General features: G+C 69.7%; 56 protein-coding genes and 1 riboswitch (1 of these 57 only partly in view). Of the genes, 23 read left to right on the forward strand and 33 right to left on the reverse strand.

Annotated elements, in window-relative coordinates; all coding sequences use genetic code 11:
* The 3 genes from EDF28_RS16020 to EDF28_RS16030 form a co-directional block, all read left to right on the forward strand.
* Window positions 1-51, forward strand: partial view of a CPBP family intramembrane glutamic endopeptidase gene (locus EDF28_RS16020; RefSeq protein WP_123938961.1) — the 3' portion only. 699 nt of this gene lie to the left of the window's left edge; only the last 51 of its 750 coding nucleotides appear in the window; its start codon lies beyond the left edge, outside the window; its stop codon occupies window positions 49-51.
* Between the two features lie 9 nt (window positions 52-60).
* Window positions 61-540, forward strand: coding sequence for a peroxiredoxin (locus EDF28_RS16025; RefSeq protein ID WP_123938962.1), 480 nt, complete (start codon window positions 61-63; stop codon window positions 538-540).
* 225 nt (window positions 541-765) lie between these two features.
* Window positions 766-1,317, forward strand: coding sequence for a PH domain-containing protein (locus EDF28_RS16030; RefSeq protein WP_123938963.1), 552 nt, complete (start codon window positions 766-768; stop codon window positions 1,315-1,317).
* A gap of 91 nt (window positions 1,318-1,408) precedes the next feature.
* On the opposite strand, the gene EDF28_RS16035 is transcribed toward EDF28_RS16030, so the two are convergent.
* Window positions 1,409-3,127: an ABC transporter family substrate-binding protein gene (locus tag EDF28_RS16035; protein WP_123938964.1), complete on the reverse strand. Its 1,719-nt coding sequence runs from the start codon at window positions 3,125-3,127 to the stop codon at window positions 1,409-1,411.
* Window positions 3,128-3,383: 256 nt separating this feature from the next.
* Between EDF28_RS16035 and EDF28_RS16040 the strand changes: the two genes are divergently transcribed.
* The 3 genes from EDF28_RS16040 to EDF28_RS16050 are packed head-to-tail and all read left to right on the forward strand — an operon-like array spanning window position 3,384 to window position 7,443.
* Window positions 3,384-4,364 (forward strand): ABC transporter permease, encoded by a 981-nt coding sequence (locus tag EDF28_RS16040; RefSeq protein WP_123938965.1) that lies wholly within the window; start codon window positions 3,384-3,386, stop codon window positions 4,362-4,364.
* Window positions 4,365-4,367: 3 nt separating this feature from the next.
* On the forward strand, window positions 4,368-5,306 hold the full coding sequence (locus tag EDF28_RS16045; RefSeq protein WP_123294113.1) for an ABC transporter permease: 939 nt from the start codon (window positions 4,368-4,370) through the stop codon (window positions 5,304-5,306).
* Window positions 5,299-7,443 (forward strand): dipeptide ABC transporter ATP-binding protein, encoded by a 2,145-nt coding sequence (locus EDF28_RS16050; protein WP_123938966.1) that lies wholly within the window; start codon window positions 5,299-5,301, stop codon window positions 7,441-7,443. Before EDF28_RS16045 ends, EDF28_RS16050 begins: the two co-directional genes overlap by 8 nt.
* 104 nt (window positions 7,444-7,547) lie before the next feature.
* Here the strand turns inward: EDF28_RS16050 and EDF28_RS16055 are convergent, their stop codons facing one another.
* From EDF28_RS16055 to EDF28_RS16075, 5 genes are all read right to left on the reverse strand, one after another.
* Window positions 7,548-8,054, reverse strand: coding sequence for a PH domain-containing protein (locus EDF28_RS16055; RefSeq protein ID WP_123938967.1), 507 nt, complete (start codon window positions 8,052-8,054; stop codon window positions 7,548-7,550).
* Between the two features lie 62 nt (window positions 8,055-8,116).
* A complete protein-coding gene (locus EDF28_RS16060; RefSeq protein WP_123938968.1) occupies window positions 8,117-9,859 on the reverse strand; it encodes an ABC transporter ATP-binding protein in 1,743 nt (580 codons plus the stop codon).
* On the reverse strand, window positions 9,856-10,806 hold the full coding sequence (locus tag EDF28_RS16065) for an ABC transporter permease (RefSeq protein ID WP_123938969.1): 951 nt from the start codon (window positions 10,804-10,806) through the stop codon (window positions 9,856-9,858). The genes EDF28_RS16060 and EDF28_RS16065 overlap by 4 nt, the downstream gene beginning before the upstream one ends.
* Complete coding sequence (locus EDF28_RS16070; RefSeq protein ID WP_123938970.1) at window positions 10,796-11,725, reverse strand: ABC transporter permease; 930 nt, start codon at window positions 11,723-11,725, stop codon at window positions 10,796-10,798. Before EDF28_RS16070 ends, EDF28_RS16065 begins: the two co-directional genes overlap by 11 nt.
* 228 nt (window positions 11,726-11,953) lie before the next feature.
* The gene (locus tag EDF28_RS16075; RefSeq protein WP_123938971.1) at window positions 11,954-13,579 is read right to left on the reverse strand and encodes an ABC transporter substrate-binding protein; all 1,626 of its coding nucleotides are present in this window, start codon (window positions 13,577-13,579) and stop codon (window positions 11,954-11,956) included.
* Between the two features lie 306 nt (window positions 13,580-13,885).
* Between EDF28_RS16075 and EDF28_RS16080 the strand changes: the two genes are divergently transcribed.
* The gene (locus tag EDF28_RS16080) at window positions 13,886-15,883 is read left to right on the forward strand and encodes a S9 family peptidase (RefSeq protein ID WP_123938972.1); all 1,998 of its coding nucleotides are present in this window, start codon (window positions 13,886-13,888) and stop codon (window positions 15,881-15,883) included.
* Here the strand turns inward: EDF28_RS16080 and gcvP are convergent.
* The 3 genes from gcvP to gcvT are packed head-to-tail and all read right to left on the reverse strand — an operon-like array spanning window position 15,880 to window position 20,316.
* Window positions 15,880-18,819, reverse strand: a complete 2,940-nt coding sequence (gene gcvP / locus EDF28_RS16085) for an aminomethyl-transferring glycine dehydrogenase (protein WP_123938973.1) — start codon at window positions 18,817-18,819, stop codon at window positions 15,880-15,882. The two genes, EDF28_RS16080 and gcvP, sit on opposite strands and share 4 nt — an antisense overlap.
* Window positions 18,816-19,193, reverse strand: a complete 378-nt coding sequence (gene gcvH / locus EDF28_RS16090) for a glycine cleavage system protein GcvH (RefSeq protein ID WP_123938974.1) — start codon at window positions 19,191-19,193, stop codon at window positions 18,816-18,818. The genes gcvP and gcvH overlap by 4 nt, the downstream gene beginning before the upstream one ends.
* 4 nt (window positions 19,194-19,197) lie before the next feature.
* Window positions 19,198-20,316, reverse strand: coding sequence for a glycine cleavage system aminomethyltransferase GcvT (gene gcvT, locus EDF28_RS16095; protein WP_123938975.1), 1,119 nt, complete (start codon window positions 20,314-20,316; stop codon window positions 19,198-19,200).
* A 151-nt stretch (window positions 20,317-20,467) separates the two neighbouring features.
* A riboswitch (glycine riboswitch) is annotated at window positions 20,468-20,569 on the reverse strand.
* A 96-nt stretch (window positions 20,570-20,665) separates the two neighbouring features.
* On the opposite strand from gcvT, the gene EDF28_RS16100 reads away from it, so the two are divergent.
* The 4 genes from EDF28_RS16100 (at window position 20,666) to EDF28_RS16115 (ending at window position 22,609) form a co-directional block, all read left to right on the forward strand.
* Window positions 20,666-21,040 carry a BlaI/MecI/CopY family transcriptional regulator gene (locus EDF28_RS16100; protein ID WP_111084962.1) on the forward strand — a complete coding sequence of 125 codons (375 nt, stop codon included), beginning with the start codon at window positions 20,666-20,668 and terminating at the stop codon, window positions 21,038-21,040.
* Window positions 21,041-21,053: 13 nt separating this feature from the next.
* Window positions 21,054-21,791 (forward strand): M48 family metalloprotease, encoded by a 738-nt coding sequence (locus EDF28_RS16105; RefSeq protein ID WP_111084961.1) that lies wholly within the window; start codon window positions 21,054-21,056, stop codon window positions 21,789-21,791.
* Between the two features lie 84 nt (window positions 21,792-21,875).
* Window positions 21,876-22,358, forward strand: coding sequence for an FBP domain-containing protein (locus tag EDF28_RS16110; protein ID WP_123673093.1), 483 nt, complete (start codon window positions 21,876-21,878; stop codon window positions 22,356-22,358).
* Window positions 22,355-22,609, forward strand: coding sequence for a hypothetical protein (locus EDF28_RS16115; protein ID WP_111084959.1), 255 nt, complete (start codon window positions 22,355-22,357; stop codon window positions 22,607-22,609). The genes EDF28_RS16110 and EDF28_RS16115 overlap by 4 nt, the downstream gene beginning before the upstream one ends.
* Before the next feature lie 40 nt (window positions 22,610-22,649).
* On the opposite strand, the gene EDF28_RS16120 is transcribed toward EDF28_RS16115, so the two are convergent.
* Entirely contained in the window at window positions 22,650-23,534 is an 885-nt protein-coding gene (locus EDF28_RS16120; protein WP_123938976.1) for a LysR substrate-binding domain-containing protein, read from the reverse strand.
* Between the two features lie 68 nt (window positions 23,535-23,602).
* Here EDF28_RS16120 and EDF28_RS16125 point away from each other — a divergent pair, with 68 nt between their 5' ends.
* Entirely contained in the window at window positions 23,603-24,091 is a 489-nt protein-coding gene (locus EDF28_RS16125; RefSeq protein ID WP_123938977.1) for a GNAT family N-acetyltransferase, read from the forward strand.
* Between the two features lie 33 nt (window positions 24,092-24,124).
* Window positions 24,125-24,310: a hypothetical protein gene (locus EDF28_RS16130; protein ID WP_123938978.1), complete on the forward strand. Its 186-nt coding sequence runs from the start codon at window positions 24,125-24,127 to the stop codon at window positions 24,308-24,310.
* Between the two features lie 9 nt (window positions 24,311-24,319).
* Here EDF28_RS16130 and EDF28_RS16135 read toward each other — a convergent pair whose 3' ends face one another.
* On the reverse strand, window positions 24,320-25,507 hold the full coding sequence (locus EDF28_RS16135; protein WP_260155056.1) for a MalY/PatB family protein: 1,188 nt from the start codon (window positions 25,505-25,507) through the stop codon (window positions 24,320-24,322).
* Between the two features lie 110 nt (window positions 25,508-25,617).
* On the opposite strand from EDF28_RS16135, the gene EDF28_RS16140 reads away from it, so the two are divergent.
* Window positions 25,618-26,394 (forward strand): isocitrate lyase/phosphoenolpyruvate mutase family protein, encoded by a 777-nt coding sequence (locus EDF28_RS16140; protein WP_123938980.1) that lies wholly within the window; start codon window positions 25,618-25,620, stop codon window positions 26,392-26,394.
* Window positions 26,395-26,535: 141 nt separating this feature from the next.
* Here the strand turns inward: EDF28_RS16140 and EDF28_RS16145 are convergent, their stop codons facing one another.
* Both EDF28_RS16145 and EDF28_RS16150 read right to left on the reverse strand, forming a co-directional pair.
* The gene (locus tag EDF28_RS16145; RefSeq protein WP_123938981.1) at window positions 26,536-28,434 is read right to left on the reverse strand and encodes an amidase family protein; all 1,899 of its coding nucleotides are present in this window, start codon (window positions 28,432-28,434) and stop codon (window positions 26,536-26,538) included.
* Window positions 28,431-29,258: a hypothetical protein gene (locus tag EDF28_RS16150; protein WP_123938982.1), complete on the reverse strand. Its 828-nt coding sequence runs from the start codon at window positions 29,256-29,258 to the stop codon at window positions 28,431-28,433. The genes EDF28_RS16145 and EDF28_RS16150 overlap by 4 nt, the downstream gene beginning before the upstream one ends.
* A 137-nt stretch (window positions 29,259-29,395) precedes the next feature.
* On the opposite strand from EDF28_RS16150, the gene EDF28_RS16155 reads away from it, so the two are divergent.
* Both EDF28_RS16155 and EDF28_RS16160 read left to right on the forward strand, forming a co-directional pair.
* Entirely contained in the window at window positions 29,396-30,007 is a 612-nt protein-coding gene (locus EDF28_RS16155) for an HD domain-containing protein (RefSeq protein WP_123938983.1), read from the forward strand.
* 271 nt (window positions 30,008-30,278) lie between these two features.
* Window positions 30,279-30,566 (forward strand): hypothetical protein, encoded by a 288-nt coding sequence (locus EDF28_RS16160; RefSeq protein ID WP_123938984.1) that lies wholly within the window; start codon window positions 30,279-30,281, stop codon window positions 30,564-30,566.
* Between the two features lie 298 nt (window positions 30,567-30,864).
* Here the strand turns inward: EDF28_RS16160 and EDF28_RS16165 are convergent, their stop codons facing one another.
* Window positions 30,865-31,329: a phage tail protein gene (locus EDF28_RS16165; RefSeq protein WP_123294134.1), complete on the reverse strand. Its 465-nt coding sequence runs from the start codon at window positions 31,327-31,329 to the stop codon at window positions 30,865-30,867.
* A 103-nt stretch (window positions 31,330-31,432) separates the two neighbouring features.
* On the opposite strand from EDF28_RS16165, the gene EDF28_RS16170 reads away from it, so the two are divergent.
* A complete protein-coding gene (locus EDF28_RS16170) occupies window positions 31,433-31,897 on the forward strand; it encodes an XRE family transcriptional regulator (protein ID WP_123938985.1) in 465 nt (154 codons plus the stop codon).
* Complete coding sequence (locus tag EDF28_RS16175; protein WP_123938986.1) at window positions 31,894-32,277, forward strand: HepT-like ribonuclease domain-containing protein; 384 nt, start codon at window positions 31,894-31,896, stop codon at window positions 32,275-32,277. Before EDF28_RS16170 ends, EDF28_RS16175 begins: the two co-directional genes overlap by 4 nt.
* A gap of 31 nt (window positions 32,278-32,308) precedes the next feature.
* Here EDF28_RS16175 and EDF28_RS16180 read toward each other — a convergent pair whose 3' ends face one another.
* Entirely contained in the window at window positions 32,309-32,698 is a 390-nt protein-coding gene (locus EDF28_RS16180; RefSeq protein WP_123938987.1) for a DUF2510 domain-containing protein, read from the reverse strand.
* A 29-nt stretch (window positions 32,699-32,727) separates the two neighbouring features.
* A complete protein-coding gene (ychF, locus tag EDF28_RS16185; RefSeq protein WP_123938988.1) occupies window positions 32,728-33,801 on the reverse strand; it encodes a redox-regulated ATPase YchF in 1,074 nt (357 codons plus the stop codon).
* Window positions 33,802-33,935: 134 nt separating this feature from the next.
* Between ychF and EDF28_RS16190 the strand changes: the two genes are divergently transcribed.
* The 4 genes from EDF28_RS16190 (at window position 33,936) to EDF28_RS16205 (ending at window position 36,499) form a co-directional block, all read left to right on the forward strand.
* Complete coding sequence (locus EDF28_RS16190; protein WP_123938989.1) at window positions 33,936-34,400, forward strand: hypothetical protein; 465 nt, start codon at window positions 33,936-33,938, stop codon at window positions 34,398-34,400.
* A gap of 64 nt (window positions 34,401-34,464) precedes the next feature.
* On the forward strand, window positions 34,465-35,103 hold the full coding sequence (locus EDF28_RS16195) for an exonuclease domain-containing protein (RefSeq protein ID WP_123294211.1): 639 nt from the start codon (window positions 34,465-34,467) through the stop codon (window positions 35,101-35,103).
* Window positions 35,104-35,186: 83 nt separating this feature from the next.
* Window positions 35,187-35,645, forward strand: a complete 459-nt coding sequence (locus EDF28_RS16200; RefSeq protein WP_123938990.1) for an SRPBCC family protein — start codon at window positions 35,187-35,189, stop codon at window positions 35,643-35,645.
* 95 nt (window positions 35,646-35,740) lie between these two features.
* Window positions 35,741-36,499, forward strand: a complete 759-nt coding sequence (locus EDF28_RS16205) for a GntR family transcriptional regulator (protein ID WP_123294141.1) — start codon at window positions 35,741-35,743, stop codon at window positions 36,497-36,499.
* Window positions 36,500-36,648: 149 nt separating this feature from the next.
* Here the strand turns inward: EDF28_RS16205 and EDF28_RS16210 are convergent, their stop codons facing one another.
* From EDF28_RS16210 to iolC, 11 genes are all read right to left on the reverse strand, one after another.
* Window positions 36,649-37,056: a tautomerase family protein gene (locus tag EDF28_RS16210; protein WP_123938991.1), complete on the reverse strand. Its 408-nt coding sequence runs from the start codon at window positions 37,054-37,056 to the stop codon at window positions 36,649-36,651.
* Window positions 37,057-37,178: 122 nt separating this feature from the next.
* Entirely contained in the window at window positions 37,179-38,372 is a 1,194-nt protein-coding gene (locus EDF28_RS16215; RefSeq protein ID WP_123938992.1) for a Gfo/Idh/MocA family protein, read from the reverse strand.
* A gap of 146 nt (window positions 38,373-38,518) precedes the next feature.
* Window positions 38,519-39,631 (reverse strand): transaldolase family protein, encoded by a 1,113-nt coding sequence (locus EDF28_RS16220; protein ID WP_123340670.1) that lies wholly within the window; start codon window positions 39,629-39,631, stop codon window positions 38,519-38,521.
* Window positions 39,628-40,497 (reverse strand): sugar phosphate isomerase/epimerase, encoded by an 870-nt coding sequence (locus tag EDF28_RS16225; RefSeq protein WP_123938993.1) that lies wholly within the window; start codon window positions 40,495-40,497, stop codon window positions 39,628-39,630. Before EDF28_RS16225 ends, EDF28_RS16220 begins: the two co-directional genes overlap by 4 nt.
* A gap of 3 nt (window positions 40,498-40,500) precedes the next feature.
* Window positions 40,501-41,532, reverse strand: coding sequence for a Gfo/Idh/MocA family protein (locus EDF28_RS16230; protein ID WP_123294146.1), 1,032 nt, complete (start codon window positions 41,530-41,532; stop codon window positions 40,501-40,503).
* Between the two features lie 50 nt (window positions 41,533-41,582).
* The gene (locus EDF28_RS16235) at window positions 41,583-42,509 is read right to left on the reverse strand and encodes a sugar phosphate isomerase/epimerase (RefSeq protein ID WP_123938994.1); all 927 of its coding nucleotides are present in this window, start codon (window positions 42,507-42,509) and stop codon (window positions 41,583-41,585) included.
* 50 nt (window positions 42,510-42,559) lie between these two features.
* A complete protein-coding gene (gene iolD / locus EDF28_RS16240; protein ID WP_123939028.1) occupies window positions 42,560-44,467 on the reverse strand; it encodes a 3D-(3,5/4)-trihydroxycyclohexane-1,2-dione acylhydrolase (decyclizing) in 1,908 nt (635 codons plus the stop codon).
* 17 nt (window positions 44,468-44,484) lie between these two features.
* Entirely contained in the window at window positions 44,485-45,417 is a 933-nt protein-coding gene (iolB, locus tag EDF28_RS16245) for a 5-deoxy-glucuronate isomerase (protein WP_123938995.1), read from the reverse strand.
* Between the two features lie 8 nt (window positions 45,418-45,425).
* On the reverse strand, window positions 45,426-46,937 hold the full coding sequence (locus EDF28_RS16250) for a CoA-acylating methylmalonate-semialdehyde dehydrogenase (protein WP_173169470.1): 1,512 nt from the start codon (window positions 46,935-46,937) through the stop codon (window positions 45,426-45,428).
* Window positions 46,934-47,890: a class I fructose-bisphosphate aldolase gene (locus tag EDF28_RS16255; protein ID WP_200849152.1), complete on the reverse strand. Its 957-nt coding sequence runs from the start codon at window positions 47,888-47,890 to the stop codon at window positions 46,934-46,936. Before EDF28_RS16255 ends, EDF28_RS16250 begins: the two co-directional genes overlap by 4 nt.
* Window positions 47,883-48,914 (reverse strand): 5-dehydro-2-deoxygluconokinase, encoded by a 1,032-nt coding sequence (gene iolC / locus EDF28_RS16260; RefSeq protein ID WP_123938996.1) that lies wholly within the window; start codon window positions 48,912-48,914, stop codon window positions 47,883-47,885. Before iolC ends, EDF28_RS16255 begins: the two co-directional genes overlap by 8 nt.
* A 189-nt stretch (window positions 48,915-49,103) precedes the next feature.
* On the opposite strand from iolC, the gene EDF28_RS16265 reads away from it, so the two are divergent.
* The gene (locus tag EDF28_RS16265; protein ID WP_123938997.1) at window positions 49,104-50,366 is read left to right on the forward strand and encodes a DNA recombination protein RmuC; all 1,263 of its coding nucleotides are present in this window, start codon (window positions 49,104-49,106) and stop codon (window positions 50,364-50,366) included.
* A gap of 15 nt (window positions 50,367-50,381) precedes the next feature.
* Here the strand turns inward: EDF28_RS16265 and EDF28_RS16270 are convergent, their stop codons facing one another.
* From EDF28_RS16270 to EDF28_RS16295, 6 genes are all read right to left on the reverse strand, one after another.
* The gene (locus EDF28_RS16270) at window positions 50,382-50,930 is read right to left on the reverse strand and encodes an RNA 2'-phosphotransferase (protein WP_123938998.1); all 549 of its coding nucleotides are present in this window, start codon (window positions 50,928-50,930) and stop codon (window positions 50,382-50,384) included.
* Between the two features lie 3 nt (window positions 50,931-50,933).
* Window positions 50,934-51,299 (reverse strand): SMI1/KNR4 family protein, encoded by a 366-nt coding sequence (locus EDF28_RS16275; RefSeq protein WP_123938999.1) that lies wholly within the window; start codon window positions 51,297-51,299, stop codon window positions 50,934-50,936.
* A 161-nt stretch (window positions 51,300-51,460) separates the two neighbouring features.
* Window positions 51,461-52,009, reverse strand: a complete 549-nt coding sequence (locus EDF28_RS16280; RefSeq protein WP_123939000.1) for a suppressor of fused domain protein — start codon at window positions 52,007-52,009, stop codon at window positions 51,461-51,463.
* The gene (locus EDF28_RS16285) at window positions 52,006-52,776 is read right to left on the reverse strand and encodes an ankyrin repeat domain-containing protein (RefSeq protein ID WP_123939001.1); all 771 of its coding nucleotides are present in this window, start codon (window positions 52,774-52,776) and stop codon (window positions 52,006-52,008) included. The genes EDF28_RS16280 and EDF28_RS16285 overlap by 4 nt, the downstream gene beginning before the upstream one ends.
* 9 nt (window positions 52,777-52,785) lie before the next feature.
* Window positions 52,786-54,267, reverse strand: coding sequence for a GH-E family nuclease (locus tag EDF28_RS16290; protein WP_123939002.1), 1,482 nt, complete (start codon window positions 54,265-54,267; stop codon window positions 52,786-52,788).
* A 201-nt stretch (window positions 54,268-54,468) separates the two neighbouring features.
* Window positions 54,469-54,981, reverse strand: a 513-nt coding sequence (locus EDF28_RS16295; RefSeq protein WP_123939003.1) for a fructose-bisphosphatase class II, incomplete at its 5' end; no start/stop codon positions are given.

The raw sequence follows: 54,981 nt of genomic DNA on the forward strand, positions 1-54,981 counted from the left end.
TTCGTCGGGTACCCCTGGGTCGCGAGCGCGTTCCCCCGGTTGCTCTCGTAGCGTGAGCACATGAGCATCCCCGAGGTCGGCGAGTCCGCGCCGACGTTCACCCTGCCGGGCATGATCGTCCGCGACGGGGTCCGCACCGACGACGAGTACGACCTGTCGTCGGTGATCGGCCGGACCGTGGTGCTCGCCTTCTACCCCGGCGACGCGACGGCCGTCTGCACCGCGCAGCTGTGCAGCTACCAGGCGGAGCTCGACGAGTTCGACGACCTCGGCGCCGTGGTGTGGGGCATCAGCCCGCAGGCCCTCGACTCGCACGAGACGTTCGCACGCGGTTCCTCGCTCACGTTCCCCCTGCTGAGCGACACCGCCGGCTCGGTGATCCGCGACTACGGCGTGCGCGCGCCGGGGATCGGACTCCGTCGGTCGGTGTTCGTGATCGGCCCCGACGGGGTCGTGCGGTGGCGGCACGTCGGGCTGGTCGGTCTGCGGTTCCCGACGGCCGAGACCATCCGTGAACAGATCGAACTGCTCGTCTCGTAACCGAACCCCGCGGATCCGACGGCTTCCGCCGTTCCCGGCGTGGGGAATCCCCGAATCCGTCGCCATGGGGTATTGACACCCGAACTGGGGGCGACGACCATTGTCGGCACGAGAGGTCCACGCAGGATCTGCCTCCCCGGGGAATCGGGTCGTCCGGAGATACGCGCTGGTGTGTCACACCCGCTCCCCGGGCGTCTCCGGGGAGGCATCTCGTAACCTCGTCCGGTGCACACCACCATCGTCGCTCCGGGCCTCCGCCATCTCGCCATCGCCCTCTGGGTCGTCGCGGTGGCGCTCGTCCCCCTGGCACTGCTCGGTGGCAGCAACCCGTGGCTCGTCCCGGTCCCGAGCATCTGCATCGCGTTCGTGGCGTGGGCCGCGCTCTGGCGGCCGCGCATCGAGCTGACGCCCGAGCACCTGCGGATCGTGGACGTCCGCCGCACCAGCACCTACACGTGGTCGCGCGTCACCGAGGTGCGCACGAAGTACGGCATCGAGGTCGTCACGAGCGAGGGCGTCCGCCGCGTCTGGATCGCGACGCGCCCGACCGCGCGGCTCACCGCCCAGGTCCAGGGCCGACCGGGAGGCCCGGATCACCTCGACGTCGACGCTGCGGCCGCGCAGATGCTGACCCTCGTGCCCGCCCCGACACCGCAGGACGGCCCGCCGCCGACGACCGTGGTCGCTGCGCCGATCACCCACCGGGTGCACGGCTGGACGGTCCTGGCGTTCGTCGTGCTCGGGATCGCGGCGTCGCTCGCGGCGGCCCGGCTGTAGCACCCGGCGTCCACTCCGCCGCCGACGCAGAACGACACCCCCGACGTCGTGCGACGTCGGGGGTGTCGTTGCAGGTCGTGCGACCGCGGGACTACTTGGTGTAGCCCACGTCCTGCCACTTGACCGAGTACTGCTGGAACTGCGCGGGGCCGTAGTTCACGAGGTCCTTGCGCACGCCCCAGGCGTACGGCTCGGCGAACAGCGGGATGGTGCCGGCGACGGCGACGATCTTCTTGTCGATCGCCTGCGCGTCCTTGATGCGGGCGTCGGCGTCGAGCTCGGCGTTCGCCTTGTCCCATGCCGCGCCGAGCGAGTCGTCCGTCACGCCGGTGTAGTTCTGGCCGGCGTCGGCGGGGTAGTAGATCGACTTGAGCGACGAGATCGGGAACGGCGTGCCCTGCCACGCGAAGTACGTGGCGTCGAAGTCACGGCCGTCGGTGGTGATGTACTTCGTGAAGAAGTCGTCCGAGGGCACGGTGTCGATCGTGACCTTGAAGCCGGCGAGCTTCGTCTGCTGCTGCACGAGCTGCGCGACGTTCGCCGAGTTCGGGTTGTCCGACGGGATCACGAAGCGGACGTCGAGTTCCTTGCCGCCCTTGGTCGCGTAGCCGTCCGAACCGACCTTCCAGCCGGCGTCCTCGAGCTTCGACTTCGCCTTGTCGGTGCTGTAGCCGTAGACCGACGAGACGTCGTCCTGGTAGCCCTCCTGACCGGGCAGGTACGTCAGGTTGTTGAGCACGTCACCCGGGCTCTTCACCGGCGACAGGATCGCCTGGGCGAGGACCTTGCGGTTGATGGCCTGGGCGAACGCCTGGCGCACGTCCTGGTCCTTGAAGACGTCCGAGGTGCCGTTCAGCGTGATCTGCCGCTGCGTGGTGCCGAGCGAGCGCTCGATCTTCGAGTCGGAGCGGGAGTTCGCCGTCTTGAGGTTGTCGGCGCTGCCGTTCAGGTTGAACGCGTCGAGTTCCTTGTTGCCGTACGCCTGCGCGACACCGTCACGCGAGACCGTCTTGAAGACGATGGTGTCGAGCTTGCCCTCGTCGCCCCACCATTTCGGGTTCTTCTCGAACGTGAGGACGCCGCCGTTGGCGTCGAAGGACTTCACGATGTACGGGCCACCGGAGACGTAGGTCTTGCCGTCAGCGGCGTACGGACCCTTGGCCCAGGCGGTGTTGAAGTGCTCGGGGGTGTCGACGGCCCAGTACGGGTAGATGGAGCCCAGGACGCTCGCCCAGTCGGCGTTCGTCTTCGAGAACGTCATGATGACGTCGCGCTCGTCCGAGCCCTGCTTGACCGAGTCGACGTCCTCCCACACGTTGGTGGCGAGGGGCGCGAAGGCCTTGTTCGTGCCGTTCAGCGCCTTCCAGTTCGCGATGACGTCCTTCGCGCTGATCGGGGTGCCGTCAGACCACACGGCCTTCGGGTTGATCTTGATCTCGACGGTCTGGGGTGAGTCCTTGGTCAGCTCGACCGAGGTCGCGAAGTCCTTGTTCACCTCCCACTCGCCGTTCTCCTTGAACTGGATGAAGCCCGGCAGGTACGCACCGGAGATCGTCTGGTCGTCGACGGTTCCGGAGTCGAGGTTGTTGATCTGGAAGTTCGCCGGAGCGGTGTCGATCGGCAGGGTGATCGACCCGCCGTCCTTGACGTCCGCGCGGTCCGCGACGGTCCAGCCGGTCGACTTCAGCGACGACTCGGCGACCGCGGAGCTGCTGTTGCCCGCCTGTCCACCGCCGGAGCAGCCGGCCAGCACGACGGCCGCAGCCGCAGCGGTGGCCAGCACGGCGATGCCCTTGATCCTCTTTCGCATGGCGAGGATTCCCTTTCGTTGTGGTTCGCGCAGTTCGCGCTGGAACGCGGCGACCCCCGCCGCCACGCCTGTTGGTTGAGAACCCTAGTCACATCCGAAGGCTCCACAAGGGTTGATGTGGGGAATCGAAACATGCTCGTAACGAATGTTGCATAGCGTCACAACGGAAGTCCCACCCCTCCGTCGCGAGCGGCTAACCTGTCGCCACCGACAACGCCGTCCGGACGGACGGCCGCACCCCACGAGGTCCCAGTACATGCTTGCCTTCATCGCAAAGCGGATCGTCAACTACATCGTCCTGACGATCGTCGCGACGACCCTCGGTTACATCCTCGCCAGCAGCACGCTCAACCCGGCTGCCCGGTTCCTGGGCCGCAACCCGGCCGTGCCGCAGGGCACGATCGACGCGTCCCTGCGGAAGCTCGGTGCCGATCCGGACACCCCGCTCATCGTCCGGACGTGGACCTGGTGGTCGAACCTCGTCACGCACGGGTCGCTCGGCATGAGCACCCGCGGCACCGAGGTCACGGCCGACATCGTCGCCCGCTCCGGCACGAGCCTGCGCTTGCTGGTCATCGGCACGCTGCTCGGCGCGATCCTCGGGGTGCTGCTCGGTGTCTGGAACGCCGTCCGCCAGTACCGCACGTCGGACCAGGTCTCGACGTACCTGTCGTTCGCCGTGCTCGCCACCCCGACCTTCGTCATCGCGGTCGTCCTGATGATCCTCGCGACGGCGATGAACCAGGGGCTCGGCACCCAGGTGATCCGGTTCACGGGTGAGTACACGCCGGGGGTGAACGGGTTCTTCCCGGTGCTCGGCGACCGACTGATCCACCTGTTGTTACCCACGATCTCGCTGACCGTCGGCGCCGTCGCCACGTACTCGCGGTACCAGCGCTCCGCGATGCTCGACGTGCTGTCGAACGACTTCATCCGCACCGCGCGGTCGAAGGGCCGGACGCGTGGATCGGCCATCATGCGCCACGGCGTCCGCGTCGCCCTCATCCCGATGTCGACGTTCTTCGCGTACTCGTTCGGGCTGATCCTGACCGGCGCGAGCATCACCGAGCTGGTCTTCAGCTGGCACGGCATGGGCGAGTACTTCGTCCAGGGCATCACCAACAACGACATCAACGCGGCCTCGGGCACGATCCTCTTCACGGCGATCCTCGTGCTCATCGCAGGAACCCTCGCGGACCTGCTCTACGCCGCGCTCGACCCGCGAGTGAGGGTGTGACCCGTGTCTGTTCTCGACCCCACGACCACGACCACTGCCGGTGACCCCGGTGACGGCAACGCCGGCACCCCGGCGCACGTCATCGAGGTCAAGGGCGGCCGCACGCCGCTCTGGCGCAAGGTGTTCGGCACCTGGCGCGCCCGCATCGGTGGCGGCGCCCTGCTGCTCATCCTGCTGTGGGCCTTCGTCGGCCCGCACCTGTACCACTGGAACGCCGTCGACTCCGACGGCCTGGCGTTCGGCATGCCGCCGAGCGCCGCGCACTGGTTCGGCACGAACGACATCGGCCAGGACATCTACGCGCAGACGCTCGTCGGCCTGCAGAAGTCGCTGCTCATCGGCCTCATCGCCGGTCCGGCCGCCACGCTGATCGCCGGCATCGTCGGTGCCATCGCCGGCTACTTCGGCGGCACCGTGGACCGCGTGCTCGTGTGGGTCATCGACCTGCTGCTCGTGATCCCCTCGTTCTACGCGCTCGTGCTCCTCAGCCCGGTGTTCAAGAACCTGACGTGGGTGGCGCTCATCGTCGGCCTCGCGGTGTTCAGCTGGATGGTGATGGCCCGCGTCATCCGCGGCCAGACGATGTCCCTGCGCGAACGCGACTACGTCAAGGCCGCCCGCTTCATGGGCGTCCCCTCGTTCACGATCATCCGACGGCACATCCTGCCGAACGTGGCGTCCCTGCTCATCATCGACGCGACGCTCGGCGTCGGGGCCGCGATCCTGGCGGAGAGCTCGCTGAGCTTCTTCGGCTTCGGCATCCAGATCCCCGACGTCTCGCTCGGCACCCTGCTCGCCGCCGGCAGCCAATCCGCCGTCACCCGCCCGTGGCTGTTCGTCCTGCCCGCCGCGACCCTCGTCGCGACCGTGCTCTCGACCAGCCTGCTCGGCGACGCCCTGCGCGACGCCATCGACCCCACCTCCGGAGCCAACCGTGACTGAGCCGCTGCTGACCGTGTCCGACCTGTCGGTCACGTTCAACCCGAAGACCAAGCCCGTCTACGCCGTCCGCGGGGTCGACTACACGGTGGCCCCCGGCGAGTTCCTCGGGATCGTCGGCGAGTCCGGCTCCGGCAAGTCGGTGTCCTCGATGGCCGTGATGGGTCTGCTCCCGTCGTCCGCCCACGTCGAGGGCAGCATCCGCTTCGACGGCCAAGAGCTCTTGGGCAAGAACGACCGCGAGATGTCCCGCCTGCGCGGCGGCGACATCGCGATGGTGTTCCAGGACCCGCTGTCCGCCCTGACACCCGTGTACACGATCGGCCAGCAGATCATCGAGGGGCTGCGACTGCACGACCGCTCCCTCACCCAGCACGCCGCCCGCACCCGCGCCGAGGAGCTCCTGCGCGTCGTCGGCATCCCGAACCCCGCTCGGCGGCTCGACGCGTTCCCGCACGAGTTCTCCGGCGGCATGCGGCAGCGCGCGATGATCGCCATCGCCATCGCGAACGACCCGAAGCTGATCATCGCCGACGAGCCGACCACCGCGCTCGACGTCACGATCCAGGCGCAGATCCTCGACGTGCTGCAGACGGCGAAGGACATGACCGGCGCCGCCGTGGTCCTGATCACGCACGACCTCGGAGTCGTGGCCGGCAACGCGGACCGCGTCGCCGTCATGTACGCGGGCCGCATCGTCGAGACGGCTCCGGTCGAGCCGCTCTTCCGCGAGCCCGTCATGCCGTACACGATCGGGCTCCTGCGCTCGATGCCGAACATGACCGCGGCCCGCACCGAACGGCTCGTGCCGCTCGAAGGCCGCCCACCCCTGCTCACGCAGAAGCCGACCGGCTGCCCGTTCGCCGACCGCTGCCCGGCGGTCATCGACGCCTGCCGCGACGGCGAGCCCGCGCTGGTCGAGCCGACCGTCCCGCAGAGCGGCGACAACCCGGTCCTGACCGGGACCGTCCCGACGATCGGCAACGGCACGCTGCTCGACGACCACACCGCCGCGTGCATCCGTCGCGACGAGATCGCGGCGGGCACCCTCGAGCGGTCGGAGATCTTCCCCCGCCCCGAGGACATCCCCGAAGCGGCGGTCGACCACGGCGACGACGTCGTCCTCGAGCTCACCGACGTCGTGAAGACGTTCCCGCTCACCAAGGGCGCGCTCTTCCGCCGGCAGATCGGCGAGGTGCACGCAGTCGACGGCATCTCCCTGACGCTCAAGCGCGGCCAGGTGCTCGGCCTGGTCGGTGAGTCCGGCTGCGGCAAGACCACCACGATCATGGAGATCCTCGAGCTCGCCGGCGCGCAGCAGGGCACCATCCGGGTGAACGGCGTCGACACCGCGTCGCTGTCGAAGAAGGACCGCCTGGCGATCCGCCGCGACATCCAGGTCGTGTTCCAGGACCCGATGGCGTCGATCGACCCCCGGCTCGACATCGGTTCGGTGATCGGTGAACCGCTCACGGTGCACGGAGTCGCGAAGGACGAGATCCGCCGCCGGGTCCGCGAGGTCCTCGAACTCGTCGGGCTCGAGCCGAGCTACATCGACCGGTACCCGCACGAGTTCTCCGGCGGCCAGCGGCAGCGCATCGGCATCGCCCGCGCGCTCATCGTCGAACCGAAGATCCTCGTGCTCGACGAGCCCGTCTCGGCGCTCGACGTCTCGGTGCAGGCCGGCGTGATCAACCTGCTCGAGGACCTGAAGCACCGCCTCGGCCTGTCGTACCTGTTCGTCGCGCACGACCTGTCCGTCGTCCGGCACATCGCCGACGACGTCGCGGTCATGTACCTCGGCCGCATCGTCGAGTACGGCGACGGCGACAAGGTGTTCTCCGACCCGCAGCACCCCTACACGCGGGCGCTGCTGTCGGCCGTGCCGGTGCCGGACCCGACCGCCGAGGCCGCCCGCGGGCGGATCCTGCTCGACGGCGACCTGCCCTCCCCCACGGAGCGCATCGACGGCTGCCGGTTCCGCACCCGCTGCCCGCTCTACCAGCTCCTCGACGAGGGCCGGCAGGAACAGTGCCGCACCGTCGACCCACGCCTGCAGGACGTGCACGGCCGTGGTGTCGCGTGCATCCAGACCGACCAGGAGCACCTGCTCACCGAGCGCGTCGGCGCGGTCGTCTGACCACGCGGGTCACGTGGTGGACGTGACCAGCTGACGGACGGGAGGCCCGGTACCAGCTGGTACCGGGCCTCCCGTCCGTCTCGTGGTCGCGATCGTGAGCCGCGTCAGCCGCCCAGCCACAGGCCCAGCAGCGAGGCGGCGAGCAGCGCCAGCGCCGCTGCGCCGACCGCCAGGGCCGGCACGTCCCAGCCGCGCACGGCGTCGCCGTCACCGGCGACGGCACGCTGCTCAGCCCACCGGTCGAGCAGCACGGTCATCTCGTCCGGTTGGCGCAGCACGGCACGCTCGCCGCGCCGGGCCGGCTTCGGCCGGGGCAGCGACGGGCCGCCCCAGCACTGCACGCGACGGCCCGCGACCGTCTCGATGACGATCTGCCAGCGGAGCTTGACGTCGGCGACCGCGTGCCACGGCACCACGGTGCGGCGGAGCGGGTTGACGACGGTGACGGCCGTGTCGTCGATGCGGATGCACGGGCGGTACGTGAGCACCCACAGGACCCAGACCAGCACGGCGATCGGTCCGACGGCGTCGAGCACCACGATCCAGCTGCCGCGCACGGCCGCGTCGACCAGCAGGAAGAGGCCCAGGACGGCGACGAGGCCGGCCGCCACGGCGCCTCCGCGACCAGCGCGGAGGACGACGGGACGTCCGGCCTCGTTCGTGTCCAGCAGGATCAGCGTCCGAACTCGAACCCGGCGCCGGGGATGGCAGCCAGGAGGTCCTTCGTGTACTGCTCCTTCGGGGCGGCGAAGACCTCGTCGGTCGTCGCCTTCTCGACGATCTTGCCCTGGCGCATGACGCACACGTTGTCCGCGACCAGGCGGACGACCGCCAGGTCGTGCGTGATGAACAGGTAGGTCAGGCCGAGTTCGGTCTGCAGCTCCGTCAGCAGGTCGAGGATCTGCCCCTGCACGAGCACGTCGAGCGCGGAGACGGCCTCGTCGAGGACGATGACCTCCGGCTTGAGCGCGAGCGCGCGGGCGACGGCGATGCGCTGCCGCTGCCCGCCCGAGAGCTCGTTCGGGTAGCGGTTGACCATCGACTTCGGCAGCGCGACCTGGTCGAGCAGCTCGAGCACGCGGGCCCGACGCGACGCCTTGTCGCCCACCTTGTGCGTGGCGAGCGGCTCGGCGATCGTGTTCCCGACGTTGTACATCGGGTCCAGCGAGCCGTACGGGTCCTGGAACACCGGCTGCACGCGGCGGCGGAAGTCGAAGAGGTCCTTGCCCTTCAGCGCGCCGATGTCGATGCCGTCGAACTGCACGGTGCCGCTCGAGATGCTCTCGAGCTGCAGCACCAGCTTGGCGACGGTCGACTTGCCCGAACCGGACTCGCCGACGAGCGCCGTGGTGGTGCCCTTCGGGATCGCGAACGACACGTCGTCGACGGCCTTGAGCTCGCGGGTGGCGAGGCTCTTGCCGCGCAGCTTGTAGATCTTCTCGAGGTTCTTCACCACGATGAGGTCCTCGGCGGGACGGTGCTCGCGCTCCTGCGCCCGGGCGATGAGCTCGGCGTCGTCGTTGCCGGCGTCGGCGATCTCAATGCGCTCGTGCTGCACCTTCGACTGGATGCGGCGGCTCGCGAGCGAGGGCGCCGCGGCGACCAGGCGCTGCGTGTACGGGTGCTGCGGGTTGGCCAGGATCTCCTTCGAGGGACCGGCCTCGACGACCTGGCCCTTGTACATCACGACGAGCTTCTCGGCGCGCTCGGCGGCGAGGCCGAGGTCGTGCGTGATGAACAGCACCGAGGTGCCGAAGTCGCGGGTCAGGCTCTCGAGGTGGTCGAGGATGACGCGCTGGACCGTGACGTCGAGCGCGCTCGTCGGCTCGTCGGCGATGAGCAGCTGCGGGCGGCTCGACAGACCGATGCCGATGAGCACGCGCTGCCGCATGCCGCCGGAGAACTCGTGCGGGTACTGCTTGAGGCGGTTCGCGGCGTCGCCGAGGCCCGCCTCCTTCAGGACCTCGATCGCACGGTCGCGGACGGCCTTCTTGCCGGTGGCCATGCCGTTCGCACGGATGGCCTCCTCGACCTGGAAGCCGATCGACCACAGCGGGTTGAGGTTCGACATCGGGTCCTGCGGGACGTAGCCGATCTCCTTCCCGCGGATCTCGGACATCTCCTTGTCGGTCAGCCCGACGAGCTCACGCCCGTTGAACTTGATCGACCCGCCGGTGACCTGGCCGGTGCCGGGCAGCAGCTTGATGATCGCCTGGGCGCTCGTCGACTTGCCGGAACCGGACTCGCCGACGATGGCCAGACGCTCGCCCTGCTCGAGAGTGAGGTCGACACTGCGCACGGCCTGCACGAGACCGGACTGCGTCTTGAAGCCGACCTGCAGCTCGCGGATCTCGAGCAGCGGGGCGCCGTCGGCGTTGGTGCGTCGGCCGGTGGGGTTGGTCAGCGTCTCGCTCATCGGCGGGCCCTCGCCTTCGGGTCGAGCGCGTCGCGCACCACGTCACCGAGGAGCAGGAACGCGAGCACGGTGATGGACAGCGCGGCCGACGGCCAGAAGATCGTCGACGGGTTGGTGCGGATCGACGTCTGCGCCGTTCCGATGTCGAGACCCCAGCTGAGGGCCGACGGCGGCAGTCCGATGCCGAGGAACGACAGGGTCGCCTCGGCCACGATGAAGGAGCCGAGCGAGACGGTCGCGACCACGATGACCGGAGCCAGCGAGTTCGGGATGACGTGGCGCAGCAGCGTCTTGAACCGGCTGACGCCGAGGGCGGCCGACGCCATGACGTAGTCGGCCTGCTTGGCGCTCAGGACGGCACCACGCATGATGCGGGCGATCTGCGGCCACGCGAACGCGGCGAGCACGAGCGCGACGGTGATCGCGTTCCGCGCGGGGATGACGGACATGATCACGATCGCACCGAGGACGGTGGGGATCGAGAAGAAGATGTCGCCGATGCGGGACACGATCGTGTCGAGCCAGCCGCCGTAGAAACCGGCCAGTGCGCCGATCACGATGCCGACCAGCGACACCAGGACCGTCGCGACGATGCCGACGATGAGCGAGTTCTGGGCGCCCCAGATCACGCGGGCGTAGACGTCGGAGCCCTGACGCGTGAAGCCGAGGATGTGCCCGGCCTCGGGTCCGCCGTCACTGTTGTCGAGGTTCGACGCCCGCGGGTCGACGTGGGCGAAGAGCCCGGGGAAGACCGCGACGACGATGATCAGCAGGATCAGGATCGAGGAGATCCAGAACGTCGGGCGGGTCCGCATGGACTCCCAGGCGTCGGTCCACAGGGAACGGGTCTTCTCGTCCTCGTTGACCTGGTCGATCGCCTGCAGGGGCGTTTCCTCCAGCGGGGCGACGAAGTGCGTCGCCGAACGGGGTGCGGCGTTACTTGGCATAGCGGATCCTCGGGTCCAGGACGGCGTAGAGCAGGTCCACCAGGAGGTTGGCGAGCATGAAGATGATGACCATCACGGCGACGAAGGAGACCACCGTCGGACCCTCGCCGAGCTTGACGGCGCGGAACACCGTGCCGCCGACACCGTTGATGTTGAAGATGCCCTCGGTGACGATCGCGCCGACCATCAGGTTGCCGATGTCGACACCCAGGTAGGTCACCACGGGGATGAGCGAGTTCCGGAAGATGTGCACGCCGACCACACGACGACGGGGCAGGCCCTTCGCGGTCGCGGTGCGCACGAAGTCCGCCGTGGTGTTCTCGGCGACGCTGGCGCGGGTGAGGCGCACGATGTAGGCGAACGACACCGTCGCGAGCACGATGGCGGGCAGGACGAGCTCGGACCAGGGGGCCTCTCCGGACACCGTGACCCGGAACAACCCGAGCTTGATGCCGAACACGTACTGCAGCAGGAACCCGACGACGAAGGTCGGCACCGAGATGAGCAGGAGCGACACGACCAGGGCGGTGGCGTCGAACAGCTTGCCCTTGCGCAGACCCGCGATGACACCGACGACGATGCCGGCGACGGCCTCGAACACGAGCGCGAGGATCGCCAGGCGAGCGGTGATCGGGAACGCCGAGGCGAGCTGCTGGCTGACCGGCAGACCGGAGTAGGTCACGCCGAGGTCGCCGCGGAACACGCCGCCGATCCAGAGCAGGTACTGGACGATGAACGGCTTGTCCAGGTTGTACTGCTGGCGCAGCGTCTCGATGACCTGCGGCGACGGCTGGCGGTCGCCGAACAGTGCTGCGATCGGGTCGCCGGGCAGCGAGAACACCATGAAGTAGATGAGGAACGTGGCCCCGAAGAACACGGGGATGAGTTGCAGGAGGCGCTTGCCGAGGTACCAGAGCATCAGATCCCTGCCCGGTCCGGAGCGATGTCGATCAGGTTCATTGTGGTGAGGGGTGGACGTTCCGAGGGTCGGCACGGATGTCCGGTTCGGGCGGCGGCGCCCGATGTGGTGGGGGAAGGTGTTGCCGCCGAGGTACGGGGGTTCGGGGACCTGTGCGGTCCCCGAACCCCCGTCCGGTGGTCGCGAGGCAGGATACCTGCCCACGCGGTGCTCTCGAGGAGAGCGGTGTTACTTCGTGACCTCGATGTCGTAGTACAGCGGCACCGAGTTCCAACCGAACTTCACGTTGGACACGTTGTCGGCGTTCCAGACACCGGTGACGTTCGAGTACCAGAGCGGGATCTCCGGGAGGTCCTTGAACAGGAGCTCCTGGGCCTGGTCGAAGGACTTGTTGCCCTCTTCGACCGTGGCGGCCGAACGGCCCTCGGCGAGCAGGTCGTTGTACTCCTTGGAGTCGTACCGCGAGTAGTTGTTCGACGAGCCCTCACCCATGGTCGGGCCGAGGAAGTTGTACAGCGACGGGTAGTCGGCCTGCCAACCGGTGCGGCTGCCGCCCGTGAGCTTGTCGTTCGTCTGGAGGTCAAGGGCCTCCTGGAACGTCGGGATCGCGTTGCCCTCGGCCTTGATGCCGAGCGTGTTCGAGATCGAGTTCGTGACCGCGGTCACCCACGCCTCGTGCCCACCGTCGGCGTTGTACGTGATGGTGAGGGTGTCGTCGTACTTCGAGATCTTGTCGGCCTCGGCCCACAGCTTCTTGGCCTCGGACTCGTTGTAGTCCAGGACGTCGGAGCCGTCGAGGTCGTCGTTCCAGCCCGCGATGACCGGCGACGTGAAGTCCTTCGCCGGGGTGCGCGTGCCGTCGAAGATCTTGTCGGTGATCTGCTTGCGGTTGATGGCCATCGAGACGGCCTCACGACGCAGCGTGCCTTCCTCGCCCTTCCAGTGGTCGAGGTAGTACGGCAGGTAGATCGCCTGGAAGATGGCGGCCGGCTGGTTGACGTTCGAGTCCGGGAAGTCCGACTTGTACGTCGCGAAGGCTGCGTCCGGCACGGCGTCGAGGACGTCGAGGTTGCCGCCCTGCGCGTCGGAGTACGCGGTGTCCTGCGAGGCGTAGAACGTGATCGTCAGACCACCGTTCTTCGGCTTGCGCTTGCCCTCGTAGTCCTTGTTGGTGACGAGCTTGATGGACTGGTTGTGCGTCCAGGCCTTCTTGCCGTCGAGCTTGTACGGACCGTTGCCGATCGGGCTCTCACCGAACGCCTTGGTGTCGTCGTAGAACGAGGACGGCAGCGGCACGAACGCCGAGTAGCCGAGCGACAGCGGGAAGTCCGACTGGGCCGACTTCAGCGTGACGGTGAACTCGTCGTCGTCGACGACCTTGAGGCCCGTGAGCTCCGAGTCCTTGTCGGCGTTGTAGCCCTCGATGTTCTCGAAGAAGTAGCTGGCGCCCTGGGCGTTCGACTTCTGCGCGGCCCAGTTCCAGGCCTTGGTGAAGGACTCCGCGGTGACCTTCTCGCCGTTCGTGAACGTGTAGTTCGTGTTCAGCTTGATGTCGAAGGTCTTCGAGTCATCGGTGTCGATGCTCTTCGCGACCTCGTTGACGGACTTGCCGTCGGCGTCGTAGGACACGAGGCCCTCGAAGAGCGAGTCGATGATCTTGCCGCCACCGGTCTCGGTGGTGTTCGACGGGATCAGCGGGTTCTGCGGCTCGCTGCCGTTGGTCGTGACGATGCCGGACGCGTTGGACGAGCCCGAGCCACCCCCACTGTTGCTGTTGCTGGAGCAGGCGGTCAGGGCGAGTGCTGTGGCCCCGAGCACGGCGAGGGCTGTGAGCCCGGCGCGCTTCTTGATCAAGGTTCCTCCTGGTGCATGGGACGCGCAAGGGCACAGCGGTGTCACCCGGGCGCGTTTGACATCTGCACTGTAGGCAAGGTGGACAGCAGCCTCCAAACCCTGGAGCGAACGGTTACAAGCCGGTAACCAACTTGCACGATCCTTGCGAGAAGATGCAAGATTCGCGCGCTTGCTGAACGCCCTCGCGCTTTTATTGCATCTGCATGAAATTCGTTGCACTGCGACACAGTTCTGTGCAAGGAAGACCTGTCCCGAGTCCCCCTCAGGACCCGGGCATCCGCGCCGCACCAGCCGTACCGTGAACACGTGCTCGCGAACGACATCCCCCATCTCCACGTCCCCTCCTCCCCCACCGTCAGCGGTGATCCCGGGGACGGCGGAGCGGCCTTCGTCGCGGTCTCGCGTCCGGACCTCGAACAGGACGCGTACCGCAGCACCATCGAACGCGTGACCGGCGAGGGCGCGGTCCGCTGGACGTCGGGCGACCGCGATTCGTCGCCGACACTGTCACCGGACGGTCGCTGGCTCGCCTTCCTCCGGTCCGTCGACGACGACCACGGCGTCGCCCACCCACAGCTCGCCGTCGCACCGGTGCACGGCGGCGAGGCCCGCGTCGTCACCGCGCTCCCCCTCGGTGCCGGCGACCCCGTCTGGTCGCCCGACTCGACACGTGTCGCGGTGACCGCACGGTTCCCCGAACCCGGGCGCTACGGCTCCGCAGTCCCCGGCGGCGACCGTCGCCCGGCAGCGGCCGCCGAGGAGCCGCGGCTCGTGTCGCGGCTCGACTTCCACGTCGACGGCACGGGGTACCTGCTCGACAAGCCGCAGCAGATCGTGGTCGTCGACGTCACCGACCCGGCAGCGGCACCGGTGGACTCCCCGCTCACGAGCGCGCCCTGCTCGGTCTCCGCACCGGCCTGGTACCCGGACGGCGGCGCGCTCCTCGTCGTCGCCCCGCGAGACCTCGGTGTGCGTGAGACCCACGACGACGACCTGTACCGCGTCGACGCGTCCGACGGCACGATCGCGCTGGCGATCCGGACCGAGGGCTCCGTCAGCTCGATCGCGATCGCCCCGGACCGTACCGTCCACTACGTCGGGGCGTCGCACCGCGACGGGCGACTGGTCGGCGAACCCGAAGGGCTGTGGGTCGCGGCCCACGACTCCGAACCGGTCCGACTGACCGCCCGCGAGACGGTCGACGTCTCCGGGACGCCGGTGTTCCACCGCGACGACGTCCTCGTGCAGGTGCTCGACCGCGGCACCGTCACCGTCCGTCGTGTCCCGGCCGGCACGACGGCTCCGCTCCGGCTGGACCAACTGGGGGTCGTCCTCGGCGGCCGTCTGGTCGTCTCGGGCTTCGACGTCGACGGGGACGTCCTGGTCACCACGGCTGCCACGACGGACTCGCCCGGCGAGGTCCACGTCGTCGACCTGACCGCCTCCGGCGATGCCGTCCCCACGGTCCTCACCGACTACGCCGCCCCGCTCCGGTCCGAGGCATCGGCCCCCGGTGTCCGCCGCATCGAGGAGCTCACCGGGAACGCTGCCGACGGCACCCCGGTGCACGGCTGGGTCGTCCTGCCCGAGGGCGAGGGGCCGCACCCCGTCCTCCGGGTGGTGCACGGCGGACCGTTCGGCCAGGACACCTGGGCGTTCTTCGACGAGGCGCAGGTCTACGCCAGTGCCGGGTACGCCGTCGTCATCGGCAACCCGCGCGGATCCGGTGGGTACGGCCTCGACCACGGCCGCGCGGTCATCGGGGCGATGGGCACCGTCGACGTCGACGACGTGCTCGCCCTGCTCGACGCAGCGCTCGAACGCCCCGACCTCGACGCGGCACGCGTCGGCATCATGGGCGGCTCGTACGGCGGGTTCATGACGAGCTGGGTCGCCGCCCACCACGGCGAGCGGTTCATCGCCGCGTGGAGCGAGCGCGCCGTGAACGCGTGGGACTCGTTCGCGGGCAGCTCCGACATCGGTTGGTACTTCGCCGACGCGTACGTCGGTGCCGACCCGGAAGAGCAGCGTCGCCGGAGCCCGCTGACGTACGCCGCGCAGGTCACCATCCCGTTCATGGTCGCGCACTCGGAAGCGGACTGGCGCTGCCCGATCGAGCAGGGGCAGCGCCAGTTCGTGGCCCTCCGGCGCGGAGGGGTCGACGCATCGTTCCTCGTGTTCCCGGGCGAGGGCCACGAGCTCTCCCGCTCCGGCACGCCGTGGCACCGCGTGCAGCGGTTCGAGCACGTCCTCGCCTGGTGGGCGGAGCACCTGCCCGTCACGCCGGTGGACGCGGGTCGCTAGGCGAACGCCTCCACCGGCGGGCACGCGCACACCAGGTTGCGGTCGCCGTACGCCTGGTCGATCCGGCGCACCGGCGGCCAGTACTTGCGGCCGCTGATGCCCGGCAGCGGGTAGACAGCCTGCTCGCGGGTGTAGGCGTGCTCCCACTCCCCCGAGATCACCGAGGACGCCGTGTGCGGGGCGTGCACGAGCGGGTTGTCGTCCGCCGGCCACTCCCCGCGCTCCACGGCCGAGGCCTCGGCACGGATGGCGAGCATCGCGTCGACGAACCGGTCGAGCTCGGCCAGGTCCTCGCTCTCGGTCGGCTCCACCATCAGGGTGCCGGCGACCGGGAACGACATGGTCGGGGCGTGGAAGCCGTAGTCGACCAGGCGCTTGGCGACGTCGTCGACGGTGATGCCGGTGGTGTCGCGCAACGGCCGCAGGTCGAGGATGCACTCGTGCGCGACGAGGCCGTCCTCGCCCGTGTAGAGCACTGGGAACGCGTCGCGCAGTCGGGCCGCGATGTAGTTCGCCCCGAGCACGGCTGCCTCGGTCGCACGGGTGAGGCCCTCGAGCCCCATCATCCGGACGTAGGTCCACGTGATGGGCAGGATGCTCGGGCTGCCGTACGGGGCCGCGCTGACCGGGCCGCCGGCGTGCGCCAGGCGGTCCTCGGCCTCGGCCTCGGTCGAACCGGGCCGTCGGTCGGCCTGCTGGGCGAACGGGTGCCCCGGCAGGTACGGCGCCAGGTGCGCCTTCGCCGCGACCGGACCGACACCGGGTCCGCCACCGCCGTGCGGGATGCAGAAGGTCTTGTGCAGGTTGAGGTGCGAGACGTCGCCGCCGAAGTCGCCGAAGCGGGCGTGGCCGAGCAGGGCGTTGAGGTTCGCGCCGTCGACGTAGACCTGCCCGCCGGCGTCGTGCACGGCGTCGCAGATCTCGCGGATGTCGTGCTCGTACACGCCGTGGGTCGACGGGTACGTGATCATCAGCGCCGCGAGGGTGTCGGCGTGCTGTTCCGTCTTCGCGCGGAGGTCGGCGAGGTCGACGTTGCCGTTCTCGTCGCAGGCGACCACGACGACCTTCATGCCGGCGAGCACCGCGGACGCGGCGTTCGTCCCGTGCGCGCTCGACGGGATGAGGCAGACGGTGCGCTCGGTGTCGCCGTTCGCCAGGTGGTACCCGCGGATCGCGAGGAGTCCGGCGAGCTCACCCTGGCTGCCGGCGTTCGGCTGCAGGGACACGGTGTCGTACCCGGTGACCTCGGCCAGCCAGGACTCCAGGTCACCGATCATGTCGAGGTAGCCCTCGACGTCGCCGCGCGGCGCGAACGGGTGGATGTTCGCGAACTCCGGCCACGTCACCGCGGCCATCTCGGTCGCCGCGTTGAGCTTCATCGTGCAGCTGCCGAGCGGGATCATGCCCCGGTCGAGCGCGTAGTCCTTGTCCGCCAGGTGCTTCAGGTACCGCATCATGCGGGTCTCGCTGCGGTGTGCGCTGAAGACGGGGTGCGTCAGGTACTCGCTCTCGCGCAGCAGACCGGCCGGGAGGCCCGTGGCCGCGTCCCGCACGGCCGCCTCGGTCGCGGGCACGGTCACGTCCACCGCCCCGAACACGCCCGCCAGTCGGGTGACGTCGTCGGGCGTGGTCGTCTCGTCGACGGAGAGCTGGAACACGTCCTCGTCCACCTGGTGCAGCAGGAAGTCGGCGTCCTGCGCTGCGGCGACGACCGCCCCGGCGCGACCGGTGGCCCGCAGGGTGAGCGTGTCGAAGAACGCGTCGTGCACGACCTCGAGCCCGGCGTCACGGGCGACCGCGGCGAGCGCCGACGTCGTCCGGGCGACCCGGTTCCCGATGAAGCGCAGCCCCTCGGGCCCGTGGTAGACGGCGTACATCGAGGCCATCACGGCGAGCAGGACCTGCGCGGTGCAGATGTTGCTCGTCGCCTTCTCGCGGCGGATGTGCTGCTCGCGGGTCTGCAGGCTGAGGCGGTAGGCCATCGCACCGTCGGCGTCGAAGGACACCCCGACCAGGCGACCGGGCAGCTGGCGTTCGAGGCCGGCCCGGACGGCGAGGTACCCGGCGTGCGGGCCACCGAAGCCGAGCGGGACGCCGAAGCGCTGGCTCGTGCCCACGGCGACGTCGGCACCCAGGTCACCGGGGCTGGCGAGCAGGGTCATGGCGAGCAGGTCGGCCGCGACGACGGCGATGCCGCCGCCGGCGTGGACGCGCTCGATGATCGGCGACGGGTCGACGATCCGGCCGGAGGCACCGGGGTACTGCACGATCACGCCGAAGGCCCCGTCGAGCTGGGCGTCGGTCGGCCCGACGACGGGGTCGAACGCACGCAGCGTGATGCCGACGGCGTCGGCGCGGTGGTCGAGCAGCGCGCGGGTCTGCGGCAGCAGGTCGTCGTCGACCAGGAACGCGTCGCCCTTCACCTTGGACGCGCGGCGGGCGAGGAGCATGCCCTCGACCACGGCGGTGCCCTCGTCGAGCATCGAGGCACCGGCGGTGGCCATGCCCGTCAGGTCGGAGACCATCGTCTGGAAGTTGATGAGCGCTTCGAGCCGGCCCTGCGAGATCTCCGGCTGGTACGGCGTGTAGGCCGTGTACCAGCTCGGGTTCTCGAGCACGTTCCGCTGGATCACGGCGGGGGTGTGGGTGCCGTGGTAGCCGAGGCCGATCATGGCGCGGCGGACGGTGTTGCGTCCGGCCTTGGCGCGGAGTTCGGCGAGCGCCTCGGTCTCGCCGACGGCGGCGGGGATCACCGAGTCGGTGACGGGTGCTGCGTGGATCGACTCCGGGATCGCCGCGCGGACCAGGGCGTCGAGCGACGACCGGCCGACGGTGTCGAGCATCGTCTGCTGGTCGGCCGGGGTGGTGCCGATGTGGCGGTCGGCGAACGAGGTCTGCAGGTTCTGGAACACTTGCTGGTCGTCGGGGCCGGTCATGCGATGGACGCCCGGTACGTGTCGTGGTCCATCAGGTCCTCGGGGAACGAGGTGCCGTCGACCTTGATCTTGACGAGCCAGCCGGTGCCGAACGGGTCCTGGTTGACGGTGTCGGGGGCGTCGACCACGGCGTCGTTGACCGCAACGACCTCACCCTCGATCGGCGCGAAGAGCTCGCCGACGCTCTTGGTGGACTCGATCTCGCCGATCTGCTCGCCCGCGGTGGTGGCGGTGCCGACGGCGGGGAGCTCGACGTAGACGACGTCACCGAGCTGCTCGGCGGCGTGGTCGGTGATGCCGACGGTGACGGTGTCGCCCTCGACGAGGAGCCACTCGTGGTCGGCGGTGTACTGGAGTGCGGTCTGGTCGCTCACGGGATCAGCCTTTCTGAGGACGGCGGTAGAAGGGGAACGCGGTGACGGTGCTGGGGATGGCCGTTCCGCGGACGTCGATGTGCAGGACTTGTCCCTCGGTGGCGAGCGCCGGGTCCACGAAGGCCATCGCGACCGGGTGGCCGAGCGTCGGCGAGAGGGCACCCGAGGTGACGGTGCCGACGACCGCGCCGTCGTGCACCACGTCGTAGCCGGCACGCGGGGCGCGGCGGCCCTCGGTGACGAGCCCGACGAGCACGCGGGCGTCGTCCGACGGCGCGACACCGGCAGCGCCGACGAAGTCACCGGTCTTCGCGACCACGCGGCCGAGGCCTGCCTGGGCGGGGCGCACGTCGGTGCCGAGCTCGTGCCCGTACAGGGGCATGCCGGCCTCGAGCCGCAGGGTGTCGCGTGCCGCGAGCCCGGCGGGGACGACACCGCGGTCGGCGCCGGCCTCGAGCAGCGCGTCCCAGATCGCCGGGGCGACCTCGGGTGCGCTGTACAGCTCGAAGCCGTCCTCGCCGGTGTACCCAGTGCGGGCGACGAGCACCTCGAAGCCGTCGAACACGGCGTGCAGGGCGCGGTAGTAGCCGAGGTCGTCGAGGGGGCTCTCCGGCTGCAGGCGGTCGGCGACGACGAGGGCGTCGAGCGTGCCGGCGGCCGCGGGGCCCTGGATCGCGACGAGTGCGGTGCTGTCCGAGTCGTCCGACACCGCGATGTCGAACCCGTCGGTGCGCGCGGACAGTGCGGCGACGGCGACCTCGCGGTTCGAGGCGTTCGCGACGACGAGGAACACGTCGTCGTCGGTGCGGTACACGACGAGGTCGTCGAGGATCCCGCCGTCTTCGGCGAGCAGCAGCGAGTACTTCGCGCGGCCGAGCGGCATCGCGCCGAAGGAGCCGGCGAGCGCGTGGTCGAGGAACGCGACGGCGTCCGGACCGGTGACGCCGATCTCGGCCATGTGCGACAGGTCGAAGACCCCGGCCGACTGGCGCACGGCGTGGTGCTCGGCGAGGTCGGACGAGTAGCGCACGGGCATGCGGTACCCGGCGAAGTCGGTGAAGGTCGCACCGGCGGCTTCGTGCGCGGGTTCGAGCGGGGACGAACGCAGTGGCGTCGGACTCATGGCGGAGTTCTCCTGGCATCAGCAGGGCCCGGCGACGATCGCCGGGTGGAACTCCCCCTCTGTCATGGGCCTGAGAGTTTCACCGCGGCCCGTGAGGTCCGGCGGCTTTCACCGTGGGCGAGACGACTGAGCGTCTGCTTTTCAGAGTGGCCTGTCCGCTGCGGTGTGGGACCTGAGAGATTGACGGGGGATTGCTCCTTCGGTGCCGTGCGTGCGCCCATGGGCACTGCACGGCGTCTCCCGCGACGGATGAGCGGCCGGTGTGTTCAGTTGTCCGCGCTGAGCATACCGAGACCGCGTTACGAACGTGTGTCGCGTGCCGGCCTTCGACATCTCGTAGAATGCGGGGATGGCCGGACAGCGATCACGCCCCAGGGGGCAGCTCGAGCAAGCGGTGCTCGACGCGCTCCGCTCCGTGACCGACGGCCTCACCGCACGACAGGTGCTCGATGCCTTCCCGGAGCCCCGGCCGGCGCTGACCACCGTGCTCACCGTCCTCGACCGGCTCGGCCGCAAGGGCCAGGTGGAGCGGCAGGAGCACGACGACGCCCCGCTGAGCTTCCGTGCCGTGCACAGCCGCGACGAACAGACCGCGTCCCTCATGTCGAGTGCGCTCGCCGCCTCGGCCGACCGTGAAGCAGCGTTGCTGCAGTTCACCGGCTCGCTCGCCTCCGACGATCTCGAGGCCCTGCGCCGCGCCCTCGACGCCCGCGCACGTTCCTGACCGGGGTCGCTCCGTGGTCGTCGCCGGCATCGCGCTCATCGTCCTCGCCCTGCTGGTGGTCGTGTTCGCACCGAGGGTGCTGACCCGGTCCGCCTGGACCATCGACCGCCCGCGCACCGCCCTGGTCTGCTGGTCGCTCGCGGTGCTGCTCGGCGTCGTCGGGTTCGTCGCCGGCATCGCCCTCGTCGTGCTCGCCGACCGCCCGCTCACCGAACTCCTCGGCGGTGACGGCTCCCCCACGCACGGCTTCAACGTCGGCGTCGCACTGCTCGCGGTCATCGCGTTCGTCGTCGCCGTCCGCGTCCGGCCCGGGCCCGAGCACGAGGCCGTCCGCCAGGCCATGCGATCGGGCGTCGCGCCGCACCGCGAGATCGACGGCACCCCGGTGGCCGTCGTCGACGCGGACCACGCGCTGGCCTGCGCCGTGCCCGGGCGGAGCGGCGGTGTGCTGGTCAGCACCGGCTTGGCAGACCGGTTGCGGACGGACGAACTGGAGGCCGTGGTCGCCCACGAGCGCGCCCACCTGACCCAGCACCACGCGGCTGCGGTCGCGGTCGCCGAATCGATCGAACGTGCGGTCCCATGGGTGCCCGGTGCGCGCGCCATGGCGCGCTCGACGCGCGTCCTCGTGGAGTTCGCCGCCGACGACGCCGCAGCCCGACGTGTCGGACGCGACGCCCTGCGCCGGGCCGTCCTGGTGGCGGACGAGAGCAGCGCGCTCGGGGCGATCCGGGCCTCCAGGCTGTCCTGACGGGGCGATCCGAGACCGCACCGTCGCCCGAAAGGCTGTCCTGAGCGAGCACGTGTCGGAGGCGAGGCATATGGTGATCGGACCGTGAAGCCACTGACCGAAGCCGACATCCGATCCTCGTTCGTCAACGCCACCCCCGACGAGCTCGAGCAGCTGCCGATCCCGGGCCTGCACGAGATGCTCTGGGACGAGCGCGAGTTCCTGGGCTGGCGCGACCCGCAGGCCGCCCGCCGCGGGTACATCGTGTCCTGGATCGACGACCGCCCCGTGGGCATCATCGTCCGGTCCGCGGGCGGGTCCCTGCGCGCCGGCATCGCCGCGATGTGCTCGTTCTGCCACTCCCCGCAGCCGGCGACGCAGGTGCGGCTGTTCTCAGCACCCCGTGCGGGCGAGGCCGGGCGCAACGGCAACACGATCGGCACCTACATCTGCGAGGACCTCGGGTGCTCGATGCTCATCCGCACCGCTCCCCCGCACCTCAACCCGCCGGCGACGATCGCGATGCGCGGTGCCTCGCTGCTGCAGCGCGTGCAGAACTTCACCGCGGACATCATGAAGTCGGCGTGAGCCGCTTCGGCACCGCCCGCTGGGCCGTGGTCGAGGAACTCGGCGACGGCCGTTGGCGCCTCACCCTGCGCGACGAGGCCGACGACGAACTCGGTGCGTTCGGCCTCGGGGTCGAGGGGCCGTGGGACCCGGACGTCGAACCCCACGTCGGGTTCGTGCTCGTGCAGCTCGGGCTGACCCTGCGCGGTGCACGGCCGTGGCACGTCGACGAGCTCGGCGACCACCGGGCGCCCGTGCTCGCGCTCGGCTGAGCGAAGCGCTTCCAGCCGGGCGTCGCTCAGTCGGCGTCGCTCAGTCGGCTTCGACGAAGTTCCGCAGGATCTCGCGGTCGTCGCCGGCGCGCATCGCCCACGACAGCTCGCTGCGGTGATCGCTGTCGGTCAGCGGCAGCAGCACGACGGTGTCCGGTGCGGCGAGCGCGGCACTCTCCGGAGCGACAGTCACGCCGAGTCCCGCCCCCACCAGGTGCAGGACTGTGGCCCAGGTCGTGGCCTCCTGCACGACCACGGGCCGTCGGCCACCGGCGGTGACCGGGGCGAGGTTCCGCTCGGTCGCGAGCGAACCGGCCACGGCGGGGAAGAACACGAACGGCTCGTCCACGAGCTCGGTGCCGCGGATCGCCGCACGGCCCGCGAGCCGGTGTCCGCGTGGGACCGCCGCGACGAACGCCTCGGTCCGGAACGGCAGCAGCCGCACAGCGGGGTCCGGGTCCGGGTCGCGCACGACGGCCAGGTCGAGCTCGCCCCGCACGATCCGGGCGAGGAGCGTCGACGAGTAACCTTCGGTCAGGTCCACACGGACCAGCGGGTACCGCTCGCGGAACGCCTGCACCCGCTCGATCGGCCCGAGGGGCAGCGCGGAGACGACGAACCCGACGTCGAGCCGGCCGGCCTCGCCCCGCCCGACCCGGACCGTCTCGTCGAGATCGCGGCGCACCTGCCCGAGCAACGACCGCGCACGTCCCCGCAGTACCTGGCCGGCGGCGGTGAGGGCGACGCTGCGGCTCGTCCGGACGAACAGGTCGACGCCGAGTTCGCGCTCGGTGCGGCGGATCTGCTGGGACAGCGCGGGCTGCGCGATGCGAAGGCGCCCGGCCGCGCGCCCGAAGTGCAGTTCGTCGGCCACCGCCAGGAACGCCCGGAGCTGGCGGAGGTCGACGTCCGGGTCCCGATCCATGCTCAGAGCTTATCGATCGAAGCGAACGAGTATTGGACATGACCTCATCCGACTCGGAGGATGGAGCCATGCCCGAAGCGACCTCCACCGTCACCATCGCCGACCTCGCCACCCCCGCTGACGCCGAGGCGTTCCGTGTCCTCAACGAGGCCTGGATCACGCAGTTCTTCGCACTCGAGGACGAGGACCGTAAGTTCCTCGGCGACCCCGTCGGCCACGTCGTCGAGCCCGGCGGCGCCGTGTTCGTCGCACGACTCGACGACCAGGTGATCGGGTGCATCGGCATCGTGCCGACGGCCCCGGGGGTGTTCGAGCTCGTGAAGATGGCCGTCGCGCCCGGTCACCAGGGGCACGGCACCGGTCGGAAGCTCATCGCCGCTGCACTCGACCGCGCCCGGGAGCTCGGCGCGCAGCGGATCGACCTCGAGAGCAACGCACAGCTGGCCAGCGCCGTGCACCTGTACGAGGCGTTCGGCTTCCGGCACCTGCGCGACGACGAGCTGGTGCCGAGCCCCTACGTCCGCGCCGACGTGCACATGACGCTCGAGCTGCACTGACGGCAGACCGGAGGCTTTCGGTACGCTCGCGGCATGGCGAAGTACGAGGTGCAGGCGGTCCGTGAGCGCGGCGCGTGGCAGGTGTTCATCGACGGCTTCATGGTGACCGAGGTGGACCGCTGGCCAGCCGTCGGCTTCGTCGCCCGCGAGATCCTGGCGATGGACCGCACCGACGACCTGCAGATCCGCGTCGTCGGGCGCAACCAGTACATCGACTGACCCACGCGCTCACGCGACGTGCCAGACCAGCCCCTCCTGCGCACTTGACGGGTACGCCGAGGCGATCCGGAACACGGCCTCGCGCAGCGTCTCCGGTGAGCACGCCAGGTTGAGGCGGACGAACCCGCGCCCCTCGCTCCCGAACCCGAGCCCGGAGTTCAGCGCGACGTAGGCGTTCTCGCGCAGTGGAACGGCCGGGTCGTCGCCGAGCCCGATCCCGCGGAAGTCGAGCCACGCCAGGTACCCGGCGCGCGGCCGCGTGTAGACCACACCGGGCAGGTGCTCGGCGAGGAGCTTCGCGAGCAGCCGGTCGTTGGCCACGATCCGGGACACCACGTCGTCGAGCCAGGTCGTCCCGACGGTGAACGCGGCGAGGTTCGCGTGCAGCCCGAGGATGCTCGTGCGGCAGGCGACCTCTTCCCACAGGGTGTCGAGGAGTGCGGCGGTCCGGTCGTCACCGGCGACGATGATCGAGCACTTCACACCCGCGAGGTTCCAGCCCTTGCTCGCCGAGGTCACGCAGACGCTGCGGGCGCCGGCCGGCTCGGCGACGGCCGCGAACGGGGTGAACTGCACGCCGGGGTGGGTCAGGGGTGCGTGGATCTCGTCGCTGATGACGAGCACGTCGTACTTCGCCGCGAGTTCTGCGATCGCGAGCAGGTCGGCGCGGTCGTGCACGAGGCCGATGGGGTTGTGCGGGTTGCAGAGCAGGAAGACGCCGACCCCGCTGGCGAACGCCCGCTCGAGTCCCTCGAGGTCGAGTCGGTACTGCCCCCACTGCTCGAGCAGCGGGACCTCTTCCACCTGACATCGGGCCTCGTCGACGAGCTCGAAGAACGGCGGGTACACCGGCGGCGTGATCGCGACGCGACCGCCGTCGGGCAGCGCGAGCCGCAGCGACTCGACGATGCCGACGCTGACGTCGGTGGCCAGGTGGATGCGCGACGGATCGATCTCCCAGCCCCAGCGGTCGAGCGCGAACTGCGCGAACGCGGGCGCGAGTGGCCCGGGTCCGTCGAGGTAGCCGAGATCGGACTGCGACACGCGCTCGATCAGGGCCTGGCGGATCTCCGGCGCGACGTCGTGGTCCATCTCGGCGACGAACAGGGGCAGCACGTCGGGCGCGTACCGCGTCCACTTGATGCTCGTGCGGACCCCGCGGAGCGTGCCGACCGGGTCCTGCTCGTCGCTCGCCATGCGTCCCAGCATGCACCGACCGGGAGGCCCGGCGCGAGCCCGCCTGTCATCCAGCGTCGTCTTCCGCGCACCCTGGGACGCGGGGCGTCGCCCCGCCTACTGTCGGTCCCATGAGCACGAGCATCGCCGACAAGGCCACCACCCTCAAGCAGCTGCACGAAGCCCCGGAGATCCTCCGCGTCGTGAACGTGTGGGACGCGATCACCGCGAAGGTCGTCAGCGACCTGCCCGGCACGAAGGCGATCGCCACCGCGGGGCACTCGATCGCCGCGTCGTACGGGTACGAGGACGGCGGGATGCCCCTCGACCTCGCGCTGTCGGGTGCCGCAATCGTGGCCGCCGCGACCGACCTGCCGGTCACCGCTGACCTCGACGACGGCTACGAGGACCCGGCCGAGACCATCCGCCGCGCGATCGGCTCGGGCATCGTCGGCGCCAACGTCGAGGACCGCCTGCGTCCCTTCGACGAGGCCGTCGCCCGGGTCGCCGCGATCACGGCCGCTGCCCAGGCCGAGGGCGTCGACTTCCAGTTGAACGCCCGCACGGATGCGATCGCCCGCGGCGGCGACCGTCCGATCGACGAGAGCATCGCGGACGCCATCGCCCGCGGCAGGGCGTTCCTCGACAACGGCGCCGCGCTCGTCTTCGTGCCCGGTGCGATCCAGCGCGACGTCGTGGAGCAGCTCGTCGCCGGCCTCGGCCGCGGCAAGCTGTCGGTCATCGGCCTGCCGGGAGCCCTGCCCGCCGCCGAGTACGAGGCCCTCGGCGTCGCCCGCATCTCCTACGGTCCGCTCACGCAGCGCGTCGCGCTGCGCGCGCTCCGCGACCTGGCGACCGACCTGTACGCCGACGGCGTCGTGCCGGAGGACACCCCGACCCTGAACTGACGGAGCAGACGGACGGGAGGCCCGTGGCGGTGTCGCCCCCTCCCTCGCAGGCTCGGTCGGCGCGCCCCGCGCAACGCTTCGCGTTGCCGCTGAGCGGGGCGCGCCCGTCCGTCCTGCGGTCGCGATCGCGACCCGCTCAGCTCAGCCGAGCGCCGGGTACAGCGCGGGCGTGGTGCGCGCCTTCGTCTCCTGCTCGAAGGCGTAACCGAGGCCGATCAGCGTGCTCTCGTCGAACGAGCGACCGAGGAACTCGAGGTTCACGCCGGCGCCGGTGATCGTGCCGTCGGCCGCGGTCGCCTGCCCCATCGGGACGGTGATCGCCGGCATGCCGGTGTTCGGGCTCAGACGCATGTTCGTCGACTGCGTGCCGTAGGGCGTGCCCGACGGGTAGATGAGCGAGTCGAGGTCCTGGTCGTCGAGCATCTGCGTGACGAGCTGCTTGCCGGTGGCGAGCTGCGTCGTGTGCGACCCCGTCGGCCCGGCCCACGCCTGGTACTGCGCGTCGGTGATCAGGTCGCGGGACTCGTAGGTCGACTTGCGGCTCGGCACGTACTCGCCCGAGGCCAGGATGCCCTGCAGGGACCGGGCGGTCACGTCGGGGTCGAGGTGCTTCGCGACGTACTCGTCCAGGTCGTGCTTGAACTCGTTCGTGCTGCCGCTGCCCTCGGACAGGACCCGGTTGAAGGCCGTCGTCGCGGTGATCGGGACGACGGTCGCCCCAGCGGCCTCGAGCTTCGCGACGGACGCGTCGAACAGTCGCTTGGCCGTGGCGTTCGTGCCGACCATGCTCGTGACGTAGCCGATGCGGGCGCCGTCGAGCGAGTCCGCGTCGAGCGAGGACGTGTACGAGGTCGGCACCCTGCCGGACTGCGCGCTCGTGACGGGGTCGGCCGCGTCCACGCCGGTGACGGCGTCGAGCGCGACGGCCGCGTCGGTCACCGAGCGGGCGATGGGCCCGCCGGTGTCCTGCGACAGTGCGAGCGGGATGATGCCGTCGCGGCTGGCCAGGCCGACCGTCGGGCGGATGCCGACGAGCTGGTTGTACGTCGACGGGATGCGGATCGAGCCCCCAGTGTCGGTGCCGAACCCGATGCCGGCGAGGTTCGCCGCGATCGCCGCACCGGTCCCACCGCTGGAGCCACCGGCGGTCTGCGCCGTGTTGTACGGGCTGGCGACCAGCAGGGACGAACCGGCGGGCTGGTTCGACGAGAACTCCGAGACGAAGCCGTAGGCGAACTCGTCGAGGCTGGCCTTGGCGAGGATCACCGCACCGGCACCGCGCAGTCCGGCGACCATGGTGGCGTCGGTGTCGGTCTGGTTGTCGTCCCAGCAGCCGCAGCCGCCCGTGGTCGGCATGTCCTTGGTGTCGTAGTTGTCCTTCACCGCGATCGGCACGCCGAGCAGCATGCTCGTCATGCCGTGCTCGGCACGCTCGGTGTCCGCCGTCTTCGCGGCGGCGAGGGCCTCGGCGTTCGTCGTGACGATCGAGTTGAGCGCACGGCCGGTCGACGCGGAGTCGACCTTCGTGCGGTCGTACGCGGCGATGCGGTCGAGGTAGTCCTGCGTGATGGCGACCGAGGTGGTGACCCCGGCGTTCATCGCAGCCTGCATGTCGATGGTGGACGCCTCGACGAGCGTGAACGGGCCGTCGTCGTAGATCATCCGCTGGGACAGCGCCGCGATGTCCGCGACGGTGATCGTGCCGTCGGCGTCGGTGTCCGCGGCGCTGACCGTCGCCCAGTCACCGCTGGCGCTCGTGGCCCCGAGGTGCTCGGTGAGCACCGCGAGGTCGGCCTTCGTGACCTGGTCGTCGCCGGTCAGGTCGAGGTCCGTGTAGTACGGCGCGAGCATCGCGGCGGGGCTGGCGTCCACGGCTGCCGGTGCTGCTGCGGCGGTGATCGCGGGGGTCGCGGCGAGGACGGTGCCGACGAGGGCGATGAGCGAGGCGCCGGCGACGGCCGTGCGCTTCCGGGCGTGCTTCGTGCTGGGGTCCGGCTTGGTGATCGCCTGCTTGCTGGCGTCCGGCTTGGTGGCGGTCATTCTGCTGCTCCGGTGCGCTCGCGGCGGGCGCGGCGCGCACGCAGGGTGATCAGGGTCCCGCCAGCGGCGAGGAGGGCCAGCGACGCGGCGATCCACGGGGCGACGTCGGCGCCGGTCCAGGCGAGTTCGCCGCCGGTCGGACGGTCACCACCCGCTGCGGCCACGGCGGTGGCGCCGCTGGTCGGGTCGGAGGGGTCGCTCGGGCCGGCGGTGGTCGTCGGGTCAGGGTCGCCCGTGCCAGCGCCCGGGTCGGCCGTGGCGGTGGCGCCCGGGGTGGGCGTGGCCGTCGGGGTGGGCGTCGGGGTGGCCGTCGCCGCTGCAGCGATCGAGATCGAGGTGCTCGCCGGGTCGGTGAGCGTCGTCGAGGTGCCGTCGGAGCCGACGAGCGTGATGCTCGTGACCGCCAGGTCGACGCTGCCCGGTGCGGTCGGCGTCAGGCCGATCGAGGCAGCGAGGTCGCCGTCGAGCGCCGGGGACGTCCCGAGGCGGGTGTGCACGATCGTCAGGGCGTCGCCGTCCTGCTCGACGCTGTCGAAGCCGCCGTCGGGACCGGTGACGCTGTCCTCCACGTACGACACGGAGTCCGCGTCGGCATTGAGGGTGATCTCGTAGGCATAGACGTCGGTCGTCGCCGGGATCGTCAGGTCGACGTCGAAGGCGGTGCCGACGGTCGCGGTGGCGGGGGCGTCGATGGTCGCGGTCGTCGCGGTCGGTGCTGCCTGGGCCGGCGAGGCGGTCAGGGCGGCGAGGCCGATCGCCCCGGCGGCGACGAGTGTCGAGGACACGATCGTCGCGCGGGGGCGCAGCCGGAGGCGGTGCTGCATGGGTGCAGGTCCTTCGGGAGGAGGTCGGGTGCTGAGCGGGTACTCAGTGATCCGAAAGCTAACGGTGCGCTGTTTCCGGCTCGGGCCCGGCACGTTTCCGCGCCGTTACGGCTCCGTCGCACCGCTACTGTCGTGCCATGTCGCTCGACGTCGAAGCCCTGCTCACCCCGCCCTCCCCCGTCGCCGCACGGGCGTTGGACGTCGTCCGCACCTGGTCCTCCCCCGCCCTGGTGAACCACTGCCTGCGCTCGTGGGCGTGGGCGGTCCTGCTCGCCCCGACCGTCGACCTCGAGCCCGACCCCGAGCTGCTGTTCGTCGCGACGATGCTGCACGACCTCGGCGTCACACCGTCGTTCGATGCCCACGACGTGCCGTTCGAAGACGCTGGTGGTGCCGTGGGCTCCGTCTTCGCCCTCGGCGCCGGGTGGGACGCAGCGCGCGCTCGACGCGTCGGCGAGGTCATCGAGCGGCACATGTGGACCTCCGTCGACCCCGCGGTCGACGTGGAGGGGCACCTGCTCGAGGTCGCCACCTCGCTCGACGTCTCCGGTGCCGGGTTCTCCAGGTGGTCCACCGACGACCTGCACGCCGTCGCCACCGCACTGCCCCGCCTCGGGTTCTCCGGCTCGTTCGACGAGCTCATCCACGCGCAGGCTTCGCGCAAGCCGTCCTCGGCCGCTGCTCGGCTCGACGGCTCCGGCAACGTGACTGCGGGTGGCTCGCGATGGGACGCGTTCCTTGCCTCCTGAGTGCATCTACCGGTCCGCTGGACTTCTCGGCATCGGCCCCGTATAGTGTTTCTTTGGTGCACTGCAGCGAACCCATCTGACTCGCGCACACCAACGTCTCGACACCGACTCACCCGAGTCGCATTCCAAGCGAGACCCCCGCTTGATCCGAACGGATCAGCAGCACGTTGAAACTCGACGTGCGCGCCCCGCACTCGATGCGTCGCGCCGGACTGAGACGTCCGCCGACACCGAGTCGCCCTGGCGCCGAATGACCAGGAAGTACAGCACCATGACCAGCAACGAACGAATCACCGTGTTGGGGACCGCTCTCGCGGCCCCGACGATCACCCCCGACCGCATCGCCGAGTTCCCCGTGCGTGACGACCGCTCGCAGCGCGAGTACCTCGTCCGCATCGCGGCCGACGACCTGCAGACCTTCGTCACCCGCGGCACCCGTCTGGACGCCGTCGGCGAGGCCGGCTGGACCGTCCCGGGCCGCTCCTGGGCCGGCGAGGCCAGCCGAACCCTGCTGCAGGCACAGTCCGTGCACGCAGGGGACATGGCCCTCGCGGCCTAGGCTCCACCAGGACGAACGCGAAGCGCCGCCGGGCTCCCCGGCGGCGCTTCGTCGTGCATGGGCTGCTCAGCCGCGGACAATGCCGCTGTGCCGTCCTTGCCCGGCGCATGCGGACTCGCTGCGGCCCGCTTCTCGTTGAGCAGCAAACGCATCGCCCGCGCCCGGGAGCTGTCCCCCGGAACCCGACGTACAGGCCGTGCATCACCGCAGTAGTCACCAGAGTCACCGTCATGGTGACCAGGGTCGACCAGCGTTGGCCGCCGCGCCGAACATTTCGCACGCACGGAAGCCTCAAACGTCAGTACTCGCCCTTCACGACGAAGAACGAGCCGCGGATCGTGCCGGCGAGCTTCGACTTCTGCCGCGCGAACTTGAACTTGTCAGCGAGTTCCTCGGGCACGTCCATGCCGTCGGAGAGCTTGAAGCCGACCGCACGCTTGCCGCCTGGTTCGAGCGTGTAGAGCACGTTGATCGCCAGGCCGGACTCGTAGAATACGTACGTCCAGCGCACGCCGTCGACGAGCGCTTCCGTGGCTTCGAGCGGTGGTGACGCGATGACCAGCCCGCGTTCCTCTTCGAGGACCCGCCGCACGTAGGCGACGAGGTCCGGCACGTCAGCTGCGGCGTGCGTGGTGAACACGTGGTCGTACTTGTTCGCGAAGTACCGCGCCTCGTTGGCCCGGAGCCCGGCGAGTGCGTCGGCGACCGGCGAGGACTCGAGACCCACCGTGGACACGTTCACGAAGTCGACGACGTACGACATGGGGGCCTCCTCGGGCGCTCGGACGTGCCGAATCTAGTCCACCGCACACCTTCCCGAGCGAGCGCGACACATCTATAGTCGAGAGCTATAGATGGAGGTGCCCATGCGAGTCGAACGTGCAGCAGAACTCATCCGCGCTGCCCGCGAGGACCTGGGCCTCTCACAGACCAGCCTCGCCGCCGCCGCCGGGATGCAGCAGCCGACCATCTCCGCGTACGAGAGCGGACGCAAGCAGCCGCGGCTCGAGTCGCTCCAGCGGATCCTCACTGCTGCGCACACGCGCCCGAGCATCCCTCTTGCCGTCTACGCCGACGCGATCCTCGACGAGGCGAAGCGGTTCCACCTCGAGAACGTTCGCGTCTTCGGTTCCACGCTCCGCGGGCAGGACACCGAGCACAGCGACATCGACCTGCTCGTACACCTGACCCCAGCCGCATCACTGTTCGACCTCGGCGGCTTCGCCCACGAGGTCGAGACCATCACGGGCTTCGACGTCGACGTCCTCACCGACGACCTCGAGGACGACGAGCACTTCGCGCACGTGCTCGACGAAGCAGTGCCGCTGTGACCCCATCGCCCCGGTTCACCCCACGGCAACGCGTTGATCGCGATTCAGCCGACTCAGCAGACCGCTGGCCGTCGCTGCAGGCGAGCTTCCTCGACTTGCTCGCCGAATGTTCGCAGATCGTCGAACACGGCCGCGTCGAGTTCGACGCAACTCGGAGCCTGACGTATCGAGCGGCTGAGGCCGTCATCATCCACTTCGACGACCTGCTTGGACGTCTTCCCGCCGACAGGGAAGCCCGACTTCCGTCCGACCTGTCGCTCGCCGCTGTCAGGAAGACGCGAAACATCCTCTCGCACGACTACCGGCAGGCGCGGAAGGAGATCATCTGGGAGGCGATCGAGCACCGCGTCCCAGCGGTCATCATCGCGCTAGTCGACTGAGCCGAGCTCATTGCTCCGGGCGTGGATCGACTCAGTTGATCCGCTCGAACACCATGGTGGCCTGCAGTCGGTCTCCGCCACCGAACCCCGTACTGCCCGACGAAGCCGTCGTGATCGTGTGCAGCCGGTAGCCGAGCGCCGCCTGTGCGTTGATCGCCTTCTCCAGCTCGGTGAGGTTGCCGGATCCCGTCCCGAAGAACTTCTCCCGCAGGACCACCTGCAGGACGACGTAGCTCATGCCGTTCTGCGCCGGCCGAGGCTGTCCGCCTGCCGCGGCCTCCGCTTGGATACGGTCGATCACTCCGCCGATACCGGGCGCGCCCGGTGCCTTCGGCTGCACCTGCTCCGTCCACGCCGAGCCGTCCCACCACCGCATCGCGCCGGAACCGTCGTCGTACCAACCTGCCTGTGGGTTCGTCATGCGCTCATCCTGGCGCACCCATGGCGAGGTCAGTTGTTGAAGCGGAACTCCACCACGTCGCCGTCCTGCATGACGTACTCCTTGCCCTCGATGCGGGCCTTGCCGGCAGCGCGGGCCTCGGCGATGGAGCCGGTCTCGACCAGGTCGTCGAACGAGATGACCTCGGCCTTGATGAAGCCCTTCTCGAAGTCGGTGTGGATGACGCCGGCAGCCTGGGGTGCCTTCCACCCCTTGCCGATCGTCCACGCTCGGGCTTCCTTCGGACCGGCCGTCAGGTAGGTCTGCAGCCCGAGTGTGTCGAAGCCGATCCGTGCGAGCTGGTCGAGTCCGGATTCGGTCTGGCCGGTCGACTCGAGCAGTTCGGCAGCGTCGGCCGGGTCGAGGTCGATGAGCTCTGACTCGACCTGGGCGTCGAGGAACACGGCCTGGGCCGGGGCGACGAGCGCGGCCAGCTCGGCCTTGCGGGCGTCGTCGGTCAGGATCGCCTCGTCGACGTTGAACACGAAGATGAAGGGCTTGGCCGACAGCAGTCCGAGCTCGGCGATCGGTGCGAGGTCGATCTTGGTGGCCGAAAGCAGGGTGCCCTGCTCGAGCGCGGCACGGGCCTCGCGAGCGGTCTCGAGCACGATCGGCTCGGCCTGCTTCAGCTTCACGGTCTTCTCGTACCGCGGCAGAGCCTTGTCGATCGTCTCCATGTCGGCGAGGATCAGCTCGGTGTTGATGACCTCGAGGTCGTCCTTCGGGGACACCTTGTTTGCCACGTGCACGACGTCGTCGTCGGTGAAGCCGCGGACGACCTGCGCGATGGCGTCGGCCTCGCGGATGTTGGCGAGGAACTTGTTGCCGAGCCCTTCACCCTCGCTCGCACCCTTGACGATGCCGGCGATGTCGACGAACGACACCGGCGCGGGCACGGTCTTCTCCGAGTGGAAGAGCTCGGCGAGCTGGTCGAGCCGCGAGTCGGGCAGGTTCACCACCCCGACGTTCGGCTCGATCGTCGCGAACGGGTAGTTCGCGGCGAGGACCTGGTTCTTGGTCAGGGCGTTGAACAGGGTCGACTTGCCGACGTTCGGGAGACCGACGATTCCGATGGTGAGAGCCACGGAAGAAGAGCCTACCGGCGGCGGCCCGCCGGAGCCGACCCGGGCCTCCAGTCCGTCCGTCAGAACCAGCGCGAGCCGGTCGTGGCAGCGTGGTCCCCGTCGTCCGGACCGGGCGACGGAACAGGAGGACGTCGATGTGGTTCGAACGCGACGAGCGCGGTGTGCACTCGGTGGGCATGGGAGCGCCGGGGCTGCGCCAGCGCTTCGCACCGGAGACCCTCGCCGCCCTCGAGCAGGCCTCCCGCGCTGAGCTCGAGCAGCTGCACGACGCGATGGCCGAGCTCGAGGCCGACGTCCTGGTCGTCTACGACCCCGAGGACGACACGATCGACTACACCGAGGAGGACCGCTTCCGCGGGATCCCCCTCCCCCGGGACTCCGGCTTCCCGGTCATCACCGGCGACCTGACCGCCGGACTCACCGAACACGTCGAGAGCCTGCCGCTGCGCTGGCGACTGGACGGCGTCGCGGTGGCGTTCGAGATGGTGGGGACCCTGCTCGCGCCGTACTGGAAGCGCGAACGAGCCCGTCGGACGGCGACCTGGCGCGCAACGGCGCGACGTCGGCGCAGCGGTTCCCGGTCGGCACGCCGCCGCTGAGCGTCCGGCCGCAACGCCGAGGCGGCTTCCGGCGATGTCGGCGCCCCGTGCGACGATCGGAACCGTGCCGTTGAACTTCACCGCGATCGACTTCGAGACCGCGAACAGCTCGCCCGCCAGTGCGTGCTCCGTCGGACTGGTCAAGGTCCGCGCGGGCCGGGTCGTCGACCGGGCGTCGTGGTTCATCCGCCCACCGTTCGGACACGATGCGTTCCTCGAGTGGAACACCCGGATCCACGGGATCGTCGCCGAGGACGTCGTGCGCGCGAAGACGTGGGAGCAGCAGTACCCCGACCTCGTGGCTTTCGCCGAGGGTGACGTCCTGGTCGCGCACAACGCCCGGTTCGACATGGGCGTCATCGCCGGTGGGTGCTCGGCAACCGGCATCGACCTCGCCGAGCACCACTCGATGTGCTCGCTCGCGGTGGCCCGCAAGACCTACACGCTCGACTCCTACCGTCTGCCGGTCGCCGCGATGGCCGCCGGGTTCGAGGGCTTCCAGCACCACGATGCCGCCGCCGATGCCGAGGCGTGCGCCGCGATCGTCATCCACGCCGCCGGCCACCACGGCACCGACACGGTCGAGGCCCTGGGGGCAGCGACCCGCGTGACGATCGCCCCGGTCCGGGCCCGTGCCGAGAAGCCCAAGGCCTCGACGCCGCAGCCACGGCTGTCGAACCGCCCGATGGTCTTCGCCGACTGAGCTGACTGAGCCGGCCGAGCCGGCCGAGCCGGCCGAGCCGAAGGTCCCTGTCGCGGCCTCGACAGCAGCACTACGCTCAGCGCATGGCTGCGCCCACCACGATCGAACGCGAGACCGTCATCACGGCTCGCGCCGCGGACATCACCCCGTACCTGGCAGACCTGCACCGCTGGGTCGAGTGGTCGCCGTGGGAGGGGCAGGATCCCGCGCTGCAGCGGACGTACAGCGGTGAACCGGGGACGGTCGGCTCGACGTACGCCTGGAAGGGCAACCGCAAGGCCGGCGCCGGGTCCATGGCGATCACACGGGTCGATGCCGCCGAGGTGGACGTCGCCCTGCAGTTCACCGCACCGTTCAAGTCGTCGAGCGCGGTCGCGTTCCGGTTGCACGAAGCGACCGACGGCACGCGGGTCGTCTGGTCGATGACGAGCCCGCAGAACCTGATGTCGCGCGTGATGGGGGTGTTCGTCAACATGGACAAGTTCCTCGGCGGCGACTTCGAGAAGGGCCTCGCCAAGCTGAAGGCTGCGGTCGAGCACTGACGGGAGTGGCAGACCGGGGAGCAGGGCACCCGGTGGTATTGTCACAACAATCCCTCGGCATCGATGCCGAACCCGCAATTCCCCGAAGGACCGCGATGACCAACGAAGGCCAGCTGCCGTCCGACCTGTTCATGGACCTGGACCGGTCGGGTCCCATGCCCCTCTACTTCCAGGTGGCCTCGCGCATCGAGGAGTCGATCCGCTCCGGTGTGATGCCTCCCGGCGCCCGTCTCGAGAACGAGATCGCGCTCGGCGAACGCCTCGGGCTGTCCCGCCCGACGATCCGCCGGGCGATCCAGGACCTCGTCGACAAGGGTCTGCTCGTCCGCCGCCGCGGCATCGGCACACAGGTCGTGCACGGCCCGGTGACCCGCAAGGTCGAGCTCACGAGCCTGTACGACGACCTGGCCCAGGGGTCACAGGCACCGGCGACGAAACTCCTCGAGCGCAACGACGTCCCTGCCTCGGACGAGGTCGCCGCAGCCCTGAGCATCGAGCCCGGCACGATCGTCGCGCACATCCGCCGCGTGCGGTTCGCCGAGGACGTCCCGATGGCGATCCTCGAGAACTACCTGCCGCCGGAGTTCCTCGAGATCACCGACCAGGACCTGCAGGACCACGGGCTCTACCAGCTGCTCCGCGGTCGCGGCGTGACGATGCGGGTGGCGAAGCAGCGGATCGGTGCCCGCGCGGTCACCGACGAAGAGGCCGGTCTGCTCGAGATCGAGGACGGCGACCCTGTGCTCACCATGAGCCGCACCGCGTACGACGCCTCGGGCCGCGCGGTCGAGTACGGCGTGCACTGCTACCGCCCCGACCGCTACTCGTTCGAGGTCACCCTCGTCGACAAGTAGGCAGTTCGTCAAGGGGGCACGACACGCTGTCGGCGATGCGCCGAGTGGCCACGAACTGTCGCCCGGACGCCCGGCAGCCGACACTTCGTGACCACTCGGCGGAACTGAGCGGGGTGTCGTGACCACCCCACTCCCGCGCCTGCGTCACCTCAGGCCGGCGCGGGCACGCCGAGCTCGCCGGTCACGTACTGGGCGCGGCCGAAGCCGAACGACCAGTCCTGCGGGCCGTTCTCGACGTAGCCGATGAAGACGTCCTCGGACGCGACACCGATCGCCGCCAGGGCGTCGTGGATGGCCGCGTACAGCGTCGTCTTCGCCTCGTCGGTGCGCCCGCGCTGCGTGAAGACCTGGATCATGATGACACCCTCGGTGCGCTCGAACCCCAGGCCGGCGTCCTCGGCGATGATCTGCTGCGCCGGGTGCTCGGTGATCACCTGGAACCGGTCGCGCACGGGGATCGCGTACACGTCGACGATCGCCTGGTGGATCGCGTCGGCGATGGCGCGCACCGCCTGCGGCGTGCGGCCGGTGGCGAGGTCGATACGGACGAGCGGCATGGTGCCTCCTGCAGTTCGGGACTTTGTCCTGACAAACTAACATGGATCGAGACGCAGCAACAGACGGACTGGAGGCGCAGTGCCAGCTGGCACCGCGCCTCCCGTCCGTCGTCCGCGACCGTCTAGAGCACGGGGGTCGCCGCCGCGTAGGTGAGCGGTCCGTCGACGCGCGCGACGTCGTGCCACGCGCCGTCGGCAAGGGACGCCTCCGCCGCCTCGACGATGGACGCAGCCGCCAGCCCGTCGGCGACCGACGGGGCGAGCTGCTCCCCGCGACGGACGCTCGCGATGAACTGGGCGGCCTCGATCGTCTTCAGGTCGTCGTAGCCCATGGCCGTGCCGGCGCCGGGCTGGAAGCGCGCGAACTCACCGTCACCCGAGGCGACGTAGTGCGTGGCGTAGCCGTCCACCTCTTGCCCGTCGAGGTACACCTCGAGCTCGTTGAGACGCTGGAAGTCCCACCGCACCGAACCCCTGGTGCCGTAGATCTCGAGCGTGTACTCGGCGTGCGGCCCCCGCATGACGCGGCTCGAGTCCATGGTGCCGACGGCGCCGTCCTCGAAGCGGAAGAGCAGGGCGGCGTAGTCCTCGTTCTCGACGCGGCCGAGATCGCCGGTGGCAGCGGCGCTCCGGTCGACGATGCCGGCGGCTGGCTTCGGGCGCTCCTGGATGAAGGTCTCGGCGAGCGCGCTCACACTGGCGATCCGACCGACGACGTACTGCGCCAGGTCGAGGCCGTGCGACAGCAGGTCGCCGAGCACACCCGAGCCGGCACGCTCACGCTCGAAGCGCCAGGTCAGCGGCGCCGCAGGGTCGGACGAGTAGTCGGCGAGCAGCGACCCGCGCACGTTCGTGATCCGACCGAGGCGGCCGCTGCGGACGAGTTCGCGCGCCCGCTCGATCGCGGGGGCGTGCCGGTAGTTGAACCCGACGCTCGTGATGACGCCCGCGCGCTGGACGGCCTCGTGGATCTGCCGCGAGTCGCTGGCGTAGCGGCCCATCGGCTTCTCGATCCAGAACGGCTTGCCGGCCTCGGCAGCGGCGACCGCCATCTCGCGGTGCAGGAAGTTCGGCGAGCAGATCGACACGACGTCGACGGCTGGGTCGGCGAGGACCTCGTGGTAGTCGGCGACCGCCCGCTCGTAGCCCAGGCGGGTGACGGCCTGGTCACGTGCGGCCTCGATCGGGTCCGCGGCGACGACGAGCCGGGGCTGCACGCCGAGCTCCGGGAAGTGGTCCGGCAGGGCGCGGTAGGCGCGGGAGTGCAGCCGCCCCATCCAGCCGACTGAGATGAGGCCGACACCGATGCTGTCCATGGGAACTCCTTCGTTCGTGGGCGCCGATTGGAGCGCGCCAACCATCGTACGGGATCGCTCGTGGTTTGTCAGTACAAAGACCGTGAGCAGAAGACGTCGGGTCACCTGGGGCGACCCGACGTCTTCTGCTCACGAAGTGGCTCGGCTCAGTTCGGCGGGAAGATGATGTCCCGCACCAGGGCGTCGAGCTGCGCGTCGGCGTCGAGGAACTGGCGCAGCGTCGTCACCGTGGCACCGAACCGGTCGAACTCGTCGATCGTCATGCCGTCGACGTCGTACCCGCGCGCGAACTCGGGCGTCGCCGCGCGCAGAGCCGCGATGACGTCGGCCGGCACCTCGTCGTGGATGGCGTCCGGACGGAACGGGAACGCGTTCGCGTTGATGTCCTTCGTCCACTGGAACGGCGGCGAGACGACGAGGTCCCCGCCCTGGAACTCCGACCACTGCAGGGCGTTGCGGAAGGCGGCGACGAGCACGCGCGACCGGAAGCCACGCTCCTGGAACACCCGGTAGGCGTTCTTCACCGCGGCGACGCCGGCCCACTCGAGGATGCCGGGGTCGACCATGACGTGGTCCCGCTTGACGACGGTCTTCAGCCAGTCGTCGAACCGGCCGGCCATCAGCGTGACGACGTGGCCGAACTCCTGGTCGGGCAGCCCGTCGGCGGCACGACGGTCGAGCGCACGCTCGATGGCTTCACCGACGGCGACGACCTGCGGCACCGTGAACGACACCGTCGCGTTGATCGAGACCCCGCGGTAGGCGGCCTCCTCGATCGCGGCGATGCCGACCTTGGTGGCGGGGATCTTCACGATGATGTTCGGGGCGAGCTGCGAGAACCGCACGGCCTGCTCGACCAGGGCGTCGGCGTCGCGGTGGAACCGCGGGTCGGTCTGCATCGACAGGCGACCGTTGCGGCCGCCGGACGCCTCGAACGCGGGCAGCAGCTGCTCGGCCGCCGCGATGGAGAGCTCCTCGACGGCCTTCCAACCGATCCAGGACTCCCCCGCGGTCGGGTGCTCCGCGGCGATCTCGCGGATGCGTGGCACCCAGGTCTCCGGGTCCTGCTTGATGCAGGTGTACGCGATCACCGGGTTGCAGGTCGCCCCGACGGCGCCGTACTCGTGGATCGCGGTGGACAGTTCGCGCGGGTCGGCGGAGTCGTTCCACAGGGCGGTCACGGTCTGCGACGCGGCCTGCAGCGTGACGGGTCGGACGTCGGCGTCGGTGGTCGCCGGTGACGAGAGGGTGTCGGTCATCGTGTGAGTCCCTTCTTGATCGTGTCGAGCTGGAAGCGCGAGACCTCGTCGGCGTTCTCGTCCTCGGCGAAGACGCTCGACACCGCGACGGTGTCCTCGCGCGCCGTGAAGCCGACCCGGTCGAGGGCGGCCCAGAAGGCGTCGAAGTCGACGTCCGCCTGGCCGACCGGCAGGTGCTGGTGCACGCGGACCGGGTTGCCGGGCGGGTTGGTGATGTAGCGCAGGCCGTGCGACCGGTGGTGGTCGTACGCGTCGGCGACGTGCACGAGCTGCAGCGAGTCGCCCGCGGCGTCGATGATCTCGTCCATGTTGCCGCCGTAGTGGAACGTGTGGCAGGCGACGTAGACGAAGCCGATGCTCTTCGAGTTCAGCCCGCGGATCACCCGGAGCGCCTCGAGCCCGTCCTCGACGAAGTCGTCGGGGTGCGGGTCGATGAGGACCCGGATGCCGGAGTCCTCGATGATCGGCAGGAGCTCCTCCATCGCCCAGTGGAACTGGTCCTCGGACTCCTCAGCGCGTTCGGGGCGGCCGGAGAACTCCGTGTTGATCGTGTCCACGCCCAGGCGCTTCGTGATCTCGATGACCCGCTTCCACTTCTTGACGGCGGCCTCGCGGGCCTCCTTGTCCGGGCCGGCCCAGCGCAGGACGGGCAGGACCGACGCGACCTGGACCCCGGCCGTCGTGCACGCCGCAGCGAACGCGTCGACGAGGTCGTCGTCGGCCGTGGGGTGCCGGTAGAACGGGATGAAGTCCTTGTGCGGGGTGAGCTGCAGGTACTCGTAGCCGAGGTCGGCGACCTTCTGCGGGAACTCCAGCAGGGACAGGTCGTGGTGGTACGGCGTGGGGTCGAGCGCGATCTTCGGCATCGATCAGGCCGTCTCGTAGAACGCCGGCTTCGCGGTGGCGTACGTGATCGGCTCGAGCGCACCGGACTGCTGCGCACGCACGGCGACCTCGGCGACGACCGAGGCGGTGTACCCGTCCCAGGCGCTCGGGCCGTCGATGCCACCGGTGCGCGCGGCGTCGACCCAGCGCTGCACCTCTTCGTCGTACGCGGCACCGAAACGCTCGACGAATGACGGGGTGACGCCCTGGCCGGAGACGCCCTGCGACACGAGGTTGAGCGAGGTCTCGCGACCGATGTACGCGACACCGGACTCGAACACCGCGTCGGTCGTGACCTGGTAGCCGAACTGGGCGTTCACGTTGATCTCGACGATCGCCATGGTGCCGGACTCGGTGGTGAACAGCACGAACTGCGGCTCGGGCAGGTCGGCCGGGGCGAGCGAGTTCTTGCGGGGCTTCTTGACCTCGACGCTCGTGATCGCCTCGCCCGTGATGAACGGGATGATGTCGATCTCGTGGATCACCGAGTCGTGGATGAGCATCGACTCGCTGAAGTTCGGCGGCGTGGTCGGGTTGCGGTGCGCGTGGTGCAGCGCGAGCAGGGCGCCGTTGGCCCCGGACTCCCGCAGCGCGCGCAGCTCCTGGTAGCCCTTGTCGAAGCGGCGCATGAAGCCGACCTGGATCTTCGGACGGTCGGACGTGGCCTGCTCGAGCTCGACGATCCGCAACGAGTCCTCGGCCGAGGTCGTCAGCGGCTTCTCGCACAGGACGGCGAGACCGCGCTCGATCGCCGGCACCAGGACCGGCTCGTGCAGGAAGCCGGGCGTCGCGACGATGACGGCGTCGATCGGGGTGGCGTCGAGCGCCTCCTCGAACGATGCCGCGGTGATCGCGCCGGGCGCCTTCGCGGCAGCGGCGGTCGCACGGCCGGTGTCCGGGTCGACGATCGCGACGACGTCGGCGCCGGCGATGGTCGAGGTGATGCGACGGATGTGGTCGCTGCCCATGGCGCCCGCGCCGACGACGGCGACGCGGAGGTTGTCAGTGGTGCTCATGGCGGTGCTCCTGGGGTAGATGACGCTGCGTGGACGGCTGCTGGGGCCGGTCAGGACACGCGGGCGGCGGACGTGGAACCGAAGATGTGCTGGAAGGTGCGCTCGGCGATCGGGCCGGGGGCGTCGACCGAGCAGCCGTACATGTCCTGCTCGACGATGCCGAAGACGTCCGGGTTGATCTTCGCGACGGCCTCGATGATCGGGCCGAGCTCCGGGGTACCGTGCGGCGGCTCGGTCATGATGCCCTGCGACACGGCGGTGGCGAACGGCACGTCGTTCTTCAGCACGTCGAAGAGCAGGTCGGTGTCGACCTGCTTGAGGTGCAGGTAGCCGATGCGCTCCGGGTGCGCGGCGATGAGCTTGAGGTTGTCGCCGCCGTAGTACGCGAAGTGCCCGGTGTCGAGGCAGAGGTTCGTGTACGCCGGATCAGTCTCCGACAGGAACCGCACGGTCTCCTTGTAGGTGCCGACGTGGCTGTCCGCGTGGGTGTGGAACTGCTGGTGGACGCCGTACTCCTCGAGCAGCGCCTTGCCGAGCTGGTCGTGGCCCTTGCCGAGGCGGTCCCACTGCTCGTCGGTCAGGGTGCGCGACTCGAGGACCTCCTCGGTTGCGTCCGAGCGCCACAGGTCCGGGATCGTCACGAGGTGCTGGGCGCCGAGCTTCGCTGCCAGACCCGCGACCGCCACGGCCTGGTCCCAGGCCCGCTGGAACTGGTCCTCGCCCTTGTGGAACCCGGTGAACACCGTTCCGGCGGACAGCTTCAGCCCGCGCGACTCGAGCTCGTCCGACAGCTGCGACGGGTCGGTCGGCAGGTAGCCGTACGGTCCGAGCTCGATCCACTCGTACCCGGCTGCGGCCGCTTCGTCGAGGAAGCGCTTCCACGGCACCTGGTTGGGGTCGTCGGGGAACCAGACGCCCCACGAGTCGGGAGCGGTGCCGATCCGGATGGCGTCGGTGGCGGTGGCGGTGTCGGTCATGACGTCGTCGTCTGCTTTCTGGGTGTGGTGCGTGAGGTGGACGGTGGTGCTCAGCCGAGCAGCGGGCGCTGTGCGGCGATCTGCTGCTCGTACTCGGCGCGGGCGGTCTGCGTGCTCGACAGCGTCGAGGTCTGCGCCACCGGCACGTCCCACCAGCCGTCGCCCTCGGGGGCGTAGACCAGCGGGTCCGAGTTGATGTGCACGAGGGTGGTGTGGTCGTTCGCCTTCGCCTGGCGCACCGCGGCCTTGAGGTCCTCGATGCTGTCCGGGCCGGGCTGGACCTCGATCACGTCGACGCCGTACGACCGCGCGTTCGCCGCGAGGTCGACCGGCAGCGGGTCGCCGTTGTCGAACGACTGCGTCTCGTCCAGGTAGCGGTACTTCGTGCCGTAGCGCTCGGACCCGACGGTCTCGGACAAGTGCCCGATCGACGCGTACCCGTGGTTCTGGATGAGCACGACGATGATCTTGATGCCCTCGGCCACGGCGGTGACGAGCTCGGTGTGCAGCATGAGGTAGCTGCCGTCGCCGACCATGACGATCGCGTCGCGGTCCGGGGCGCCACGACGGACGCCGATGCCGCCGGCGATCTCGTAGCCCATGCACGAGAACGCGTACTCGACGTGGTAGCCGAGGGCGTCCTGCACGCGCCAGAGCTTGTGCAGGTCGCCGGGCAGCGAGCCGGCCGCCTGGATGACGACGTCGCGCGGGTCGGACACCGACTGCACGGCGCCGATGATCTCCGGCTGACCGGGCAGGGCGGCGCCGGACGGCGCGAACGCGCCGTCGACGGCTGCGTCCCACGCCGCCTTCAGCGACGCGATCTCCGCAGCGTAGGCGGCGTCGACGACGAACGCGGGCTCTGCGGGTGACGACCCGGACGACGCGAGCGCCGCGGTCAACGCGACCAGGGCCTCCCGGGCATCCGCGATCAGCGGCAGCTGCGAACCGTGCTTGTACGCGTCGAACGCGGCCACGTTGACGTTCACGAACGTGACGTCCGGGTTCTGGAACGCGGTCCGCGACGCGGTCGTGAAGTCGCTGTACCGCGTGCCGATCCCGATCACGACGTCCGCCTGCGCGGCGACCGCGTTCGCGGCGGCCGTGCCGGTCGCGCCGATGCCACCGAGGTACTGCGGGTGGTCCCAGACGAGCGAGCCGCCGCCGGCCTGCGAGGTACCGACCGGGATGCCGGTGGCCTCGACGAAGGCGGCGAGCTCGTGCTCCGCGCCGGAGTACAGCACGCCACCGCCCGCGACGATCACCGGACGCTGCGCGCCCCGGATCGCGGCGACCGCACGCGCCAGCGGCCCGTGCTCGGGCAGCGGCCGACGGATGTGCCACTCGCGCGGCTGCAGGAACGCGACGGGGACGTCGAACTCCTCGGCCTGCACGTCCTCGGGCAGGGCGATCGTCACGGCACCGGTCTCGGCCGGGTCGGTGAGCACGCGCATCGCGGCGAGGGCGATCGAGAACAGCTGTTCGGGGCGCTCGACGCGGTCGAAGTAGCGCGACAGCGGACGGAACGCGTCCGTCACCTGGATCGAGGTGTCGTGCGGCAGCTCGATCTGCTGGAGCACCGGGTCGGTGGTCCGTGTCGCGAACGTGTCCGACGGCAGCAGCAGAGCGGGCAGGCGGTTCGTCGTCGCGAGCGCAGCGGCGGTGAGCATGTTCGCGGCGCCCGGGCCGACCGACGCCGTCGCGGCGAAGGTCGCACGGCGGCGGTGCATGCGGGCGAAGCCGACGGCCTCGTGCACCATCGCCTGCTCGTTTCGGGCCTGGTGGTACGGCAGCAGGCCGGGCTGTTCGACGTGGAGCTGCTTGATGGCCTGTCCGACGCCGGCGACGTTGCCGTGCCCGAAGATGCCGAAGATCCCCGGGATGGTGCGTTCGCGGACGTCGCCGTCGACGGTCCACTGGTTGGCCAGGAACTCGACGAGTGCCTGGCCGACGGTCATCCGGCGCGTGTTGGTGGTCACGCGTGCTTCCTTTCGTAGGGCAGGCGCGGGTCGAGCTGCTCGCTCGCCCAGGCCTGGCGGACCCAGCCGTGGGCCGGGTCGTCGGTGATGTTCCAGACGCGCTCCGGGTCGGGCCCGGCCATCACGTTGAGGTAGTACATGTCGTAGCCGGGGGCGGCGACGGCGGGACCGTGCCAGCCGTGCGGCACCAGCGCGACGTCGCCGGTGCGCACTTCGCGGAACTCGTCGATCGGACGGTCGTCCGAAGCGTACGTGCGGTGCAGTGCGAACGGGTCGGCGGTGGCCGGAGCGGAGAGGCCGCGTGCGACCGCGGACTCGTAGTAGTAGATCTCCTCGAGGTTCGACTCCTCGCCCGGCACGTTCGTGTCGTGCTTGTGCGGCGGGTACGACGACCAGTTGCCGGCCGGCGTGATCACCTCGCACACGATGAACTTGTCCGCGTCGAGGGCCGCTGGGGTGCCGAAGTTGTGCACCTGGCGGCTGGACTGCCCGGCACCGCGGAGCTCCACCGGCACGTCCTGCCGGGCCACGTACGTGGTCGCCTTGACGGTGTCGGTGGGCGCCTCGGCGACCGCGAACCGGCCCGCGCCGGTGATCGTCGCCGCGGTGCCGGACCCGAGGTACAGGACGTCGGTGGGGCCCTCGAAGACGTTCGCGCGCCCCTGCAGGGCCTGCTCGCCGTCACCGGCGGCGCCCGCGTAGGTCACGTGGAACGACCCGGCGAGCGGCACGACGATGCGCTCCACGGCGTCGGCCGGGAGGCGCAACTCGCGCGTACCGGTCGGGTCACCGTCCGTCAGGGTGCCGGTCCGGAGCCCGGTGTGCGCCCATCCTGCGATGCGGCCGTCGACGACGTCGGTCCAGCCGGCCTCCGGCCGGCTCCCCTTCGGGATGAACCACTGGTCGTGCTCGTGCTGTTCGTTCGCCATGCTGCGGCTCAGTTGTTCGACGGGAAGCCGAGGTTGATGCCGCCGTGCGACGGGTCGAGCCAGCGGCTCGTGATCGCCTTCTGGCGGGTGAAGAAGCTCACGCCGTCGGCACCGTACGCCTTGTGGTCACCGAACAGCGAGTTCTTCCAGCCGCCGAACGAGAAGTACGCGACCGGCACGGGGATCGGGACGTTGATGCCGATCATGCCGACCTGCACGTCGCGCTGGAAGCGACGGGCAGCGCCGCCGTCGTTGGTGAAGATGGCGGTCCCGTTGCCGTACGCACCCGAGTTGATGAGCTCGAGGCCCTCTTCGTACGTGGCGACGCGGACGACGCTCAGCACCGGGCCGAAGATCTCCTCGGTGTAGACGCGGCTCGTGGTGGGGACCTGGTCGATCAGCGTCGGGCCCAGCCAGAAGCCGTTCTCGTCGCCGTCGGGTCGGACGGTGCGGCCGTCCACCACAACCACCGCACCGTCCTGCTCTGCGACCTCGATGTACGAGGCGACCTTGTCACGGTGCTGCTTCGTGACGAGCGGGCCCATGTCGCATCCGCGACGACCGTCGCCGATGCGCAGGGTGGCCGCGCGGTCCTTGATCTTCTGGATGAGCTCGTCGGCCACCGGCTCGACGGCGACGACGACCGAGATCGCCATGCAGCGCTCACCGGCGGAGCCGAAGCCCGCGTTGATGGCGTTGTCCGCGACCAGGTCGAGGTCGGCGTCCGGCAGCACCAGCATGTGGTTCTTCGCGCCGCCCAGGGCCTGCACGCGCTTGCCGTGCTTCGTGCCGGTCTCGTAGACGTACTGCGCGATCGGCGTCGAACCGACGAACGAGATCGACTCGACGTCGGGGCTCGTGAGCAGGCCGTCGACGCTCAGCTTGTCGCCGTTGAGGACGTTGAAGACACCGTCGGGGAGACCGGCCTCGGAGAACTTCTCGGCGAGCCAGATGGCGGCGCTCGGGTCCTTCTCGGACGGCTTCAGCACGACGGTGTTGCCCGCGGCGATCGCGATCGGCAGGAACCACAGCGGCACCATCGCCGGGAAGTTGAAGGGGCTGATGATGCCCACGACGCCGAGCGGCTGCCGGATCGAGTACACGTCGATGCCGGTCGAGACCTGGTCGGAGAACTCGCCCTTGAGCAGGCTCGGGATGTTCGTCGCGAGCTCCACGACCTCCTGCCCACGGGCGATCTCACCCAGGGCGTCGTCGATGACCTTGCCGTGCTCGCTCGTGATGATCTCGGCGAGCTCGCCCTTGTCGCGGTTCAGGATCTCGCGGAACGAGAACAGGATCTGCTGGCGCTTGGTGAGCGACAGGTTGCTCCATGCCGGGAACGCCGCCTTGGCGCTCGCGATGGCGGCCTGGATCTCGTCCTCGTTCGCCAGGGCGACCTGCTTCGTCGCGACGCCCAGGGCCGGGTCGTACACGGGGGCGCTGTTGCCCGACGCGGACTCGACGTGCTTGCCGCCGATCCAGTGGCCGACGGTGGTGGTGGCGGTCTCCGTGGTGGTCATGCGTTGCTTCCTTCGAGTGTGGTGGCTTGTTCGTGCGTGGTGCCGGCGTTCGCGGTGCCGGCGCTCCCGGTGTGGACGAGGCCGGCGGCCACGTCGACCGCGGTGGCGACGTCGCCGTCCGGCGGGTAGAGCAGGGTGCGGCCGACGACCAGGCCGCGCACGCCGGGGAGCGCGAGGGCATCAGCCCACTTGGCGTACGTCTCGAGCGGCTTGCTCGACGGGTCGCCACCGAGCAGGAGCGTCGGCAGCGTCGTCGCCGCCATCACCCGCTCCATGTCGTCGACGACCGGGATCTTCAGCCAGCTGTAGGCGCTGGACTCCCCCAGGCCCGCGGCGATCGCCATCGAGGTGATGACGGCGTCGGCGGTCAGGTCGTTCACGACCCGGCCGTCCTGCCACGCGGACATGAACGGCTCGAGCATGATCGGCAGCTGGAGTGCGGCGGCCTCGCTGACGGCGCGGGCCGTGGCCTCGAGCGTCGGGGCCGTGCCCGCGTCCTCGAGGGCGATGCGCACGAGGAGCTTGGCGAAGTCGAGTCCGGAGTCCTTGATGGCCTGCGCCGAGTACGCGGTGTAGCGGTCGTCCATCTCGAACGTCGCGCCGCGCAGCCCGCCGCGGTTCATCGACCCGACGACGACCTTGCCGTCGAGGGCGCCGAGCAGTGCCAGGTCCTCGAGGATGTCGGGCGTCCCGAGCACCCCGTCGACGCCGGGGCGGCCGAGCGCCGTGACGAGCCGCTCGAGCAGGTCGTAGCGGTCGGCCATGGCGGACTCGTCGTTCCGGACCGCCAGGGCACCGCGTGCCGGGTGGTCGGCGGCGACGATGAAGAGCTTGCCGTCGTCGGCGAGCAGGGAGCGCTTGTGCCGAGCGTCGAGCACGGACCGCACCAGTTCGGGCTGTCCGGCGCGGATGTCCCGGAGGCGCTGGAAGTCAGCGGGGCTGATCTCAGGCATGGGTCTTCTCCTCGGTGTTGGTCGCACTCGTGCTCGTGTGGTTGGTGCCGTCGGCGGGGTTGCTGGCGATGAACGACTCGATCTCGTCGCTCGTGGGCATCGCCGTCGAGCACTCGAACCGGGTCGCGACGATGGCGCCGGCGGCGTTGCAGAAGGCGAGGATCCGCTCGAGACCCCAGCCCTGCAGCAGGCCGTGGGTCAGCGCGCCGCCGAAGCCGTCGCCCGAACCGAGCCCGTTGACGACCTCGATGTGGTGCGGGCGGAACTCGACGAACTCGTCGCGGGTCTTCGCCAGCACGCCCTTGGGGCCCTGCTTGACGATGGCGATCTCGACGCCGCGCTCGAGCAGGGCGTCGGCGGCACGGACCGGATCGGTCTCACCGACGGCGACCTCGCACTCCTCGCGGTTGCCGACGGCGACCGTGGCGTGTTCGAGGGCGACGGCGACCTCGCGCGTCGCGGCCTCGGGGCTCGACCAGAACATCGAGCGGTAGTCCAGGTCCAAGACGGTGTGGTTCTTCGTGCTGTTCTGCGCGGCTGTGCGCGCTTCGTACGCGACGTGGTGTGCCTGCCGACTCGGCTCTTCGCTCAGGCCGGTCACCGTGGTCCAGAAGATCTTCGCCCGCTCGATCTCGTGCAGCGGCAGCGACTTCGCCGTGATCATCAGGTCCGGCGCCTTCGGGGCACGGTAGAAGTACAGCGGGAAGTCGTCCGGCGGGAAGATCTCGCAGAACGCGACGGGGGTGTTCAGCCCCTCGACCGTCTCGACGAAGGCGTTCGCGACGCCGAACTCCGGCAGGGTGCGGGCGATGTACCGGCCGAAGGGGTCGTTGCCGGTGCGGGTGATGACCGCGGCGTCGGCACCGTGGCGCGCTGCGGCGATGGCGACGTTGGTCGCGCTGCCGCCGACGGACTTCGAGAACGTCGTGACGTCTTCGAGTGGGCCGGTCTGCTGCGGGTAGATGTCGACGCTGACGCGTCCCATCGTGATCACGTCGTAGGCGTGGGGAGCGGGGTTCGTCATGCGACGTGGTGGACCTTCCGTGCGGCTTCATCGGCGGACGTTCACGACTGTACACCGTGTTTGCCCTAATGTCATGACATGGTTTTCGGGGCTGGTCCCGCCGGGCGCGTGGCCGCGTCGGTGTGCCGGGACGCCCGGCGTCGGTGTGCCGGGAGGCCCGGTGTCGGTGGGTCCTGCCAAGGTCACGACATGCAGATCCTCGCCCTGGTCATCGGTCTCGTGATCGGCATCGCCGTCGGTGCGGTCGTCGCCTGGTCGCTCGCGCGGTCGCGCGCCGGCGTCGACGCCGCCGCGTCGCGCGCGAGCGCCGAGGCGCTCCGCACACGGCTCGACGAGGTCCGCCGCGACGCCGAGGAACGCCTCGACGCGCAGGACGCCCAGTACCGCCGACAGGTCGACTCCCTCGAACGGCGCTCGGCCGAGCTCGAGCACCTCGTGCAGCGCATGCACGGCGCGGACTCGGCCCGGAACCAGAACGAGTCGAAGGTGCTGTCCGCCCTCAGCCCCGTCGCGCAGACCCTCGACGTCATGCGCACGAAGATCGCCGAGCTCGAGCAGTCCCGCAGCGAGCAGTACGGCGCCCTGTCCGCCCAGCTCCGGTCGGCCGCCGAGTCCGAGGAACGCCTGCGCGCCACCGCCGACACCCTGGCCAGTGCCCTGTCGTCGAACAGCACCCGCGGGGTGTGGGGCGAGACGCAGCTGCGCAACGTGGTCGAGGCCGCCGGGTTGCTCGAACGGGTCGACTTCGACGTGCAGTCCTCGGTCACCACCTCGGCCGGCACCGCCCGCCCCGACATGGTCGTGCACCTGCCCGGCGGCAAGACCATCGCCGTCGACGCCAAGGTGCCGTTCAGTGCGTACCTGCAGGCCGCCGAGATCCCGGTGACGGCTACCGGCGCCGAGGGTGCTCGCCGCGACCAGCTCATCGGGCAGCACGTCAAGGCGCTCCGCGCACACGTCGACGCCCTTGCCGCGCGCGAGTACTGGACCGGGTACGACGCCTCCCCCGAGCTCACCGTCGCCTTCATCCCGTCCGAATCGCTCATCTCGAGCGCCCTCGCCGCCGACCCCGGCCTGCTCGACCACGCGTTCCGCAAGCGCATCGCCCTCGCCTCACCCGTGACCCTGTGGTCCGTGCTGAAGACCGTCGCGTTCTCGTGGCAGCAGGACGTCGTCTCGCAAGAGGCGCACGAGCTCTTCCGGGTCTCGCGCGAACTCTACGGCCGACTGTCCACGATGGCGGGACACGTCGACAAGCTCGGGCGATCGATCCGGGGCTCCGTCGTCGACTACAACCGGTTCGTGGGGTCGCTCGAGCGGCAGGTGCTGCCGAGTGCACGGCGGTTGTCGCTGCTCGACGAGTCGAAGGTCATCGCGGACCCGGCGTCGATCGAGGACGAGCCGCGGTTGCTCACGGCGCCGGAGCTGGTGGGGGCGGTCGACGAGGACTGACCGTCACCCCGTGGATCAGGCCTCGTCAGCTGCGGTGATGTAGCGCGGCGGGATGACCAACGCCAGCGTGACGCGGTCGTGGCCTTCCGAGAACTCGACGCCTTCCCGGTGCGCGCGACCCGCATCGACCCGCAGCAGGACGGGAGCGGGAGACTTGCGTCGACCCGCTTGCATCGCCAGCTCTCGATCAGTCGTCAGATGCGCGTACTGGCGCCCCATGGGCGAGAGACCATCGCGCAGGATCGACTCAGCCGCCGCGGGAGAAGTCGCGTGCCAGAGCACCGGTCGCGGCACGATCATTGGCTTCACGATGCGCTCGTCGGTCGAGTGGCCGTACTGTGCGCGGATCAGGTCACCCTCCACCGCGAAGCGCTGCTTGTCAGACTCGGCGACGATGCGGCGCAAGTCCTCCACCGTTGTGTCCACGCCCGACCGCGCCAAGGCTCCGGCGAGATCTGCGAGCGGGACGCTCCCGTCGGCGCCGAGCTCCAGCCCGTACGCACCCGGTTCGTGCCGCAACGCGTGCGACATCGCCTTGCTGATCGACGTGTCCTTTCGGGGCATGCCTCAGTCCTCTTCCTGCTCCGCGAGCCACACTGCTCGGTGCTCCTCCATTTCCTCCCACCAGACGTCGAACGACGTCCACTGACCCCGGTACTCCGTCCGGGGCGAAGCGAACGTGTGGATGATCAGGACAGGAGGGTTGCCCGAACGGTCGCCACCGTCGAAACAGAACACGTCGTCCGTGTCCTGGTGCTTCGCGAAGGGCACGAGGGAACGGGTCGGATACTGCTCCGCAACGATGTCAGCCCAGTTCTTTGTCTGGCTCTCGTACTCAGACGTCCACATGAAGGGATCGATGGCGGGAAGCGGGTCTTGTGCAAGGGCACGTTGGAAGCGCTCGGGGTACTGGAATCCCTCGGGTGCGATCAAGCGCGCCTCGACTTGCCGTTCCTCGACGGTTGTTAGTCGACGTTCTCTCACTGTGGTGCTCCGGTGAGCTTCGGGAGGTCGTGAGACCCAGCTGGATTCGCTTTCGACCAATTCGTGCCTTGCGACTTATCCGAACCTCAGCCGCTTCGGCTTCGCGAGGTTCATCGCCGCTTGAGGTTCAAGAGATCTTGATCATCGAGTTTCCCGAGCGCCGAATCGCGCTCAGCCTCTGGTGTGCGCGTGAGCGTCTCGAGCTCTTCGTCCGTCAGCGGGAGCATCGAGACGAACGTGGTCTGCACTTCACGGCCATCACGACGGGTCGCTGACTCGGCCGGGAGCCACGGGTTCACATCGGCGATCAAGCCCGAGATGCGCGTTCCGATGAGAAGCGGTTCGCTGTTCCCGACCAGATCCCCGTAGGTGAACCCGCGCCCGCGTTCAAGGGCGACTTCCAATGCTGTCTGCAGCAGAATGAGCGCGCCCTCCCAGTGGTCAGCTTGCACTGTCACGAGGAGTTCTTGGGGAAACATGCTTGCGATCGGACGCTCAGCCAGTCCCGCGGACATCACCACGACGAACGGTTCCTTGGGGCCGGAGATCGCCAGAAGGTCGATTCCATCGACCTCGCCTACCTGCTGCGCAGTACCGACGTCGGCTCCGAGGAATGAGGCAATCCATCCTACGTCTTGCACAACACGTGGCAGGGTCATGCACGCTCCTTCTTGGCCGCTGCGTCAAGGGTCTTGATCAGGGGCTTCGGCGCCAGGAATGCTCGCGCGAACCCTTGAGCGGTGAAGCCGTCTGCACCAACTTTGCGGGCTTTGGCTCCGGCTCTCAACATCGCATTTGCACCCGACACCGCGTCGCCCACAGCGAGCGGGTGCGGGTTTGGTCGATTTGGTCGCACAGGAAGAGCACGTCGGACGAGGAGACGAAGCGGGGTCTCCCCATCTACCGTCGAGTTGAGCACGGCCGGATCGCCTCGAACTGCCGCTTGAATATCGGCGAGTGACCCGCGCGCAGCGGCCTCAAACACGACTGATCCATCCCCCTCGTCGTCATCGACCGCCCGGTCTCCGTGCAGCGCGGTGATGATCCCGGCGGGCGCGTCCGCAAAGATTCGAGCGTAGCTCAGCGGGGTCGCGCCAAGGTCGTTGACGGAGCAGGGATCGGCTCCGGCAGCGAGCAAGAGGGTCACCGGATCGATTCCGCCGTCACCCGAGTTGGCTACTGCGAGCTGGAGAGCCGTCGACCCCCATCGATCCCGCGCGTCTACCTCCACCCCGAGGTCCAAGAGCGCTCGCATCGCTTGCACCGCACCGTTCTGAGCGGCGAAGTGGAGCGGCGTGATGGCATCCGGGTTCACTCGTGACGCTGCCGACGCTTCGAAACCTTCAGCTGCTGTCCTCGCGATCGCCCTCGGATCGTCGGCCGTGATCGCGTCCCAGAAAGCAGAACTGTCGGTTGCAGTGCTCATCGGTTGATTCTATCCAGCGCTTCCGCGTCCGGCCTCGTGCGCATGTGACATGTTCTCGTCAGGATCCTCGAGTCGGAACTTCTTCGGATCGTTCTCGTGTTCGATGACGCGCCGTCGACTCCATCCATTCTCCGTGGCGTGAATGCGGGTCTCGCTCCACTCGTGGCCAGGGCGGTGCCCGTAATGCACCGCTCCGGCCTCCGGCACAGTCATGCCGGTGTCAGACGGACGACCCGTCTTCGGATGATGCAGCACAGGGTGCCCCTCCGGCGTCCGTTTGATCGGGATGACGGTACCGGTACCGGTACCGGAAAGGATGTCACCGTCGGGGGTCCGCTCTGCGTCCCGGATGATCGCCAACTTGGTGTCTTTCCGCAGCTGAACTCTGCTCCGGACGGCTGGGTTGGCGCGCACACGCGCGGCTAGTTCTGGGGAGACGTCCCGCAGCGTTCTCCTGATCTTCGTGCCTGTCTCGACAGCCTTCGTCGAGGCGGCGACCACCTTCGGAGCGCTTGCGAGCTTGCCAGCTACCCGCGCGATCGCCGCGGTTCGTCCCAGACCGCTGGCCAACGGGACGCAGTCAAGCAGGGAGAACGCGAGGTCCCACCCGTCGGCTTCGCCCTTGCTCATCTTGTACAACGTGTCCGCCAACACCACGAGCGCGATCGCCGCGATGATCAACGTCCACGGCCCCGGGATGATCATCGCGATGATCCCGCCGACCGCGACGACGACCTTCGCGATGGAGACGATGGTCTCCCACGCTTCGGACCCGAAGATCTTGTCCCACGTGGACTGCTTCCCGAGCCCCGCGTCGGCCGCTTCACCGATCTTGGTGGCGGTCCGCTGCTCCGCGTCCTGCCAGTCACCCTTCGCATCCGCCACGAGCCGCTTCGCTGCGTCGATCCGGGACTGCGCCGCCGCGATGTCGCCCTGCGCGGACGACACGGAGCCCTGTGCGACGGAGGCGTTGTCGGACGCCGCCCGCAACTGCGCCGGCGACGGCACGTCCACCCCGTCGGGCACGTCGGACCCGGCCGGGTACTCGTCCGCGACCTTCGACAGGTCGGACGATGCCGATTGGTAGTGCGACAGGTTCGACTGCGCGTCGGCGAGCCGGTCCTGCGCCGCGGCGAGGTCCCCGGAGGCGTCCTTCGCGTCCGCGAGCGCCCCGTCGGCCCGGTACTGGGTGTCATCGACCGTGTCCGCCCACCCCGACAACGCCGTCGCGGCGAGTTCGTACGAGTCGACGAGCTTGGTCAGGTCCGACGGGGTGTCCTCGATCGCGTCGATGAACACGTCGGCGGCTTCACCCTCCCAGTCGGTCAGCCACCCGGACCCCTTCACCGACTTCAGCCGGGTCGAGGCGTCATCCGCGGCGTCGGAGATGCGCTGGTACTCCCGCGACATCATCCGCACCGTCGACGGATCCCCCTTGACCGGATCATCACCCTGATCGACGACATCCCACCCCGACGGCCGCCCCATCATTCCTCCCCAGGTCCGATCTCCGCACACTTCTTCACAGATGTGCGGTTGTGACCATATCAGGGGTCACAGATGCCGATGATTCGAATCATCGTGTGCTCTCGTCCCGTGCACGGGAAAACCCGTCCGCGCCACGCGACGACGTGGTGCGGACGGGTCTCGACGGTTCAGCGATGACTCGCGCCGATCAGGATCTCGCAGGGATCAGAACCACTTCTCCGCACGGTGGTCCGCCTGGATGCGACGGATGGTGTTCGAGCGGGACCGCAGGACGAGCGAGTCGGTGTGGATGACGCCGCGCGAGCGACGGACACCGTCGACCAGCACGCCGTCGGTGACGCCGGTGGCGACGAAGAACGTGTTGTCACCCGTGACCAGGTCGTCCTGGTCGAGGACCTTGTCCAGGTCGTGGCCGGCGGCGATGGCGCGCTCGCGCTCCTCGTCGTCCTTCGGCTGCAGCTTGCCGAGGATCACGCCGCCGAGCGCCTTGATCGCGCAGGCGGTGATGATGCCCTCGGGGGTGCCGCCGACACCGACGCACATGTCGATCGTCGAGCCGGGCAGCGCGGCGGCGATGCCACCGGCGACGTCACCGTCGAGCAGCAGACGCGTCCCGGCGCCCGTCGCACGGATCGCGCGGATCAACTCGTCGTGACGGGGACGGTCGAGCACGGCCACGACCATGTCCTCGAGGTCCTTGCCCTTGGCCTTCGCGAG

The sequence above is a fragment of the Curtobacterium sp. PhB137 genome (assembly GCF_003814955.1).
In the GTDB taxonomy this organism is placed as follows: domain Bacteria; phylum Actinomycetota; class Actinomycetes; order Actinomycetales; family Microbacteriaceae; genus Curtobacterium.

Bases quoted from the DNA above. Each gene is read 5' to 3' on its own strand.
- EDF28_RS16025 (WP_123938962.1), top strand. From the start codon at position 61: ATGAGCATCCCCGAGGTCGGCGAGTCCGCGCCGACGTTCACCCTGCCG.
- EDF28_RS16035 (WP_123938964.1), bottom strand. From the start codon at position 3,127: ATGCGAAAGAGGATCAAGGGCATCGCCGTGCTGGCCACCGCTGCGGCT.
- EDF28_RS16040 (WP_123938965.1), top strand. From the start codon at position 3,384: ATGCTTGCCTTCATCGCAAAGCGGATCGTCAACTACATCGTCCTGACG.
- EDF28_RS16060 (WP_123938968.1), bottom strand. From the start codon at position 9,859: ATGAGCGAGACGCTGACCAACCCCACCGGCCGACGCACCAACGCCGAC.
- EDF28_RS16065 (WP_123938969.1), bottom strand. From the start codon at position 10,806: ATGCCAAGTAACGCCGCACCCCGTTCGGCGACGCACTTCGTCGCCCCG.
- EDF28_RS16070 (WP_123938970.1), bottom strand. From the start codon at position 11,725: ATGCTCTGGTACCTCGGCAAGCGCCTCCTGCAACTCATCCCCGTGTTC.
- gcvP (WP_123938973.1), bottom strand. From the start codon at position 18,819: ATGACCGGCCCCGACGACCAGCAAGTGTTCCAGAACCTGCAGACCTCG.
- gcvT (WP_123938975.1), bottom strand. From the start codon at position 20,316: ATGAGTCCGACGCCACTGCGTTCGTCCCCGCTCGAACCCGCGCACGAA.
- EDF28_RS16100 (WP_111084962.1), top strand. From the start codon at position 20,666: ATGGCCGGACAGCGATCACGCCCCAGGGGGCAGCTCGAGCAAGCGGTG.
- EDF28_RS16120 (WP_123938976.1), bottom strand. From the start codon at position 23,534: ATGGATCGGGACCCGGACGTCGACCTCCGCCAGCTCCGGGCGTTCCTG.
- EDF28_RS16125 (WP_123938977.1), top strand. From the start codon at position 23,603: ATGCCCGAAGCGACCTCCACCGTCACCATCGCCGACCTCGCCACCCCC.
- EDF28_RS16130 (WP_123938978.1), top strand. From the start codon at position 24,125: ATGGCGAAGTACGAGGTGCAGGCGGTCCGTGAGCGCGGCGCGTGGCAG.
- EDF28_RS16135 (WP_260155056.1), bottom strand. From the start codon at position 25,507: ATGGCGAGCGACGAGCAGGACCCGGTCGGCACGCTCCGCGGGGTCCGC.
- EDF28_RS16140 (WP_123938980.1), top strand. From the start codon at position 25,618: ATGAGCACGAGCATCGCCGACAAGGCCACCACCCTCAAGCAGCTGCAC.
- EDF28_RS16145 (WP_123938981.1), bottom strand. From the start codon at position 28,434: ATGACCGCCACCAAGCCGGACGCCAGCAAGCAGGCGATCACCAAGCCG.
- EDF28_RS16150 (WP_123938982.1), bottom strand. From the start codon at position 29,258: ATGCAGCACCGCCTCCGGCTGCGCCCCCGCGCGACGATCGTGTCCTCG.
- EDF28_RS16155 (WP_123938983.1), top strand. From the start codon at position 29,396: ATGTCGCTCGACGTCGAAGCCCTGCTCACCCCGCCCTCCCCCGTCGCC.
- EDF28_RS16160 (WP_123938984.1), top strand. From the start codon at position 30,279: ATGACCAGCAACGAACGAATCACCGTGTTGGGGACCGCTCTCGCGGCC.
- EDF28_RS16165 (WP_123294134.1), bottom strand. From the start codon at position 31,329: ATGTCGTACGTCGTCGACTTCGTGAACGTGTCCACGGTGGGTCTCGAG.
- EDF28_RS16170 (WP_123938985.1), top strand. From the start codon at position 31,433: ATGCGAGTCGAACGTGCAGCAGAACTCATCCGCGCTGCCCGCGAGGAC.
- EDF28_RS16180 (WP_123938987.1), bottom strand. From the start codon at position 32,698: ATGACGAACCCACAGGCAGGTTGGTACGACGACGGTTCCGGCGCGATG.
- EDF28_RS16190 (WP_123938989.1), top strand. From the start codon at position 33,936: ATGTGGTTCGAACGCGACGAGCGCGGTGTGCACTCGGTGGGCATGGGA.
- EDF28_RS16200 (WP_123938990.1), top strand. From the start codon at position 35,187: ATGGCTGCGCCCACCACGATCGAACGCGAGACCGTCATCACGGCTCGC.
- EDF28_RS16205 (WP_123294141.1), top strand. From the start codon at position 35,741: ATGACCAACGAAGGCCAGCTGCCGTCCGACCTGTTCATGGACCTGGAC.
- EDF28_RS16210 (WP_123938991.1), bottom strand. From the start codon at position 37,056: ATGCCGCTCGTCCGTATCGACCTCGCCACCGGCCGCACGCCGCAGGCG.
- EDF28_RS16215 (WP_123938992.1), bottom strand. From the start codon at position 38,372: ATGGACAGCATCGGTGTCGGCCTCATCTCAGTCGGCTGGATGGGGCGG.
- EDF28_RS16220 (WP_123340670.1), bottom strand. From the start codon at position 39,631: ATGACCGACACCCTCTCGTCACCGGCGACCACCGACGCCGACGTCCGA.
- EDF28_RS16225 (WP_123938993.1), bottom strand. From the start codon at position 40,497: ATGCCGAAGATCGCGCTCGACCCCACGCCGTACCACCACGACCTGTCC.
- EDF28_RS16230 (WP_123294146.1), bottom strand. From the start codon at position 41,532: ATGAGCACCACTGACAACCTCCGCGTCGCCGTCGTCGGCGCGGGCGCC.
- EDF28_RS16235 (WP_123938994.1), bottom strand. From the start codon at position 42,509: ATGACCGACACCGCCACCGCCACCGACGCCATCCGGATCGGCACCGCT.
- iolD (WP_123939028.1), bottom strand. From the start codon at position 44,467: ATGACCGTCGGCCAGGCACTCGTCGAGTTCCTGGCCAACCAGTGGACC.
- iolB (WP_123938995.1), bottom strand. From the start codon at position 45,417: ATGGCGAACGAACAGCACGAGCACGACCAGTGGTTCATCCCGAAGGGG.
- EDF28_RS16250 (WP_173169470.1), bottom strand. From the start codon at position 46,937: ATGACCACCACGGAGACCGCCACCACCACCGTCGGCCACTGGATCGGC.
- EDF28_RS16255 (WP_200849152.1), bottom strand. From the start codon at position 47,890: ATGCCTGAGATCAGCCCCGCTGACTTCCAGCGCCTCCGGGACATCCGC.
- iolC (WP_123938996.1), bottom strand. From the start codon at position 48,914: ATGACGAACCCCGCTCCCCACGCCTACGACGTGATCACGATGGGACGC.
- EDF28_RS16265 (WP_123938997.1), top strand. From the start codon at position 49,104: ATGCAGATCCTCGCCCTGGTCATCGGTCTCGTGATCGGCATCGCCGTC.
- EDF28_RS16270 (WP_123938998.1), bottom strand. From the start codon at position 50,930: ATGCCCCGAAAGGACACGTCGATCAGCAAGGCGATGTCGCACGCGTTG.
- EDF28_RS16280 (WP_123939000.1), bottom strand. From the start codon at position 52,009: ATGACCCTGCCACGTGTTGTGCAAGACGTAGGATGGATTGCCTCATTC.
- EDF28_RS16285 (WP_123939001.1), bottom strand. From the start codon at position 52,776: ATGAGCACTGCAACCGACAGTTCTGCTTTCTGGGACGCGATCACGGCC.
- EDF28_RS16290 (WP_123939002.1), bottom strand. From the start codon at position 54,267: ATGATGGGGCGGCCGTCGGGGTGGGATGTCGTCGATCAGGGTGATGAT.